The following is a 43,440-nucleotide window of genomic DNA, read 5'->3' on the forward strand; positions in this document are numbered from 1 at the left end:
CCTGAGCCAGGATCAAACTCTCCAAGAAAGAGTTATGAGTTAGCTCATAAGTTAAAACGTTGGCTCATGTCTTCTATTAATAGAAGCATGATAATTTATTGTTTGTTGACGCTTGTTTGTTTAGTTTTCAAAGAGCAAGTTAGTTAGCATGCCGCCCAGAAGCGACTTTACTAATATACCATCAGGCATTTTTCCTGTCAACACTTTCTTCTAAAAATGTTTTTCAGTGAAAAATACTTTTAAGTTGTAAACCGTCTGCCGCGAAAATGTTTTTGCTGTGTTCCGCAGCGACGGTTATTAATATACCAAGTATTTTTTGAATGGTCAATAGGTTTTTTCGTTTTTTCAGGATAACTTTTCAGCAACCTTATAATATCTGTGATAAATACCCTGTCCTTTCGTTTCTACGTTTACTACTTCAATGATTTTCTTATCAATCAAATACTCTACAAGGATTCCCAGGTCAACAGAATACGGTAAAAGTTCTGGATGGGACATCAGGTCACTGAATGCCCAATACTCTTCACCTTCCATCACTTCCACTAAATGATGGCTCCCTACTTTTGTCCTTTTGTGGATCAGGAATTCGCTTGCCAGGAACAAGAGCTCAAGCCTTTTTTCTATTGTTTCTTCACTGCAAATTAACTCTTCGTATAACTTATAGATTTCTGGCTCGATCTGCTTCACTTGATGCCAGACGGTCACTTCGGGATGAAAGCCATTCTCTATCACTGCAAGTCTTGCAAGATGATGCAATGAATGCACAACATAATTGTAGGCATCCAAATAGTTAAAGTTATCAAATAGCATCTTGCCATCTGAGTACCTTCTGATCAACTTGGCAAACTCAATTCCCATTTTTATTTTGCGTCCGAAAAACGGAAATTCTTTAAGTTCATGTTTTAAATCAGCGATTTTTTCATTTCGATCAAAAATTATCTTCCCATTGTAAAGCCAATCAAAAATCTTTTTATTGCTGCCAGTTAGGAGCCAATCATTGATCTGCTTTTCGGTTACAATATGCATGGCGGCTTTTTTATCCTGATAGGAATAATGTTTAACAAACACAGGTTCTTCATTTTCTTTCACTATAATAAGCAAAATGACATCAAATGTATCGGTCGCAGCGAGCGCTTTATGTCTCTTCTCCACCGCCACCACTCCTACGGTGTTAGGGTGGCTTGCACGTTCTTGATAAATCGAACGAAGGATATCCTCCATAATAAACTCCTCCATTTGTTTGTTAGCATATATGTTCGACAATTATATAAAATCTCCTGCATTTCATCTAGACAATTTTCGACATCGGTGTTTACTTTTTATGATTATCTTGCCGGAAATAGTATGATATAGTTAGATTTTAGGGAGGGAAACTTCAATGGGTAAATATTCAAGTAAAATAAATAAAATCCGCACCTTTGCGTTAAGTCTTATCTTCATTGGCTTCATCGTTATGTATGCGGGTATCTTCTTCCGCAGCTCATTTGTGGTCATGACAATTTTTATGATCCTTGGATTGCTGTTTATTATTGCCAGCACGGTTGTCTATTTTTGGATTGGACTGTTATCGACAAAGACAGTTCAGGTAGTTTGCCCTAATTGCGGGAAACAAACGAAAATGCTTGGCAGGGTGGATATTTGCATGTATTGCAACGAACCGTTAACTCTAGATGCCTCTCTGGAAGGCAAGGAGTTCGATGAACAATACAATCGAAAAAAATAAAAAGAGAACTCGGTTTTTTGCCGAGTTCTTTTTTTATCCCACAATGCTTACATATGAAGCAGCAGAATCATGTACGCAGACAAAAAAAGAAAACTGATAGCTTATGCCATCAGCCGTAAGTATTAATGGACTTCCTTTGCGGAACATTCCGGACAAGTTCCGTATATTTCCATTCTATGGTGCCCAACATTAAAACCTGTTACATGGGAAGCTAAATGCTCTACTTCGTCAAGGCCAGGGTAATGGAAGTCAACGATTTTCCCGCATTGATCACAGATGACGTGATAATGATGGGAAGTAACAAAGTCAAAACGACTGGAGGCATCCCCATATGTCAGTTCTTTGACCAATCCAACTTCACGGAATACTCTCAAATTGTTATAAACCGTCGCTACACTCATATTTGGAAATTTACCTTCAAGCGCTTTATAAATCTCGTCTGCTGTAGGGTGCGACATTGAGTTTATTAAATATTCGAGTATCGCATGACGTTGCGGAGTAATACGGACTCCTGTATCCTTCAAGGTATCCAGGGCTTCTTTTAAATGACTCTGTACCACCGCCATGCACCTCACTTTTTCAGATTATAATTCTTATTTTATAATGTTTATAATTAGTGTACTAATTTTATTCCTCTTTTGTCAATATTGCTACACCACAAACATTTACAACTCTCAACCTTGATGCAAGGTTTGTTCTTTTGCTCCCAGGTGCATATTCACATATCTTGCGGCGACAAACAGGAAGTCGGATAGTCGGTTTAAATAGGACAGGACAAGCGGGTTAACCTCATCTCCCAGCTCAACAGCCTGGCGTTCCGCTCTTCTGGCAACCGTCCTTGCTACATGAAGCGCGGCACCTGCCTGGTGTCCCCCAGGAAGAATGAAGTTCGTCAACTGCGGAAGCGCTGCATCCCAATCATCGATTTTCTTCTCTAGTTCTTCTATATCCTTTGCTTCAAGTACCCATTTTACTTCTTTGCCAGGAGGAGTGGCCAGTTCAGCACCGACATGGAACAAAACTGTCTGGATCTTATGGAAGATTGCCTGCATTTCTTCTTTATCGTTAAAAAACTCTCCATTCAGGTAACTGAGTGCCAGGCCTATCATTGAATTTGTCTCATCACATGTCCCGTAAGCTTCAACACGCATATCATTTTTTGCTACCCTTGTTCCATAAATAAGAGAGGTTGTTCCTTTGTCCCCTGTCTTAGTATAGATTTTCATTAATCAGTACCCCCTGTCCATGTCGATTACATTGATAAACTCTGTGGCTTTATTAAGATATGTATGAAGATTTTGTTTGAAAATTTCAAAGGACCTTGGCAAATAATTTTTGGTCAAGCTTGAAATATGAGGAGTTACGGTTACATTGTCCATTGTCCAGAATGGATGACTTTCCTTCAAAGGTTCTTCATAGAAAACATCCAGATAAGCATGCGCGATCTTATTTTCCTGAAGTGCGGCCAATAACACCTCATCTTGGACCAAGTCACCACGGCCAATATTGATAAACACAGCTGTGTCTTTCATTAAGACAAAATCGTTCAAGTCGAGGAAATGCTTCGTTTCTTGCGTACTTGGCAATACCGAAACAATGAAATCCGCTTTAGGCAAAGCTTCCCTGAAGTTTTCCATCGTATAGTTTTCGTCTGTCCAGTCGGCTTGGCGGCCGCTCCGATTCACACCAATCGTTTGCATATTAAAAGCTTTTGCCAAACGGGCCACTTCTCCCCCAATCGCCCCTATACCTAGAATGAGCAATGTCTTGCCGTACAATTCTCCCATTGGCAATTTACGTTCCCAAGTTTTGCTTTGTTCATTTGACCATAACGACTTCATTTGTTTAACATGCTGCAGCATCATGCCGACGGTAAACTCAGCCATCGGAATTTTATGGATCCCCCGCACATTTGTAACAAGGATTCCGCGTTTTTTACACGCTTCAAATGGCATTTTATCCAGACCGGCAGACATGACCATAATCCATTTGAGCTTGTCTGCTTTGCCAATCAGCTCTTCCGTCAAATCTTCACCATAGGTAAGGAATATCTCTGCATCCAAAAATAAATCTTCCTTGATTCCTTTATGGAATTCGAAGCTCACCTGAGGGAATTCCTTTTTCACCTCTTCCTGCAATCGTTCAGCCGGAAGAATCGAGGAGTAAATATTCATTTTCACCCAACCCTTCGTTCTAGTTTCGTACTATTAATTGTATTAATTTTCACTTAATTAAACAACTTCCAAGCCTGAAAAATGAAAAGCCGGCGCTACATTTCGAAGAATGGGAATTCGAACCTGTTTTCCCCATAAAAAAGGCGGGCTATTTAAGCCCGCTAAAGTGTTTGAGGAGGTATGCCCTAATACAATGATATTCAGTTACAGCTGAAATGAATGGACAGTAGCCTGTATTGATAAAAATAGGCGGAAAAATTATCCCTTTAGATGATATTTTTTTGCGATAGCTTCACGATAGAAATCAAGCGATGGCTCGTCATTGAGGTTTGACAGCATTCCCTGGATTACCGGGATTCGGGGTGCATCTCTTTCGATCTCACTCTCGAGGACATCCAGTGTGATTAGCAAGTCATCTCTATTTTGAAGATCAGCAACTGCTTCTTTCATTTTAGTGATGACCTTTTTAATGTCCTTGCTATCTGTCAGGAAGTATGCCTTGGTCTTTGTTATCAACTCATCGATTTTTTCTTTTGTTGCCAGTGGCTCCTCTCCCTGCAGTCCATCAACCAATGAATCCACTCTTCTTAGAATGTATCCCACTAATTCATCAATCTTGAATCCTTCAGGATTGAATAGAAGCAACTTTATATAAGAATTAAAAAATCCCTCGAGCATTAGCGCCATATCCCATAAATGCGCTTCAGCACTTTTACCGTAGATTGCCCGCAGGCTGCCTTGATAAAACATTTGTGCTTCGTAATACTTGCGGATCATCAATTCCTTTACCTCTTCATTCAAGGGAATTGCCTGTTCTCTGGATTGCATGATGATGAATTCCTTATGCTCGAGCATGGTATTGAATAATGCTGTCAACTGCAAAGCAAACTTTTCCCTGGGCGGCAGATTATCATTTTCAAACCCTTCAAGTTTCTTCTGGATATAATCAAAATAATATTCAAGAATTGCGATCAATAAAGCTTCTTTGGATTTGAAATAAAGATAAAAAGCGCCCTTGGAAATTCCGCTTTCCGTGACGATCTCCTGGATTGAGGTAGAAGCGAACCCTTTCGTCGCATAAAGCTTAATCGCTGCTTCGATGATTGCTTTTTCTTTTTCCTTCATCTTTATTGCCTCCCCAATATAAACATCGATTGACTGACTGGTCATGGTAATAATTATACACCCTATTATAACTTATAACCGGCATCAAAACAGCAATAAAGACAGCCGTTTCTGGCTGTCTCCATGTTTACAGGTTTTCTTTAATGAATTCAAGCGCCTCTTCCACATGGCCCTTTACTTTAACTTTTCTCCACTCTTTGGCAAGATTGCCGTCCTTATCAATGATGAATGTAGACCTTTCGATGCCCATGTATTCTTTGCCAAAGTTTTTCTTCAGCTGCCAGACGCCATAATCCTCAGCTGCTTTATGGTCTTCATCCGCAAGAAGAAGGAAAGGCAATCCATGCTTTTCAATGAATTTTTCATGCCGGTTAATCGGATCTGGGCTCACCCCAAGAATGACAGCATTTAACCCCTCGAAGCTTTCATGATGATCCCGGAAATCACATGCTTCTGTTGTGCAGCCGGGTGTCATATCTTTCGGGTAAAAATAAAGCACCACATTCTTCCCTTCAAAATCGGAAAGTTTTACAGTTTCTCCATTGCTTGCCGGCAGCTCAAACGCCGGTGCTTTTTCACCTATAGCCAGTGCCATTATGTATCCCTCCAAAATTTGATCTATTAACATTAGCCTATCTAATTTCGGGTTGGAATACAAATCAAAGGAACACTTCAGGACCGTTTTTGATCAAACATGGCCCTTGTTACAAACGCTGCAGGAATCGTATAACCAATCAGCGCCTCCAAAACAGCGATCGCCCTCCCGACCCCGACTGGAGCAATATCCCCATATCCTACAGAAAACAGAGTAATGGCACTGAAGTACATACTCGTTGACATCCTCTCATACGACGAAGTGCTTGGCCGCATGCTCTCATCGGATAGTACCCAGATTCCTTTCAAATCAAGCAAATAATACAATAATCCAAAGCCAGCCATCACCGTCCCATAAATCAGCGCAAGTGTGACAAAGTTTTCGAACGAGACCTGCTTGCCTTTAATTTTATGAGGAATGAATAATGTCCGCAAACTCAAAAATATAGCTAAAACAATCAAAAAAATTGAAATGTAAAATTGCATTTTCAAGCCTCATTTCATGCCTCTCTCCCTTCACTATACGCTGGCGAAAATAGGAGTATGACAGCAAGTACACTCTGATGAGATCCATGCTTCTGACTATTTTCGGCATTTCAAGTCAGGACCTGTCTGAAATAATAAAAAAGACCGCAGCAAGGTTAATGCTGCAGTACTGTCTTTAAGGAATGAGACCCTTATGGAGCTGCTTTGGACTTTATAAGGGTATCTTTCTCCTGGAATGGTACCCTTATGGAGCTGTTTTGGGCTTCATAAGGGTATCTTTCTTCTGTAATAGTACCCTTATGGAGCTGTTTTGGGATTCATAAGGGTATCTTTCTCCTATAATAGTACCCTTATGGAGCTGGTTTGGACTTTATAAGGGTATCTTTCTCCTGTAATAGTACCCTTATGGAGCTGGTTTGGACTTTATAAGGGTATCTTTCTCCTGTAATAGTACCCTTATGGAGCTGGTTAGGGCTTCATAAGGGCATCTTTCTCCTGGAATGGTACCCTTATGGAGCTGATTTGTGCCTCATAAGGGGATCTTTCTCCCGTAATAGTACCCTTATGGAGCTGATTTGGACTTCATAAGGGCACCTTTCTCCTGGAATGGTACCCTTATGGAGCTGCTTCGGACTTCATAAGGGTATCTTTCTCCTGGAATGGTACCCTTATAGAGCTGATTTTCACTGCATAAGGGTATCTTTCTTCAGTAATAGTGCCCTTATGGAGCTGATTTGGCCTTATAAGGGTATCTTTCTCCCGTAATAGTACCCTTATGGAGCTGGTTAGGGCTTCATAAGGGCATCTTTCTCCTGGAATGGTACCCTTATGGAGCTGATTTGTGCCTCATAAGGGGATCTTTCTCCCGTAATAGTACCCTTATGGAGCTGATTTGGACTTCATAAGGGCACCTTTCTCCTGGAATGGTACCCTTATGGAGCTGCTTCGGACTTCATAAGGGTATCTTTCTCCTGGAATGGTACCCTTATAGAGCTGATTTTCACTGCATAAGGGTATCTTTCTTCAGTAATAGTGCCCTTATGGAGCTGCTTTGGCCTTATAAGGGTATCTTTCTTCAGTAATAGTGCCCTTATGGAGCTGCTTTGGCCTTATAAGGGTATCTTTCTCCCGTAATGATACCCTTATAGAGCTGCTTTGGACTTCATAAGAGCACCTTTCTCCTATAATTGTACCCTTATGGAGCTGTTTAGGGCCTCATAAGGGTATCTTTATCCTGTAATAGTACCCTTATAGAGCTGCTTTGTGCCCCATAAGGGTATCTTTTTCCAGTAATAGTACCCTTATGGAGCTGCTTTGTGCCTCATAAGGGCACCTTCCTCAATCAGCAGTACCCATATCAAGCTGTTTTGGACTCTAAAAGGGCATCTTTCCCCAGCAACGATTCCCTCATGGTGCTGAAATAATTAAAGTCAGTTCCCAGCACCACGGTATCTTTTAACGCCTTCATTCCAAATGAACACTGACAGGCTGAAAAAGGCGAGCCCGATTACTGGTGTCAAAAATGAATAACCATACCACTCATCTCGTCCGAGGAAATAGGCAGCGGGATAGACTCCGACGAAGGCGAATGGCAAAATCCATGTCAGGACAAACCGGATTGCCTTGTTATAGATATCAACAGGATAGCGGCCGTAGTTCCCGATATTGTACATCATCGGCATGATGGATGTGCGGGCATCTGCCCAGAAGCTTATGCAGGCGATCATCACGAAAATGCCGGCATAAACAAGAACACCGCCCAGGACAAATAAAACAAATAAGAATGGATCAGACCAGCTTACCTCAAGGCCAAGCCGGCTTCCGGCATAAAACATGACAGCTAGGCCAGTGATGGCTCCGAACAATGATTCCAGTTCCATCCGTTCAAGGATGATTTGGAACAGGCTGTGGATCGGCCTTGTCAGGATCCGGTCAAGTTCCCCTTTTACTATATAACGTTCATTGAAATCCCAAATATTGAAGAAGGAAGAAAAAAGTGCGTAAGGCACAAGGAAAAACCCGTATATAAAGATGATTTCATCCCGGCTCCAGCCGTTCAGGAATTCGGTATGATCGAATACCACGAGGATAAATATCAGATTGACCGCCTGGAACAATAAATCCGAAAATATTTCAACGACCAGATCTGCCCGGTATTCGAGCCTTGTTTTCATATACTGGGCGACATACTGAAAAAACATGCTAACGTAAAACACTTGTCACCCTCCCTGTATAATCAATTGTTTTTTTGCTATGACCCAAAGAATCTGGGTTGGGATCACCAATATCAACACCCATGCAGCCTGAAGCATAAGACCTTCGACTGCCTCGCTCCCTGTTAAGCCATTCGTGAATATCATGCTAGGAATATAGCTGATTCCCTGAAAGGGAAGAAACCTCATAATTTCCTGGGCCCAGCCAGGAAAGAAGCTGATTGGCAGCAGCAATCCTGAAAACAGGTCGATGAGGACACGCTTGGCCCTAATCAGGCCAGTATTATTATATAAGAAGAAAGTAGTGATTCCCGTCAGCAGGTTCAATTGTGTGTTGATGAAAAAGCTTAGCACAATCGAAATTGCGAACAATCCCCAGGTCGCGGCGTCAGCTGAAAATTCCAATGGGAAAATCAACGCGACAATTACCATCCCAGGAACGGAAAAGAAGAACAATCTAAATATCCCTTCTCCCAGTCCCTGCATCGTTTTCATGCCGAGATAGCTATATGGCCTGATCAATTCAACGGCTACCTTGCCTTCCTTGATTTCCGTCGCCATTTCCCGATCGATATTATTGAAATAAAACGCCCTTGCCATCCAGGCAACCGCCACATAAGTCGTCATTTGCACAGCACTCAAGCCTTCTATTTCACTCTTTCCTCCATAAATCGCATTCCAAAGAAAGTAGTAAGCTCCGATATTGATACTGTAAATCAAGATTCCCGTATAATAATTCGTCCTGTACGCCAGCATCATCAAAAAACGGATGCGGATCATTTCAAGATATTTATCCATTGATCGCCATCCCTTTATCATAGATATTGCGGATGATCTCTTCAGTGGATGGCTCATTGATTTTTACATCCCTGACCTTATAGGCAGCGACCGTCAGTGCAATCACCTGGGACACAGTTTCCTCATCATCCCCAGTCATCGCGGTAAAGACCTGACTCTTCTCATCCAGTTCCCACTTTATACCCAGATTGGCTGTCAACGACTCGAGATGGTTAATGTCAGCAGGTTCAAGGAACTCAAAACTGATTTCCTTTCCTTCTCCCCATTTCTCCTTCAGACTTTTCAGGGCGCCATCATAGATAATATTCCCTTCATCAAGCATGATGACCCGCTCGCACAGTGCCTCGATATCAGTCAAATCGTGCGTTGTCAACAGAATCGTCGTATTGTACTTCTCATTTATTTCTTTTAAAAACTCTCTTATTTTCAGCTTAACGAGCACATCCAAACCAATAGTCGGCTCATCAAGGAAAAGCAGCGGCGGGTTATGGATCAGCGCGGCGGCAAGTTCACAGCGCATCCTCTGCCCAAGCGAAAGCTTCCTTACTGGCTTATCGAGCAACGGTTCCAGATCAAGCGTTTTAATCACATGGTCCATATGCTCGTTATACTGAGCATCCGAAACTTTATATACTTTTTTCAACAGACGGAACGATTCCTGGACAGCGATATCCCACCAGAGCTGGGAACGCTGGCCAAACACAACACCAATCGTCTGGACGAACCTTTCCCTTTCTTTATGAGGATTCATGCCATTTACAATGACACTTCCTGAAGTCGGAGTGAGGATTCCGGTCAGCATTTTAATTGTCGTCGATTTCCCGGCGCCATTTTCACCGATGTAACCGACCATCTCTCCCTGTTTGACGGTAAAGTTGATATCGTTCACTGCAGGAACGATTTTATAATTACGTGTAAAAAGATCACGGAAGGCTCCCGATAATCCGGAACGGCTCGAATATGCCTTGAATTCCTTCCGCAGTCCATTCACTTCAATTGCGTTCATGTTGATTTCCTCCTTTGGTCACTCAAACAGTTTAGCCAATCCTCCTGGCTAAAACAAATGCTATGCCTGATTACCCTTTTCGTGGTCTCGGATAGTTCAATCAGAAAACATGTTGAATAACGAAGGAATTGCGAGTCTAAAACAAAGCTTCTTTTTCGTTGGAAATGAACGAAAAGTGAAACAATCGGTAAAAAATAAAATTAATGATAAAATAGTTAGGCAGTCATATTTAGGAGGTTTAATGATGCAAAGAACGAATTCTGAGCGAATACATAATGAAGCACTTGAACATATCGTCGGAGGCGTAAATAGCCCGTCCCGTTCCTACAAGGCAGTCGGCGGCGGTGCCCCTGTTGTGATGGAACGGGCCCAGGGGGCATACTTCTGGGATGTGGACGGCAATCAATACATCGATTATCTGGCGGCATATGGCCCGATTATCACGGGGCATGCCCACCCGCATATTACCGAGGCAATCAAAAGAGCTGCCGAAACAGGGGTATTATATGGCACGCCAACTCCTCATGAGGTTAAATTCGCAAAAATGCTGAAGGAAGCAATGCCCGGGATGGATAAAGTGCGTTTTGTGAATTCAGGTACCGAAGCAGTCATGACGACAATCCGAGTAGCACGGGCATATACCGGGCGCGATAAAATCATCAAGTTTGCCGGCTGCTATCACGGCCACTCAGACCTGGTATTAGTTGCTGCAGGTTCTGGTCCATCCACTCTTGGGACGCCTGATTCAGCTGGTGTGCCTAAAAGCATTGCACAGGAAGTCATTACAGTGCCATTCAATGATATTGAACCTTTCAAGGAGGCACTTGAAAAATGGGGCGACCAAATCGCGGCAGTTTTAGTGGAGCCGATTGTCGGCAATTTTGGAATTGTCGAACCTAAACCTGGTTTCCTAGAGGAAGTGAAGGAGCTTACCCATCAGGCTGGATCGCTGATCATTTTTGATGAAGTCATCACCGCCTTCCGCTTTATGTACGGCGGAGCTCAGGACTTGCTGGGAATCACACCTGACCTTACAGCAATGGGCAAGATCATCGGCGGAGGCCTGCCAATCGGCGCTTACGGCGGCCGTGCTGAAATTATGGAAAAAGTCGCTCCACTTGGCCCTGCTTATCAAGCGGGCACGATGGCTGGCAACCCGGCTTCCATCCTTTCCGGCATTGCCTGCCTGGAAGTCCTGAAACAGGATGGTGTATATGATTACCTAGATCAGCTTGGCGCGATGCTCGAAGAAGGAATCACAGCTTCAGCAAGCAAGCACGGGATCCCGATTTCGACCAATCGTCTGAAAGGTGCGCTCACCATCTACTTTACAACTGAAAAGATCGAAAACTATGAGCAGGCAGAGAACACAGATGGCGAAATGTTTGCGCGTTTCTTCAACCTGATGCTTCAGCAGGGAATCAATCTAGCTCCTTCCAAATATGAAGCATGGTTCGTTACGATTGCTCATACACAGGAAGATATTGAAGCCACCCTGCATGCAGTTGACCAGGCATTTTATTCAATGGCGAATGAATAAATATACAACTTTCTATACATAACAGGCATCGATTGGATGCCTGTTATTTTTCATCCTATAAATGAAAACGTTTACATTGCTAGCTATTTTCCATTTACGACAATCCCTCTCCACATTCTTTTCATCCAAAAATATGTATAAATAATTGATTTCTGAAAATTCTTATGATATAGTTGCTATTAATATTCTTAAAATTAGCCATTCAAGTGGCCGCTTTTAATCCCTTGCTTTAAATTCCCGTCAAAATGTTATACCCTCATGTACCAAGCTATCAAACGACAAATCATAGATTATTTTTTCAGGAGGTGAACCGGCTTAAAGGAACACTTTATAAGCCGAAATTTATGACAACACAATGGAGCCCTTCCAAATTCAAAGATTTCTCAAGATTCGAACACGATGCCTGCGGAATTGTAGCCAGCATTGAAAAAAAGAAGATCCCGACGCGCGAAAATATTTTTCACTGTATTGATGGCCTCGTCACCATGAACCACCGAGCAGGCTTTATCAATGGCGAAGGTGATGGAGTGGGTGTGCACATCGATATTCCACGGGCGCTCTGGAAGGAAAAACTTATTGAAGCTGGTGTGGAATCCAGCGCTGTCGACAACGAAAGCTTCGTCGTCGGACATGTTTTTATCACGAGGACCGATCAAGCTGAAGCAATCCAGGATGAACTTAAGGCAAAGCTTGAAGAGCAAAACATGATGCCGATCTTTTCATCTGTTGACGTAACAAATCCTGAAGCGCTTGGCCCGATTGCCATCCAGGAAAATCCTGTATTCTGGCAGTTCGCATGCCTTGCAGACGAAGTCGGACAGGAACTTTCAGGCAAATTGTTTAATATGATCATAGATTTCGAGAAAAACGATCAGGTTCATGTGGCTTCCCTAAGCCAATACCACGCTGTTTATAAGGTTATGGGCGCAGGCGACATACTGCCGAAATACTACCATGACCTGGCAAGCCCGCTTGTGGCATCCACTATGACTCTTGGGCACAACCGTTATTCTACTAATACTCTATCAAGCTTTTTCCGTGTTCAGCCCTTCAGCGTCCTTGGACATAACGGAGAAATCAATACAATTGCAAGACTCCGCGACGAAGCTCGAATGGTCAATGTCCCACTCGTCAAAGATGGCAGTGACTCACAGGATTTAAGCCGTACGCTGGAAACATTCATCTGCCGTGATGGCTACTCATTGTTCGAGGCAATGGACATGATGTTCCCGCCAATCATCAATGAAATCAAAGCTTATCCGGAGCATTTACAAGATTTATATACTTATATCCGCGAAGCATGGGGACACTTCGCACAGGGACCTGCCGGAATCATTTCGCGATTTGCCGACGAAGCAGTATTCAGTGTGGATGCTCTTGGCCTGCGCCCTCTCTGGATGGTTGAAACAGAAAGCTCATACCTGTTCTCATCAGAACCGGGAATCATTTCATCAACAGAGTACACAAATGACCCCAAGCCACTTGCACCGGGCGAGAAGGTCGGCCTGAAATGGAATGGTGACAAAATCGAAGTTTATGAAATGGAGCAGTTCCAGAGTGCGGTTTACCAGCGTTTTTCCGGGCGTATTTCTTTCCAGGAAGCCCGTCATCGCCTACAAGGTGCAAATCTTGCAAAAACGGTAACAATGACATACCCGGATAAAATCCATAACGGACAATATAAGGCATTCGGCTGGGAGCGTGACCACGTCCAGCTCGTCGAACAGATGGCTGAAAAAGGGGCAGAGCCAATCCGCTCCCTTGGACATGACGCTCCGCTTGCTGCGATGAATCCAGAACGCAAAAATATCGCTGATTTTATTAAAGAAAGTGTCGCTGTCGTAACAAATCCTGCAATAGACCGTGACCGCGAGGCGGAACATTTTTCAACAAGGACTGTTCTCGGCAAACGCCCTTCGCTTTTCGGAAAAACAGAAACAGGAAAAGTCATCGAATTGCTCACCCCTCTGCTTATCGAAGGCAAAGCAGGCTATGAGGCTTCGTTGAAAAATGGCCAGCCAAGCATGGACCAGGTCATCCAATGCTATCAGGATGACAAACTTGCTGCCTATCTGGAAACAGTTTTCCACAGTGACGAAACAGTCAAGGATGCGCTTGAGAAACTTGCTGCTGAGGCAATTGCTGCTGTGAAGGATGGCAAAACATTGCTTGTTCTTGACGATGCAATGGCCCACCAGGAAAATTCTCTGTGGCTCGATCCGCATCTGGTCGTCTCAGCGATCGACCAGGCTCTTGTAAAAGAAGGATTGCGCCGCGACTGCTCACTGCTGCTTCGTTCCGCTTCCTTAAGATCGCTGCATGATATCATTGTTGCACTCGGACTGGGCGCAGACGCAGTCAGCCCATATTATATGTTCATGACAGTACTCGATGAGTCCATCACACCGCTTGTGAATCTGTACAGCGCCCTTACGAAAGGCCTTGAAAAGGTTATTTCCACAATCGGTATCCATGAATTGCGCGGATACGGGCGTCTGTTCTCGGCAATAGGCCTGAATGATGAAGTTGCAGATTATTTAGTGATCGTGAACTTCTTTGGTTCTAATGAACTTGCATACAATTTCGAAGCAATGAAAGAAGACGCATTGAAGAGAGCTGAAGACTTCCAGAACGAAAAAGAACGGATCGGCAAGACGTTCCACCTCTTTCCTCGTATCTGGAAAGCGATTGGTGAGGTTGCTTCTACCGGGGACTACAGTGTCTACCGGGAGAAAATTTCCGAACAGGAAGACAGCAACCCGACTACGATCCGCCATTTGACTGGATTGAAAAAGACTGACTCAAAGGTTTCACCAGAAGAAGTTGAAATCGGCGTAGGTGAACACAGCCTGCCGTTTGTCATCGCTTCAATGTCATTTGGTTCGCAAAACGAAATCGCATTCCGTGCATATGCTGAAGGCGCAGACCGTTTGAACATGGTAAGCATGAACGGCGAGGGCGGCGAAATCAAGGATATGCTTGGCAAGTACCCGCGCACGCGAGGCCAGCAGGTTGCCTCAGGACGTTTCGGTGTGAATGCGGAGCTGCTGAACTCTTCCAATCTTCTTGAAATCAAGATTGGTCAGGGCGCAAAGCCTGGTGAAGGCGGACACCTTCCTGGTTCGAAGGTTACAGCTAAAATCGCGGAAGCAAGGAATGCCACCATTGGTTCTGATTTGATTTCACCATCAAACAACCATGATATTTATTCGATCGAAGACCTTGCGCAAATGATCCATGAGCTCAAGACAGCCAATGACCAGGCACGTGTAGCCGTTAAGGTTCCTGTCGTTCCGAATATCGGCACGATTGCAGTTGGTATCGCCAAGGCAGGGGCTGATATCATCACCTTGAGCGGTTTTGACGGCGGTACAGGTGCTGCCCGCATCCACGCACTCCAGTTTGTCGGCTTGCCTGCCGAAATTGGCATTAAGGCGGCACACAATGCCTTGCTTGAAGCAGGATTGCGCGACAATGTCGAGCTCTGGGCTGATGGCGGTGTGAAGAGTGCTCAGGATGTGATTAAATATATGCTCCTAGGTGCAAACCGCGTCGGCTTTGGTACGCTGTCAATGCTGGCCATCGGCTGTACAACTTGCCGAGGCTGCCATCTGGATACGTGCCATGTCGGGATTGCAACCCAAATCGACTCAGAAGCACAGGCAAAGGAACACGGATTGCGCCGATTTGTACCTCGCCAGTTCGACCTTGCTGTCCAGGGTATCATGAATCTATTCACTGCATTCGGGAATGAACTGAAGGCTCTGGCTGCTTCTGCCGGAATCAAAAATCTGCAGGAAGCAGTCGGCCGCTCCGACTTGCTGGAACAGATTAAAGGAAATGACTTGCTTGATTTGACCTACCTGCTGAAGCCGCTTGAAATCGGCCAGATCATGCATCAAAAAGAAGCTGCTGCCGCGATGGCATCAGCACAGCTCCAGGTCGCTGCAGGCGCCGAGTATCTTGATGCAATCGACGAAGAGCTTCATCAGTCACGCGAATTCAGAGCTGTCACTGCCGAACAGCGTGTGCTGGCCAGCAGGGTTTCCTGCCACCGTGTCCGTGGACGTCTTGATGGATCCTATCGTAATCTGCAGCCAGTCTCACTTCGCTACAAAGGTTCCATTCTCGGAAACGGACTTGGCGCCTATAACACAGATGGCATCAACATAGAGATTGACGGCGGCGGCCAGGACGGAGTCGGTAAGACTTCATTCGGCGGTGCGATTTTAATCGCGAAATCCCCTGGCAAGGATGGCGGTTTCTACAATGGTTCAGTCGGCAAAGGCTTTGGCTACGGAGCGCAGAAAGGATTGCTCGTCGCACAGGGCAATGCCGACGCCCGTGCTGGAATCCGTTTATCAGGAGCTGATATGATCATCGGCGGACTTGTGAAAAAGCCTATCCCTGAAAAAGAATTCGGCAACATTGGAACAAACGCCAATATCAAAGGATTTGCGTTTGAATACATGACGAATGGCCGCGGACTTGTCCTCGGTGATCCGGGACCATGGATTTGTGCAGGCATGACAGGCGGTGTCGTCTATCTGAGACATCAGCCGGAGATGGGCTTGACAAGAGAAGCCCTCACCCGCCGTATTGCCAAAGGCGCGAAGGTTTCCATCGACACACTAACCGCAAAAGGCGTACAGGATGTAAAAGAAATGCTTTCATCCTATACCGAGATGCTGGCACGCCATGGCCAGGAAAATGAAGCCAAAGAACTTGCATTAATAATGGAGCATCCAGAAGATCACTTTGTTCAGGTCGTTCCTGTTAAAGAGCAGGCAGACCCGGCCGTATCAACTGAATGATTTAAGAAAGTGATAGTGGCCCCGTTACTAAAACGGGGCCATTTATTTTGGACACAATCCAGATTAGCCTGATTCAGGAATAAAGGCTGGATTTTAAGGAATATATTTTGGTTCTAAGGAATATAATCCATTTTTAAGGAATATATCCGCTTTTTCAGGAATATCTCACAATAATTAAGGAATATCTCCAATAAGTTTGTTTTACCGATATCCTCTCCAATGAAATGTAACCACTTTCATAAAAAAAGGCTTGTTTTTTGGTAAATTGACGCTTGAACTTCTTCCATATCCATTGTATAGTACATAATTGTTTAGTTTTAAACAAAATGGTTTAAAGTATAAATAATTTCACGGTCTTTGCATTTAACGAATGAGATTTTTTGTCTCTAATGAAAGGAATTCACTCTAAATGAAACTTGGTGCCCGCATTTTAAAAACGGGAATTGCCATTACTCTTGCATTATTTTTATCGAATATTTTCAATCTGCCATCACCGGTATTTGCCGGGATTGCAGCGATTTTTGCCCTGCAGCCCACTGTATATCGCTCTTATCAATCAATCATTGAACATATCCAGGGCAATCTGATCGGTGCCGCGACCGCGGTCTTGTTCGTCATGGCGTTTGGCAACAGCATTTTCATTATTGGCCTTGCGGCGGTACTGGTTATTACGTTAAACCTTAAGCTGAATCTGGAAAAGACGATTTCACTTTCGATGGTAACTCTAATTGCAATCATGGAGACGCCTGGCGATAATTTCATCCAATTTGCTGTGATTCGTTTCTCGACCATCATGCTCGGGGTTGTTTCTGCATTCATTGTCAATCTAGTTTTCCTGCCTCCGAAGTATGAAAACAAACTTTATTACAAGAGTTCCATTCTATCAGAGGAAATTACGAAATGGATCAGGCTGAGCACACGCCACGCCTCCGAGCACCAGCTCCTTAAGGCAGACATCGAGAAGCTTCGCGAAGGCATTATCAAGCTCGATCAGCTATACATGATGTACAAAGAAGAACGTGATTATTTTAAGAAAAATACACTCGCTAAATCACGTAAACTCGTCATCTATAGACAGATGATCAACACGGTTAAAAAATCATTGGAAACACTGAGAAGGCTTCATCGATACGAGAATGAATTCAACCAGCTCCCGGTAGAATTCCAGGAAGTCATTCAGCAGCAGCTTGATTACCTGATCAATCATCATGAACAAGTAATGCTGAAGTATGTCGGAAAAGTCCGCCCTGAAACTTCCTATATCGCGGGTGAGGTCTGCCTGGACAAAAAACAGCTTTTTGAATTGTTTTTGGCGCAAAGAAATGAGCTGGATCAAACAAACAGCCAGATGCTGTACCACGTCATGCAATTAGTCTCGATCATCATGGAATACGGCGAGCAAGTTGAACACCTCGATAAACTCGTGACAAGCTTCCAGTCCTATCATAAAGATGACGGCAATATCACGATCGAACAAAATACTGAAATTTAAAAGCAGCTGGATTATCAGCTGCTTTTCGTTTTACATATAGGATTAGCTCTTCATTCTTGGATCCAGTGCATCCCTCAGGCCATCACCCATCAGGTTGAAACCAAGTACGGTCAGCATGATGGCAAGCCCAGGAAAAATCATTGTCCATGGTGCCTGGATCATATAATCTTTTGCATCTGCAAGCATCTTTCCCCATTCAGGATTTGGAGCGTCAGCACCAAGCCCAAGGAAGCCGAGTGCGGCCGCTTCAATAATCGCCGTCGCAATGGCCAATGTGCCCTGGACGATGATTGGCGCCATACTATTTGGCAGAATATGCTGGAACAGGATCCGGCTGTCCTTCATCCCGACCGCCTTCGCTGCCATGATATATTCCTCTTCCTTAACACTGAGTACCCTAGACCGAATCAACCTTCCAAAGTTTGGAATATTAATGATTGCTATCGCTATGAGCGCATTCCTAAGGGAAGGTCCGAGAACAGCAACAATGGCAATTGCCAATAGAATGCTTGGGAATGCCAGCATGATATCAAAAGCTCTTGATATAATGGTATCTACCCATCGGCCATAGTAACCGGCAAGGATACCGAGCAGGCAGCCTACGATGATTGAACCCATTACCGCAAAGGTTCCTACCCATAAAGAAATCCTTGCTCCAAAAACAACCCTGGAAAAGATATCACGGCCAAAGTCGTCTGTGCCGAACCAATGATCTGCTGAAGGAGCTTGGAGACGGACCTCCATTTTCTGGTCATTGATGCCCTCTGGCGTAATCAATGGAGCAAAGATTGCCAGCAAAATAAAGAACAAGACAATTACCGTTCCGACAACGGCCAGTTTATTCTTCTTGAAACTATACCATGCTTCTGCCCAGGGAGACGCCACTTTTTCCTCTGCCTGCACGGCCGGCGGCTGCATTTGTTTTTGAGTTGAAATCTCCATCTATTTCTCCCCTTCCATCAACGGTATTTGATCCGAGGATCAATTGCTGCATACAATAAGTCCACTACTAGATTGATCAGTACAAAGATGAGCGCAATGATCAGGATGCCGGATTGGATTACCGGATAATCGCGGTAATTGATTGCTTCGTAAATATATCGGCCAATCCCCGGCCAACTGAAGATCGTTTCGGTAAGGATCGCGCCGCCAAGCAGAAGGCCTGTCTGCAAACCGATAACCGTCAATACAGGGATGATTGCATTTTTCAGGGAGTGTTTGTAAACGACCCAGAACATGCTCAACCCTTTCGCTCTTGCAGTTCTGATAAAATCAGACCTCATGACCTCAAGCATTGTCGAGCGGGTGATCCTTGCGATGATGGCCATCGGAATCGTTGCCAGCGCCATGGCCGGCAGGACAAGATGCTTAAGTACCTCGACAAACTGGTCAGTTCTCCCCTGGATCAATGTATCAATAATATAAAAATTTGTGATGGCATCGACCGGGTTCCTTACTTCTTCTCGCCCGGAGGTCGGCAGGATATCGAGATTGATGGCGAACATCCATTGTTCCATCAAACCAAGCCAAAAAATCGGCATCGATACACCGACAAGCGCTAATACCATTGCACCGTAATCAAACCAGGAATTCTGGAACCACGCACTGATGATCCCCGCATTGACACCTATAAAAATCGCAATCATCATCGCGACAAATGAAAGTTCCATCGTTGCGGCTAGATATGGCCAGACTTCATTGCTTATTTCCGACTTCGTCCTTAGTGATTGTCCTAAGTCCCCTGTCAGCAGCCCACCAAGATAATTAAAATATTGCATGTACCACGGCTGGTCGAGTCCAAGCTCTCTCGTTAAATCCGCAATGGCATCTTTAGTCGCCAACTGTCCGAGAATGACTTGGGCGGGATCGCCAGGGATTGCTCGGATCATGAAAAATACAATAAGTGATAGTCCCAACAGTACAGGAATTAGTGAAAAAATCCTTCTGACAGAATAGGCAAACACCTTCCCACCTCATTTCTTGTTGCATAGTAAAAAACTTTTTCTTATAAATTTAAAGCTGCCAAATTTTTTTACCAATAGAAAAGGGAGAATGCATATGTTCTCCCTTTCCCCGATGCATTATTTTTTGAATTCAACCGTTGAAAGAATATCAGATCCTGTCGGATGTGCCTTGAATCCAGTTACATCTGCTCTTCCCGCAAGTGCAGGCTCAGAGTGGACAAGCGGAATCCATGGAGCATCTTCTTTAATTAACAATTGAGCTTCCTTATACAGTTTTTCGCGTTCAGCCTGGTCATTTGTAGACTGAGCCTTGATGAACAGATCATGCACTTTCGGGTTTGCATAGCGAGCATAGTTATTGCTGTCGATATTATCCTGGTCTAAAAGCACATACAGGAAGTTATCAGCGTCACCATTGTCACCTGTCCAGCCAAGTAAGAAAGTATCTGCTTCTCCTGTGCGGGTCTTTTCAAGATATGTCGCCCACTCGTAAGAAACAATTTTCGCTTTTACGCCCACTTCAGCAAAATCTTTCTGAATCGCTTCAGCAACTTTCTTTCCATCTGGCATATATGGTCTTGGAACTGGCATTGCCCATAGTTCAATTTCAAAACCATCTTCAAAGCCTGCTTCCTTTAAAAGCGCCTTAGCCTTCTCTGGATCATATTCATATGCTTCTACCGCATCGTTATATCCTGCAACTGTTTTTGGCATTGGGTTTTTGGCAGGCTCTGCAGCACCGGCATAGAAAGCGTCGATGAGCGCTTGCTTATTAACCGCATGATTCAATGCCTGGCGTACTTTCTTATCCTTAAGCGGTCCGCGTTCGTTGTTCAGGCCAAGGTATGCCACGTTCAAAGAAGGTCGGTAGAACGTCTGCAGATCCTTGTTGTTTTCGATGGATTCAACATCACTGAAGTTTACGCCGTCAATGATGTCGACTTCTCCTGTGTTAAGAGCATTCAGACGAGCTGAGTTTTCTGGGATGACACGGAAGATGACTTCATCAAGCTTTGGAAGTCCCTTCTCCCAGTAATCTTCGTTTTTCACCAATGTTACTTTGTCATTGCGTTTCCATTCCTTAAACTTGAATGGACCAGTACCTACTGGATTTTCAATGAACTTATCACCATACTTCTCGATTGCAGCAGGGCTTGCAATCCCGAATGGTGACATCGCAAGGTTTTTGTAGAATGGAGCAAGGATACGGTTCAATGTGAATTCAACTGTATACTCATCCACTGCTTTTACTTCCTTGATTACATCACCAAATTGCGAATTATAGTAGTAGAATTGTTCCTTATTTCCGGCCTTCCAGCGCTCGAAGTTGAATACGACTGCTTCGGCGTTGAAATCGGTGCCGTCATGGAATTTAACACCTTTACGAAGTTTAAGTGTATGCTTCAAACCATCTTCGGACTCTGTCCATTCTTCTGCAAGACCTGGGTGAATTTCTGTATCCTGCTCACCGAATTCGATAAGAGTTTCATAGATGTTTTTTGTTACTTTAAATGCTTCACCTTCTGTAGTTACAGCTGGGTCAAGCGATGTTGAATCGCCGCCACGGCCAAATACTAGAGTTCCGCCAGTCGATGATCCGCCTTCAGAACCAGATTCCCCGCCTGTTTTCTTGCCGCCGGAATCATTATTACAGCCGGCAAGCCCCATGCTAAGGATGAGGATAAAAGCAAAAAACATTAATCCAAAACGCCTTTTCATATTCTTCCCCCTTGTTTTTTCGGACCGGTTTTATTTATCGGGTCCATGTTATATATCATCTATGCTGTTTTTCCTGCCAGCATTCCCTTTTGATCAGGAATACAGATGGCAGGCAGCAAAATGACCTGGTTCAATCTCCCGCAGTGCGGGCCTGTCTGTCTTGCAGATTTCCATACACTCCTTACACCTTGTATGGAAGGCGCACCCCTGGGGTGGATTCGACGGACTTGGAAGGTCGCCAGTCAGCAGTACCCCATCCCTTTTGATATCTGGATCTGGAATCGGCACCGCCGAAAGTAATGCCCTGGTGTAAGGATGCAGCGGTTTTTCGTACAGCTTATCCGCATCCGTGATTTCTACTAGTCTGCCTAAATACATGACTCCCACTCTATCGCTGATATGTTTGACCACACCAAGATCGTGGGCGATAAAAATATAGGTCAGCTGGAATTCCTTTTGCAGGTCCTCCAGCAAATTCAATACTTGCGATTGAATGGATACGTCCAGTGCTGAAACTGGTTCATCAGCGATGATCAGCTTTGGCCTTGTCATCAGCGCCCGGGCGATCCCGATCCTCTGGCGCTGGCCGCCGCTGAACTGGTGGGGATACCGTTTGGCATGGTAACTGCTGAGGCCGACTACCTCCAGCATTTCCCTGACCATTTGCTTTCGTTCCTTTTTCGTACCGATTCCATGGACGATGAGAGGTTCCTCGAGAATCTTTTCAACAGTATGCCGTGGGTTCAAAGACGCAAAGGGGTCCTGGAACACCATCTGCATATCCTTTCTGGCCTTGCGCATATCGCTATCAGAAAGGGTCACCAAATCCTTCCCTTCAAACACGACCTGCCCTTCTGTCGGATCAATCAGGCGCATCAGCATCCTGCCTGTTGTCGATTTCCCGCAGCCAGACTCTCCTACCAGACCGAGCGTTTCCCCTTTGTTCACCCAGAAGCTAATATCATCAACTGCTTTGACTGCCCCGGTCTGTTTTCCCAGGATCCCGCCTGTAATAGGAAAGTATTTTTTAAGACCATCAACTTTTAACAGTACTTCTGCCATCGGCTACTCCCTCCTTCTCATGCAACAGGCAGCGAACAGTATGACCTGGCCTGTCAGTTTCATAGAGTTCCGGGTCCACGCTCAGGCATCTGTCCATGACGAATTCGCATCTGGCCGCAAATCGGCAGCCGGTCTTGATTGAACCGGGCTTCGGCACATTGCCAGGTATCGAATATAAGCGTTCCTTTTTATCCCGGATATCAGGAATCGATTTAAGCAGGCCAAGAGTATAAGGGTGCTTAGGGTTTTTGAAGATATCCCCGACAAGCCCTTCCTCAACAATCTTTCCGGCATACATGACAGCGACACGCTGGCATACTTCTGCTACGACACCAAGGTCATGAGTGATCATGATAATCGCCGTATCGAGCTTTTCATTCAAATCCTTCATCAATGCCAGGATCTGCGCCTGGATGGTTACATCAAGTGCAGTTGTCGGCTCATCTGCAATCAGCACCCGAGGGTGGCAGCTGAGTGCCATCGCAATCATGACCCTTTGTCTCATCCCGCCTGAAAGCTGGTGGGGGTACTCCTTGACAATTTGCTCTGCCCTGGGAAGGCCGACAAGCTTCAACATCTCCACTGCCTGCTGATATGCCGCCTTTTTGCCGAGCTTCTTATGTATTTTCAACGCTTCCACCAGCTGTTCACCAATTGTGAATAATGGATTCAACGAAGTCATCGGCTCCTGGAAAATCATCGCCACTTCATTTCCGCGGATTTCCCTCATCCTGGACTCTGAAGCGTGCACCAGGTCTTCGCCATTGAGAAGGATTTCGCCTCCAGCAATTTTTCCCGGCGGCTGCGGAATCAGCTTCATGACGGACAAGGATGTCACGCTCTTTCCACTGCCCGATTCTCCGACTATTCCAAGGATTTCTCCTTTATTGACCGAAAAGCTGACATCATCTACCGCTGGAACCTCACCATCTTTGGTGATAAATGATGTTCTTAAATTTTTCACTTCTAAAACCGGAGCATGTACCACTTGCCTACTCCTTTCTATTACCGAAATATTATTGCTGAATAAAAATAATTCTCTCTGTGTAAAACATTTTATATTAAATGCCCACAAATAGTCCACTGATTTTTCTTAATTATTTAAATATAGTAATAATTTTGAATAGTATTAGGGAATTGGTACTATTTGTATGTCAAAAGCTGATGAAATATGACACGAACGGTATGCTAAGAATTATGGGTAAAATGCTGAAAAACCGATTCTTTCAGAAAAGCTATTTTCACCTTGATTGTTGATTTTCTTTAATAAACTTGAAATCAATAGAATTACAAAGCCTTAAGAAATTCTTCAAATAAAAAAACCGAAGCCAAATTGGCTCCGGTTCTCCTTCTTTTCATTTAATTTTCCAGCTGCTGTACCTGGAACAACCTATGATAGCCGCCCTGTTTTGCCATCAATTCTTCATGGCTTCCAACTTCGACGATTTCACCATGCTCAATCAGGACGATCCTGTCTGCATGGGTGATCGTGGATAAGCGGTGGGCTACTACGAAGGTTGTCCTGTCCTTCGCCAGCTTTTCAATCGCTTCCTGGATAAGATGTTCACTCTCAAGATCAAGTGCTGAAGTGGCTTCGTCAAGAATTAAAATAGGCGGATTCTTAAGGAAGACTCGCGCTATGGCGACACGTTGTTTTTGGCCGCCGGAAAGCTTGACTCCTCTTTCCCCTACTTTGGTATCATAGCCTTCGGGAAGATTCATAATAAATTCATGGGCATTCGCGGCTTTTGCAGCCTGGATTACTTCTTCATCGCTTGCACCTGGCTTGCCCAAAAGTATATTGGATTTCACCGATTCACTGAATAAAATATTATCCTGTGCAACCATCCCGATTTTATCGCGCAATGAACGGACTTTGAATGAGCGGATGTCCTTGCCGTCAAGAAGGATTTCTCCATCTGTGACATCGAAGAATCTCGGAATCAGGCTGACAAACGATGACTTCCCGCCGCCGCTCATTCCAACAAGCACGATCGTTTCACCCTTTTCAACCTCTATATTCAAACACTTCAGTACCGTCTCCCCGTCTTCTTCATACGAGAAGCTAACATTTTTAAAAGAAATGTCACCATGTACTTTTTTCAATTCCACTGCATCAGGAGAATCCTTAATATCATATTTCTCATCCATGAACTCGAATACCCGGTCCATTGAAGCAATCGACTGTGTCAGCGTCGTCGATGAATTCACCAGTCGGCGCAACGGATTGTACAATCTGTCAATATAGGCGATGAACGCTGCCATTTCCCCGATCGTGAGACTTCCGTGGAGTACCTGATAACCAGAAAAGCCGATGACAAGGAGCGGGGCTATATCAGTAATCGTATTGACCACAGCAAATGCTTTTGCGTTCCAGCTTGTATGTTCAAGCGCTTTTGTTAAAAAGTTTTTATTCTGCCGGTCAAACTGTGTCTGTTCATAATCCTCAATCGCAAAGCTTTTGATGACCGAAATCCCGGCCACTCTTTCATGCAGATAGCTTTGTACTCCTGCAAGTGCCTGTGACCGTTCCCTCGTAAGCTTTCGAAGATTCCCAAAGAAGTATCTTACCGAAAAAGCGTAAAATGGAAACAGGATCAGGGAAACGAATGTTAACTTCACGTCCATCGTAAACATGATAGCAGCCGCTATCAAAATCGTAGCAACATCCAGCCACAGATTCATCAGTCCCGTAACAACGAAAGTCTTTGTCTGCTCGACATCATTGATCATTCTCGAGATGACCTCTCCGGCTCTCGTATTTGAATAATATTTATAACTGAGCCTCTGCATATGGGAAAACAATCTATCCCTTATATCATAGAGGATTTTGCTCGCTGTCCATTGCGCGAAATATTGACGATAGTATTCAATCGGCGGCCTGAGAACGACAAAAACAACGATCATGATGCCCATGACCCAGAATAATTTGTCCGTTTTTTCACTCTTGGTCAAGGTATCGTTACCGATGACATCATCGAGCACGAATTTGATCAAAAGCGGAATCAATAATGGAATCGCAAATTTCAGGATTCCGATGATGATGGTGCCAATGATTTGCAGCCTGTATGGTTTGACGAATTTTAAGTATCTGCGGATGCTGCCCAATTTTTTAGTTCCCCCTTATGGAGCCTTGCTCGTGCACGAAACAAAAACCTGTTGAATCGAATCAACAGGCTGAAGCTTGTCTTCCCTGTATGGTTAGCGGCGATAGGTTAAATACCGCTCATAATAAATGTCGATGAAATCTGGTGCAAAAGGTCCCTTCCTTTGCCTGATCCAGCGTTTGAGCTTTTCAACATTGTATTTCAGGATTTTGTCAATCACATCAGGGTACTGCATTTCCTTGCGGTGGCGCTCATATTCATCTTCATCGAGTAGATTAAACGTCATATCTGGAAAAACTTTAATATCGAGATCATAGTCAATATATTTCAGCGCTTCTCCGTCAAAAATAAATGGAGAACTAATATTGCAATAATAATATACGCCATCTTCCCGGATCATACCAATAACGTTGAACCACAGCTGAGAGTGGAAGTAACAGATTGCAGGCTCTCTCGTAATCCAGGTCCTGCCGTCTGACTCCGTGACGACAGTCCGGTCATTTCCGCCGATTACAAGGTTTTGTGTGCCCTTTAAAACGGTAGTTTCTTCCCAGACTCGATGGATGTGCCCATTATGCTTATAACTATGGATTTGAATTGGTTCACCTTCTGTGGGTACGCCCATGTTCTTCTCCCCTACTTTCCTTTCCCGGAAACTTTGCAACCTATCAATGTATATTTATCTCGGTTTCTTTAAAACGACAAAAGGCAACAAAGAACGATTCCTATTTTTTATTATTATAACGGTTAACGAGAGAATTTAAAACAAAAGAGCCATCGATTTCCATCGATGACCCTTTAAAATTGCTTAAATTTTTATAAAAATTCATTTTTTTCGGATGGATTGCTCTTTTCCTGAACTTTTACCGCTTTCTCTTTCAAATGTAAATTCCCGCTTCACGGGTTCTTCAAACTGCTTCACATGGCCGTTACGGAGTAAACATTTTCAACAAGAGGTCTGATGATAAGCAACAATACTAAAAGAGCCTTTATAAAAAATTTAACGTAATGTAACAGCCAACTGCTGATACGTATGAATGACATCCTCCGTCTGCTTTTCGAACATCCGGTGGATTTCCTTCAGATCCTGCTTTTTACGGTCAATTTCCAAGCGAAGCTCCTCTAACTCTGCATTTTGCTTCAGGGCATCCAGCTGCTTTTCAATCTCCTGGCACCTTTCCAGTTCAGACTGCAAATACAGAAGCTTTTCCATTGTTTGCATTTGAGTAGATACCAATTCGTTAAATTTATCCATGCTTATCCACCGCCTGTAAAATTTATCTCCTAATTGTATTCTTTGGCAGCCGTTGAATTCCTTTGACTAGTTATGTAGAGGATTTGGAACCTTTGTCGAATTGTGGACTCCCGTTTTCAGGCATGGAAAAGGCACTCTGCGAGTGAGAGTGCCTTTCATTTAGGTGATATTAACCCTGTTGGCCAGAGTTTTGACCTTTGCGTGCTTCAGCCTGCTGGTTTTGCTGGCGTACTTCTTGAGCGTTTGTTTCGCTCGCGAATTCTGTGCCATATTGACCTTGTGCACCTTGAGCAGATTGAGCATTTTGTTGTCTCACCTGCTGAATGTTAGTTCCAGCTTGAGATTGGTTAGGTTGTTTTGCCATCGTTTATCACCTCCACGAAATATAGATTAACCATCTGTGGGGGTTACTATCCGACTAAATTTTACCAAAATGCTCTCCTTAAACTAAAAGCGAAATTCCTCCGTCAACGATGATTGTCTGGCCGCGAATCATGCTCGATTCATCCTTTAAAAGGAACATGACGGCATTGATCATGTCATCGATTTCGACCATTCTTCCGGCAGGAGTTTTTTCTCTCGCCTCAGCAAGGAGTTCTTCCCTGTTTGGAAAATGGGTCAAAGCTTCCGTATCGACTGCTCCCCCTGAGACCGCATTGACGACGATGTTTTTGCGCGCTAATTCAACAGCCAGGTAGCGTGTCAGGGCTTCAAGCGCTGCCTTTGAGACTCCGACCGTCGTGTAGTTTTCCAAATAACGGATTGAACCAAGTGAGCTGATGCTGACGATCTTTCCGCCTCCATTTCTCTCCATCAGCTTCGCAGCTTCCTGGGCACAGAATAACAATGCCTTGCTATTGATGTTCATTGTCCAGTCCCAATGAGATTCTTCCAGTTCCATTGCTGGCCGCAGCACACCTGATGCTGCATTGTTCACGAACACATCCAGCCTTCCAAACTCTGCATCGATTTGTTCAAACATCGCCTTTATCTTACTGACGTCACCGACATTCGCTTTTACGACGAGAGCCTTCCTTCCAAGTGATTCGATTTGCTCGGCTGTTTCTAACGCTGCCGATTTGCTGCGGGCATAATTGATGACAATGTCATATCCTTCTTTAGCAAGCCTGATGGCCGCTGCTTTGCCGATTCCACGGCTGCTTCCTGTAATGAGTGCTACTTTTTGTGTCATGTGCAATTTCCTTTCCTATCCTCTTTCTGTTAAAAGCGGAATCATGATTTTGTTTCATTTTAGCTTTTTCAGGTATATATGACAATAAGTCTCCCAAAAGAGCCCTGATAAAAAACAGTACCTCAGAAAAGACTAACATTAAGTTTAAACCTAAATGAAAGGATGATCACTTATGTATGTTGGCCGTGATATGACTGAACTTTCGATGATGTCCAAGACTGACTGGAGAGACAGCGAGCTTGCGTTTTTCCATCACTCCCTGCAGCAGATGGTGCCATATTTAAATTCCGAAGGGCAGACCATCCACAGAGAAATTGTTGAAGAAATCGAGCGCAGGGGCGGCCTTAGCCGCGGTGAAGCTGATTACACCCATGGGACAAAAATCAGTTACGATTAGTAACAAAAAGCGTAAGCGCCTCGTTCAGCCCCGACAAGCGCTGGAGGGCCTGACACTGAAGTCGTTCTTTGACTTCATTGGCAGGACCGAAGCGTCTCGAGGGGCTAGGCGCTGAAGCTGGATTAGGAATACCACATGTAGTCATCCATATCGCATGATCAATAATTCCCGATAAACCATGAAAAAAAAGGCTGCTAACCACCTTAGTGATTAGTCAGCCTTTTTAACTTCAAGATACCGCTTCAGCATTTTTTGGTATGGAACCGGAAATGCATATTCCTGGATCTCCTGCTCAGTAACAAGTTTTAACTGCTGAGTTTCCGGAATAGCGCTATCAAAGCTGCCGCTGAATACATGAATATTCCAAATCAGATGGGAGAAAACATGGCCGATTTCGCCTATGGAATCATTTATCTTAGGAGAAAAACCATAAAGTTCTTCAAAATGTCCGGACAGCTGCTCTCGCTGCCTTTGGAATCCGAGGTCTAACTCTACAGTCGGGAACTCCCACAGGTTTGCCAGCAAGCCAGTTTCCGGTCTTTTCCTTATAAGGATCCTTCCACTTTGATCACTAAAGATCCCTGCGGCCAGCTGGATATTTTTCTGCTTCTTCTTTTTCGTTTTTACTGGAAGCTCAGTTTGTACCCCTTCATGGAACGCCTCACAATGGTCCCTGACAGGACAAAGAAGACATGAAGGAGAAGTAGGCGTACAAATTAGGGCTCCCAGCTCCATTAAGGCCTGATTGAAATAAGATGGGTTTTCATGCGATATGATTTCCCTCACAGCCGATTCGAAAATTTTACGGGATGCAGGTCTGGCAATGTCATCCCAAATCAGGAGGATCCTCGACAAGACCCTCATCACATTTCCGTCAACAGCAGGTTCAGGTTTCCCGTAGGCTATGCTAAGTATGGCCCCTGCCGTGTATGGGCCTACCCCTTTTAACGAAGCTATCTCTTCCGGTGAATCAGGGACTTTGCCTCCGTAATGTTCATGGACTTCCTTCACTGCGGATTGTAAGTTGCGGACACGGGAATAATAACCGAGACCTTCCCAGGCTTTCAGGACCTTTTCTTCATCCGCGGATGCAAGCGCCTCTATGGTTGGAAATCTTTCCAAAAATCGATTAAAATAAGGGATGACAGTATCTACTCTAGTTTGTTGGAGCATGATCTCAGATACCCACACTTTATAAGGATCCTGATCCTTTCTCCATGGCAGTTCTCGCTGCTCGCTAACAAACCATCCTATCAAGTCATCCTGAAAGGATTTTTTATCCATTTTATCTACACATTTCTTGATGTCAGTTGCCACTTTTGTTCCTCCAGGTGTTAAACTTTCCGGAAATTTGGGAATATAATATTAACGCTTCTGCTTAATCGCCATGAAGCCAATTCGTTCGAGTCCTCCCGGAACGAAATCCTCCAGCATTCCAAAAACAGAATGGTCCCGGGAAAGACGCATTTTTTTCATTGCATGATAATGGGCTTCAGTCGGCACAAAAAATGATTCAATGAATACATTCCGCTGGCCCGACTGGCTGCATGAAAACATATTTGCTTCGAAATCAGGAAGCATCGCGGAAATTCGATGGATGGCCTCTTGATATTGGCCAAGCAGATTTTGTTTGACTTCGTATTGGATGATCATCTGAATCATTACGCCAGCTCCTTTATGACTAGTAAAGGGACTTAATGGTTCAACCCTTTAAAAGTAAATGATTATTTGCATTGTGACAAGACTTTTTACTTGCCAGTTCATTTATTTAGCTTTTATCAACTATCTAAAAAAGGAGGCGGTTTCCATGGATACTGGTACCCATGTTGTCATGGGGTTCGCTCTGGGCGGGTTGGCGACGCTTGATCCTGCTGTCAGCGAAAGCAGCATCACAGCTAGCAGCGTACTGGTCGCTACACTCGTCGGGTCACAAATCCCTGATATAGATACCGTTCTGAAACTGAGAAATAATGCAGTTTATATACGGAACCATCGCGGAGTCACTCACTCTATTCCAGCTGTCCTTCTTTGGCCGCTGCTTATTTCCGGGACAATATACTTTTTTAATCCGGAAGCAAATTTGCTGCACTTATGGATTTGGACATTCATTGCTGTATTCCTTCATGTTTTTGTCGACATTTTCAATGCTTATGGAACACAGGCACTAAGGCCATTTTCGTCGAAATGGGTCGCATTGGGGGTAATCAATACATTTGATCCGATTATTTTTGCGCTTCATGTCATCGGTTTGTTCCTCTGGGCATTTGGAGCACACCCCGGATACACCTTCTTAACGATTTATGGAATCCTTGTGCTCTACTATATATACCGATTCGTTGTGAAGCATCGAATCAAGTGTGCTGTTGAGAAAATCGTTCCGGATGCGACCGATATCATTATCGCTCCGACAATGCGGTTCAACCATTGGCGTGTAGCCGTCATGAACAAGCACCAATTCTTCGTCGGCCGCGGATACAAACGTCATGTGCGGATTCTTGACCAGTTCAACCGTGTCCCAGTTCCCGAAACTCCGGTGCTTGAAGCAGCAAAAACAGATAAGAATCTATCCGCATTCCTTTCGTTCTCACCTGTTTACCGCTGGGAATGTGATGAATATGATGATTTTTACGAAGTCAGGTTCATTGATTTGCGCTACCGCAGCAACGGGCACTATCCATTTGTCGCAGTCGTGAACTTGAACAAGGATTTGGAAATCCTCAGCTCTTACACAGGCTGGATTTACAGTGAGGAAAAACTAAGAAAGAAACTGGAGTTCATTCCAGGAGAAGGATAAGACCAATATTTATGAGCTGTACCTTTACTATTAGACACAAAACTAACAATGGGGGTGCAGCTTTTGTTTGGCTGGAGTCACTCCAAAACTTTATGACTTCCTTTCCCATGTGGCTGAGGAGGTTTTTCTATTATTAGGTTGGCGGTTTAATTCCAGCTGCTAAGGGTGCAATGAATAAGACTGAACGTGCAATTATTCTGCTTGATGGTGCAATTAACGTCGATCACTGCGCCATTATGATGTTTTACCGTGCAATTATTCAAAAGCTTGCTCAGAGATGCAAAATAGCTGAGCGCTAGAGATGGGATTATGAAACCCACAGTAGTTAATCACACTTAATTGAGCTAATCATGCCGATAAAAAACAAAAATCCCCTCTTAAACGGGGATTCTCTTTGTCAGGTTTATTCCTCTTCCAATAAATGCTTATACTTAGGATTCCTGGCAACGAATTCGTGCAGCTGGCTGCCGTAATTTTCAATCCATTGGCGGACGACTTTTTCTGTCATTTCGCTGCCCATATATTTATGGCCTGCTTTGGCGTATGTCGCTTCAAAGTCACTCCATAACAGCTCGACCCATCTCAAAGCCTGCTCATATGTGATGCCGTTGTTTTTTTCCTGAAGCAGGCTGGCCAGCGCTTCGTGTGTTTCCTGCATCCTGATCACCCTTTGCCAATTTTTAATATAGTTATGATTATGTGTCATTACTCGAATACTATGATTGCGTGCATCCATTCTGGAATGCACGTAATTTTACCCGTCACGGAGGGCATTATGCGAAATAAAGTAACCAATTTCCCGAACCAGAACAATAATAAGCTTGAGGGCGAGCCTCGGGCAAAAGCGGAATACGCTTCAAAAAGAGCCGATGGCACGATCAATACCCATCCTCAGGAGCGCATGTATGCTTCCTCTCACCGTGAAGATGACACTTCAGCTGTCATTAAGGACCATTAAGCATCATCCTGTGGACAGCTTAAGCTGTTCCATCCTTTAACACATGAGCAAAACCAGATTCTTAATTATTCTGGTTTTGCTCTGTTTCCGTTAAAAGGGAAATCGGCAGTGCTTCTTCTTTACCATCTCCGTTAAGACGTGCACCCCAGGCAAATACACCATTCATATAATCGATTTTAAAGTAGGCTCCCGGGTCTCCTTCGATGCCATAGACTTCACCTGGCTTAAAATCATCCGGGTTGAGCATATAGGATCTGGCCATGGCAATCTTCCGCTCATAAACGGCCAGTTCACTTGCCATTCCCATTTGTTCTGCTTTCCTTGCCTTGTCGCGGAGACTGGCGATTTCCTGGTTCAATTCATATTCGGTCATTTCGCTGTAACGTTTTTCTCTGCCCATATTGATTCACTCCTGGATAGTTCTTGCTTTTAACATTCAAGCATTTAAGATATAACTAAATTATAGCATGTTATCTTAAGGAGGCTATCATGAAAGCAATCATTGTGACTGGTGCCGGCACCGGCCTTGGAAAAGAGCTCTCACTGCTGCTGGCCAAACAGGATTACCATATGATTTTGACAGGAAGAACAGAAGATAAACTAAATGCCGTCAAGGAGCAGATTGAACAATCAGGGGGAAGTGCCACCGCAATCACGCTTGACCTTCGCAATCTGGAGGATATCAAGGAGAAAGCGTTGTTGATCAGCAAAAAACATGAATTGTACGGGCTCATAAATAATGCCGGCCTCGGATACTTCGGTCCGTTCTCCGAAAGCTCCGATACAGAAATCGAAGAAATGTTCCAGACAAATGTTTTTGGAACGATCCATATGACTAAGGCCATCCTTCCCTACCTTGAACTGAATCATGAGGGCCTTGTCCTGAACATCGTCTCGACGGCCGGACTACGGGGGAAAAAGAATGAAGCTGTCTATTGTTCCAGCAAATTCGCCGTCAGAGGCTTTACCGAAAGCCTGCAGAAGGAGTACGAAGAAACAGACATCCGTTTCGTCGCTGCCTATATGGGCGGGATGAATACTCCATTCTGGGATGAAAGCGAGCATGTGGCAGACCCGGCTAGGTTTCGTTCTGCTGCTGAAGTGGCCGGAATCATTATCGATAATCTCGAAAAACCCGAAATTGTTATAGAATCGAAAAAATCATGACGCCAGTCATGATTTTTTTATTTCTCATTCTCTTTTTCGGAAATGAATTCATCGATCATTTCCATTGGAAATCCCTTGCGGTACAATGCCATCTTCAGCTTCTGTCTGTATTCACGTTCTGAAAGCTTACTGTACTTGCTGTGCAGTTTTTCTCCTTGAATACGCAATGCATCCATTTCAGCATCGTCTTCTTTTTCAATCTCTGTCTCATCCAAAGCAGCATGTATGATCGAAAATGAATAACCTTTGCGCCTAAGCATCTGTTCAATTTTCTGCTTAAGGATCCTCGATGAGTCCTTCTTATTCTTCAAAGCATATTTTTCACTGAGTTTGATTGCTTTTTCCAACTGTTCATCGAATGAGACCTCATCGACCACTTTTGTGATCAAATCGGGAACAATCCCTTTCTCCTTCAGTTCCAGTTTAATGACTTCCGCGCCTTTATCCGTCGTATTCAGTTGTGTCCGGACAAAAGCGTTGGCAAATTCCTCATCATTCAGGAATTTAAACTCATATAATTTATGGATTGCTTCTTTTATGACGGAATCTGAGATTTCTTTTTTCTTAAGGTGTTCACGGACTTCAGACTCTGAGCGCATGCGGTGTGAAAGATAATTGATTGCTGTATTATAGGCTTTCCGGATATCGTCCTGAAAAAGCATTTCCGTGACCGCAAAGTCATCCAGTTCCATTCCCTTTTTCAAATTATATTTTATTAAAACATCTTCATCGACGCTGAACGCGTACTCTTCTCCCCTTCCGCTGTCGGTAAAAATGCTGTATCTGTCTTTATTGTGTTTTTGGACGGAGATTTTCGTAATGGCTGGCATTTGATTTTCACCTCTAAAGAAACTTTAACACATTCAAAGGAGGTTTATCATTTTAAAAGCAGTACTATATACATAAAAGGAAAACTTAGGAGGTTGACCATGAAAATAGCCATAACCGGAGGAACAGGGCTTGTCGGCAGGGCTTTAAGCAGTGAACTTATCCGTAACGGACATGAAGTATTCATTTTAACCCGGAATAGGAAAGATCAAGGCAGCCATAATCCAAAATTTGTTCAGTGGCTCAATGAGGCTGACAATCCGGAAAATGAGCTTGAAGGCATTAATGCAATCGTGAATCTTGCAGGCGCAACTATTAATGACAGATGGACAGATGAGTACAAACAGAAGATCATGGACAGCAGGATTAAGGCGACCAGCGAAGTGAACAGGATTATCGAGTCACTTAAAAATAAGCCTCCTGTCTTAATCAATGCAAGTGCAGTGGGTTATTACGGCACCTCGCTGACAGAAGTTTTCAACGAACAATCGGATCCAGCTAATGACTTTCTGGCTGACACGGTCTGGCGCTGGGAGGCTGCCGCAACCCAGGCAAAAGAATTAGGCTCCCGGGTGGTGCTTTGCCGATTCGGTGTGATCCTGGATAAAAATGGCGGAGCCTTGCCAAAGATGATGCTCCCGTATAAATTTTTTGCGGGCGGAAAAGTCGGCTCTGGTACTCAGTGGCTCTCATGGATTCATATTGAGGATGTCATTCGTGGAATTATTTATGCAATTGGGAATGACCAGTTGGACGGTCCAGTAAACTTTGTCTCTCCTTCACCAGTAACAATGGATCAGTTTGGCCAAATTTTATCCAAAGTGTTGGGACGCCCCAATTGGCTCCCGGTTCCCTCCTTTGCCCTGAAAATCGCTCTTGGAGATATGAGCATGCTTTTGCTGGAAGGCCAGAATGTCGTTCCCTCAAAGCTTCTAAAAGCCGGTTTTAAATTCAAGTATCCAGAACTTGAAAAAGCCCTTAAAGGAATTTTAGGAAAATAAAGGTGTTTAATCCCTTTCAACAAGGAAATACTTATAAGGTACACACATTGAAAGGGTGAATTGGATTGGATAAGAAAAAAAGGGATAAGACAAAGAGTACATTATCAAGCATGCAGGAAGTTACATACAGCCGAGAATTCAAAAAAGCAGACAGAGCAGGCGGCTATGCAGCTGGAAAGAGATATTAGGCATTAAGGCGCTTCTTTTGGAGGAACATAAAAGTACGGAAATAATGCATTTCCGTACTTTTAACTTTTGAAAGGGGTTTTTCGAATGGGAAGAGCACATGGACACAAAACACGTGATCGCAATAAAGCATCCCTTCCACAAGTACCAAAAAACATGAAATCTGATGGCATTGATGTAGAATTCGATCGCGATTTAGCTGACCACGATGATCTTGAAGCAATGGCACGTTCAAAAGCTGCAGACCAGCGTGCCAAAAGCAGAAGAAAATAACCCTCTCATATAGGAAAAAGCAGAATCAAAATGATTCTGCTTTTTCCTTTTAAGGGAAGGGGGAATATCTACGGTTAGCAAATCAGGAACTTGAGTTTGTGAATTACTTCACTAACTTTCGATACTTCTAATTTACTCCCAACCGCTTCATTAAACAAGTATTTTCACTAATTGTACAAAAATAAGTTACCCACATACATGTGAATATTGTTAATAAATTCTCTAAAAGCTTTTAATATTAGGGTTTATTTATCTATCGTAATTTAGCGATATTTCTGTGGATAATGTGGATAAAGCTGTGGAGTACTTATAAATAATAGTTTTTGTTTGTTGATAAGTTTGAGGATAATTAAATTGGCTATAATATTTACCCTTTTATTAATGCAATAAAACCTATATCCCGTAATCTGAACGGTTCATTATTTAATAATATTCTTCTTCATTACCAATACTAACGTGAGAATGTAATGATCATTATGGAGGGATCACTAATGGCAAGAAGGAATAAGATCCTTGTACCGGAAGCCAGGAAGGCACTTGATGATCTAAAAGCACAGGTAGCCGGTACAATAAAAGCGGAGGATGCAAAATTTGAAACAGCCAAAGAGGTTGGCGTTCCCCTTAATAAGGGTTATAACGGTAATCTTTCAACCCGGGAAGCTGGAAAAGTTGGGGGAAAATTGGGTGGAAGCATGGTCCGGGAGCTCGTGAAAATGGCACAGGAAAATTTACGGAAACAGTAAAGACTTCAAACATTTGTAAAAAAACAGTTGACATCTGCTGGAAAATGAAATATAATGAATAAGCTTCGCCAAAAGGAAGTAACTTGAGTCACAACCAATACTATGTAAACAATTAATGGCGTTCTGCTTTTATTTTTAGGTAACAACTTATTCACACTGGATCGGCTTCGGAGCCGTAAGGATGCAAGAGAGGTAGGGCTTGCGTCGTTTAGGTTAAAAATGGTCAAGTGGAATTTTGTACCGCGGCAAAGTTTATAAATGGATGATTTATTATACATCTTGTGGAGTAGCAAGTTACTTGAAAGCGAACCGATGACGGTTCGCTTTTTCTATTTGTCCGATTTTCTTTGAAAATCATTACATGGCTTCATTCCCCTGAAGTGGATCTGCTCCTGCTGCATCCTTATTATACGTTGGCAGGATGATCGTGACTTCCGTTCCTACTCCTAAATCACTCTTGAATGCAATAGACCCGCCCATCGCTTCAATGATTTTCGTTGAAACGGATGTACCAAGTCCGGTACCTTTATCTTTAGTTGTGTAAAAAAGTGTCCCAAGACGTGCCAGCTGCTCCTGATCCATCCCTTTACCTGTGTCTGAGACGATGACATAAGATTCTGGCCCTGCCGATGCCTGGCTGACAAAGACCTCCCCGCCTTCTTCCGTGGCTTCGATTGCATTCTTTATTATATTCACTAAAGCTTGCTTCAGCTGGTTCCGGTCGGCTTTTGCAAACACACCCCACTCAAGCTTTACGTTCACCTGTACCCCTTCTTTTGCGGCAAAGGCTTCCAGGAGGATGGTTACTTCTGTAATTATTTCAGCCAGTTCTGCGTCCTCCAGCTTTTCAAATTGCGGCTTTGCGAAATTCAGGTAATCATTAATGATTGACTCAGCCCTTCCAAGCTCAGTCAGAACCAGACTCAAATAGTAAAAGTTATCTCCCTTTTCCTGCTTGTGCATCATTTGCAGAAAACCTTTCACTACTGTCAGTGGATTCCTGATTTCATGTGCAATGGACGCTGCAAGTTCCCCCAATGTATTAAGCTTTTCAGCCCTGAGGATTTCTTTCTTCATCAAATCCTTTTCTATCAATGCCTCATTGAGGAAAGCTGCTACCCATACAGAGAAAATCTGTATCACACCAAAAATCGTTATGTTCATCAAGACCTTATTTGAATCTTCTGATGCTGCTGCATTACTGAGAAAAGTATTAGTGATTAAAATGATAAGCATAGAAAGTGATGGCCAGAAACCAACAATAACCGCTGTCCTGACCCTCTTCTTAGCATCAAAGGTCCAAAAACTCTTCATGAACAAGAATGGAAACAATGCTGCCAAAAAACCGCTCGCATAACCGAGAAGGAGATCCCCTCCCATGAATGTCCTTGTTGCAAGATAAGTAAATAAGACCATCCCCCCTGCAATCGGCCCCCCATACAAAAAGGCTACTACCAAAGGGACATACCGAAGATCCCAGTATAATCCGCCCAGTTCATATGAAAACGCAAGCGAGAGAAACAGAGCCAGGCTTTGCAGGATTCCGCATAAATAAGGTGATTTCCCAACACTTTTGTTATCAAAAAGAACACCATGAATAAAGATAGGCAGCAAAATGATCAAAACATTCAACAGGAGTTTCTCGACGAGCATTTTATCTTCTCCAATCGAAGAGCGTTAAATAGTATAGCCCAAACGCAATATCCACTTTTAGAAATACGACAAAGTTTTCATGATTCCTCTATTCCCCGGGAAATTTGTCATATATTAGCATTGTGAACATAAAAAAGGAGCCCTGAGGCTCCCTGCTATGAATTCATTAACATTTTCTTTTCAAGCTGGCTTGTATAAAGTTCATGGTAAAAACCTTTTTGTGCCAGCAATTCGTCATGACTGCCCTTTTCAATGATTTGTCCATTCTCTATAACGATAATCTGATCGGCATTTTTAATCGTATTCAAGCGGTGGGCAATGGTGAAGCTTGTTCTTCCCTTCAGCAGATGCTGGAGGGCTTCCTGTATTTTCAACTCAGTGATTGTATCAATGCTGCTTGTCGCTTCATCCAGTATCAAAATCGCAGGATCAGCAAGGATGGCTCTGGCAATCGATAGTAATTGCTTTTGCCCCTGGCTTATCCCGGCATCATCCTGGCTAAGCTCAGTATCATACCCTTCCGGCAATCGTTGAATGAAGGAATGGGCATTTGCAGCCCTGGCAGCCTTCTCTACCTCCTCATCGGAAGCATCCAGTCTTCCATATCGAATATTCTCCCTGATGCTTCCCTGGAACAAAAATGAATCCTGGAGGACGAATCCCATTTGTTTCCTCAGGCTGTCACGGGTGATTTTCTTACTGTCGTGCCCATCAATCATAATCATCCCCTGATCTGGTTCATAAAAACGCGAAATCAAGTTGATGATTGTCGACTTGCCAGCACCCGTAGGGCCAACCAATGCAATCGTTTGGCCAGGTTCTGCGTTAAAATTCAAATCAGAAACGGTATCTCCCCCCTTTTCATAGGAAAAAGATACATCCTTGAACTCGACCTTTCCGGTGATGCCAAGGAGAGGTGCAGCTCCTTTTTCGTCTACAGCCTCTTCCTCCGTATCAATGATGTCAAAGACACGATCGGCTCCTGCAACAGCTGACAGCAAGGTATTGAACTGATTCGACAGATCATTCAACGGTCTTGTGAATTGTCGGGAGTATTCGGTAAAGATAACAATTGTCCCAATCGTTACATATCCTTTTAAGGCGAAGAAACCGCCCACTCCTGCCACGATGGTAAAGCTAAGGTTATTGAGCATATTCATCAATTTCGGGATAAAGCCTGTAAATGTCTGTGCCCAGTAACCTGATTCCTTCAGTTGCTGATTTTTTATGCGGAACTCTTCAATGACTTTTGGTTCCTGGGAAAAGGATTTGATGATTTTTTGTCCGGAAATTGTTTCCTCAATATATCCATTCATCTCTCCAAGCCTGCGCTGCTGTTCCTTATATAGTTTGCCGGTACGGCTCGTAATCCACTTCATCCCCATGAACATCAATGGAACGATAATCATCGTCACCAGGGTAAGCAAAGGACTCAGCCAAATCATGACCGCCAATGTTCCCGCAAGGGTAAGCACGCTCGAAAAAATCTGGATGACAGAGGAATTCAGGGTCGCGCTGACATTTTCGATATCATTGGTGACCCGGCTCATCAGCTCTCCATGCTGGCGTTTGTTAAAGAAATCAATCGAGAGCTTGTGAAAATGGCTGAAGAGCTGCCTCCTCATTATATAGACAGTCTTCTGAGCGATGCCGATCATCCAGTAGCTTTGGAACCACAATGTTAAGGAATGCATCACGTAAACTGCACCTAGGCCGATTAATAGCCAAGTGAAACCATCAGCTGATTCTGTCGCAAAATACTGATCGATGCCCCATCCGATCAAGAATGGGCCCAGCAATCCAAGCGCTGAACTCGCCACCACCATTAACAGGACCAGGATCAGCAGGCTCCGTTGGCCTGCAAGATAGGACCAGATCCTCCTGATTGTCGGTCCAATCCCCTTAACCGTACTTTTATTGCTGCCTGCCTTGTTTTCTCTTTGCCTTTTTAGCATCCTGCCTTCACCTCCCCGAACTGGGAGTTGTAGATTGCCTGATAAAGCGAAGAATGTTTGAGCAGGTATTGATGGTCGCCATAGCCAATTAAAGCTCCATCTTCCAGCAAGAGAATTTTATCAGCTTCCTTGGCGGTGCTGATCTTTTGTGTAATGATGACTGTTGTACACTCATATTTGCTTATGGCTTGTAGCAGCTTTGCTTCTGTTTTTAAATCCAGCGCACTAGTGCTGTCATCGAGCAGAAGGATTTTGGGTTTTTTAATCAATGCACGAGCAATGGATAATCGCTGCTTCTGTCCGCCCGAAAGGTTGACACCTTTCTGCCCGAGAAGCGTATCATATTTGTTCGGCAGTTTCTGGATTGTTTCGTGGATTTGGGCATCTGATGCTGCCTTGACCAACTCCTCTTCGGTCGCATCCTGCTTGCCCCAGGCGAGGTTCTCCTTGATCGATCCGGTGAACAGCAATGCCTCCTGAGGAACGTAGCCGATTCCCTCCCTGAGACTTTTAAGCTTAAGATCCTTAATATTCTTGCCATCGATTCGGATTTCTCCGCTTGTTACATCGTATAAGCGCGGGATAAGCTGGAACATTGCCGTTTTTCCCGCACCGGTCGCTCCAAGGACCGCTACGGTTTCTCCCTGATCGATCTTAAACGATAAATCTGCAAGAATCGGAATATTGGTGTCTGGGAACTGGAATGAGACCTTATCAAACTCAATTTTACCTGCAGAAATTCCGTATACATCCTGGCTTCCAGCGGTATCTTCAAGATCGACTCCCTCATTCAGTACTTCCGTTACACGCTCAGCCGATGCCCTGGAACGTGAGAATACCATTATGATCCATGAAAACATTGAAAAAGCAGCAGTAATCCTCGCAGCGTAGTTCACGATCGCGACCACTTCACCTACAGACACCCTGCCAGACTGAACGTCTATTTTTCCAAACCATAGAACCGCAATGACGCTTAAATTCATGAATAGCAGCAGCACTGGAATCGTTGCTTCAGTCACCCTCAAAGCAAACACTGTTCGTTCTCTTAGTTTATTATTCGCTTTTTCAAATCTAGTACCTTCATAATTCCCCCTGGCAAAAGCTTTGATCAACCTCATGCCAACAAGGTTTTCCCTCATTACGCCATTCACTCTGTCAAGACGCTTCTGAACACTTTTAAATAAACCTGCAGCCTTCCTCATGATCCAAATTAGGAAAATCAACAGTGGCGGGATGATGATGACAAACGGCAGGGCCAATTTCACATGAACCATCATGGCCATGATGATTCCCCCGATCACAAGAAGTGGGGCACGCATCGCAATCCGCAGGCTCATGAAGAACGTATTCTGCAGCTGGGTCACATCATTGGTGATCCTCGTGATCAAAGAAGAGGAGGGGAAATGGCTGAAGTTTGTGAACGAAAAAGCCTGGACTTTCGCAAACAGCTTTTCTCGAAGGTCAAAGCCAAAACTCTGGCCTGCACGGGCAGCTATGAACGAGTTCGCAATACCCGATGCAAAGGCAAGAAAGGAGATTCCAAGCATGACTCCGCCCCATTTGATGACCGTGTCAAGATCCCTTGCGACAATCCCTTCATCGATAATCTTAGCAATCAAAAGCGGCTGGAAAAGTTCAACAGCCAATTCGATAAGCATTAAGCTTAGTGCAGCTGCGATTGGAATGCGATATGGTTTTACAAATGAAAATATACTCATAGAAAACGTACCCCCAGTTGACCAATAACGTTATTTCGTCTTCCGAATTTTTATACCTTCTATCATACTCTTTTTGGTGAATTTTTTGAATTGAAAGATAAAAAAACGATCCATTTTTTGGACCGTCAACATTTGTTCCTCCCCGACATCAAGTTCCTTTCTTTGGTATCTCTATAACTTTCTATTGAAAAGAACGTAAGAATAAATATAAGGCGCAATGACGGTAACGGCAATCACGCTGAAAAGCACTGCTTCCTTCCAATAACCAGGAACGAAGGTAGCCAATATCATGGCCAGACCGCCAAAGAAAAAGATTTTTGAAGCAGCCCGATGTGTCTTTTTCCATACTTCATCACTGCTGAGTGTCCATGGAGTTCGAATGCCAATGAAAAAGTTAGACCGGACCTGAGGCATATAGTTTCCAAGGATCATAAAGATAATTCCGACAACCAGCGGGCCGATACTGCCAAAAGGGACATCATACCCAATCGCATTTGCCAGCATCAGTATGTTGATGACAAAAAGGACTCCTATAATGGCATTTAATATAATGCGATAACTTTTCGAGAAGTACTTATAGTTTGTTTTCCTTGGATCTACTTTTGGCAAGAAAGCCATGGATATATACAGGATCACCATGATACCAAGTGTAGAGAACATTGCATTGAGCTTAGAAGCAAAACCATTTGCTTCCCCGTTTACATCCCAGTGAATCGGCATTTGTTCAGGCAGCTTCGGAAACGCAATAATCCACGCAAGGATCAGGAGGCCGATCATAGTCAAAGGCAATACATGCTTTTTCATTTTATTTTTCCCCTTCCCGGTCTTTATTATTTTCTGTAAAGCTGAACGCCCAGCTGATGAGCTCCTGGAAGACAGTCGTATGAAGAGAATAAATGATGAACTGTCCCTGCTTCTCATCCTGGATCAAACCGGCATTCTTCAGCAGCTTCAAGTGTTGTGAGATACTCGGTTTTGTCATGTTAAACTGGTCTGCGATTTCTCCAGCAGTCATATCCCTATCCTTCAACAGATCGAGGATCTTTCTTCTGGTAGGGTCTGAAAGTGCTTTGAAAGCATCATTCAAGCTAAATACCTCCCTTTGTTTGAGATAATTTAAGTATTTAGTTATTTAACTAAATACTAAATCATTTTCCTGATTTTTGCAATTCTTTTTCAAATTAAAACCGGCTGCACTTTGACAGCCGGCTCATTTATTAGGTTATTCAATAAGGTTACATTTAAGAGTTAATAGTGCCCTTAGGCAGGAATGTCCCTTCTCATAAGGGCACCTTTCTCTCTTTTTCGTACCCTTATACAAGTGTTTCCCTTCTCATAAGGGCACCTTTCTCTCCTTTTCGTACCCTTATAAGGGAGTTTCCCTTCCCATAAGGGCACCTTTCTCTCCTTTTCGTACCCTTATAAGGGAGTTTCGCTTCCCATAAGGGCACCTTTCTCTCCTTTTCGTACCCTTATGCAGGAGTTTCCCTTTTCATAAGGGCA

At 43.9% G+C, this 43,440-nt stretch carries 42 protein-coding genes; 12 read left to right on the plus strand and 30 right to left on the minus strand.

Annotated elements, in window-relative coordinates:
• Positions 1-345 precede the first annotated feature (345 nt).
• The gene (locus tag FS736_RS03620) at positions 346-1,221 is read right to left on the minus strand and encodes a nucleotidyltransferase-like protein (RefSeq protein WP_144475015.1); all 876 of its coding nucleotides are present in this window, start codon (positions 1,219-1,221) and stop codon (positions 346-348) included.
• Between the two features lie 157 nt (positions 1,222-1,378).
• Here FS736_RS03620 and FS736_RS03625 point away from each other — a divergent pair, with 157 nt between their 5' ends.
• The gene (locus tag FS736_RS03625) at positions 1,379-1,723 is read left to right on the plus strand and encodes a YgzB family protein (protein WP_144475016.1); all 345 of its coding nucleotides are present in this window, start codon (positions 1,379-1,381) and stop codon (positions 1,721-1,723) included.
• A gap of 122 nt (positions 1,724-1,845) precedes the next feature.
• Here FS736_RS03625 and perR read toward each other — a convergent pair whose 3' ends face one another.
• From perR to FS736_RS03670, 9 genes are all read right to left on the minus strand, one after another.
• Positions 1,846-2,289: a peroxide-responsive transcriptional repressor PerR gene (gene perR, locus FS736_RS03630; RefSeq protein WP_144475017.1), complete on the minus strand. Its 444-nt coding sequence runs from the start codon at positions 2,287-2,289 to the stop codon at positions 1,846-1,848.
• A gap of 108 nt (positions 2,290-2,397) precedes the next feature.
• On the minus strand, positions 2,398-2,949 hold the full coding sequence (locus tag FS736_RS03635) for a cob(I)yrinic acid a,c-diamide adenosyltransferase (protein WP_144475018.1): 552 nt from the start codon (positions 2,947-2,949) through the stop codon (positions 2,398-2,400).
• Between the two features lie 3 nt (positions 2,950-2,952).
• Positions 2,953-3,897, minus strand: coding sequence for a D-2-hydroxyacid dehydrogenase (locus FS736_RS03640; protein ID WP_144475019.1), 945 nt, complete (start codon positions 3,895-3,897; stop codon positions 2,953-2,955).
• Positions 3,898-4,155: 258 nt separating this feature from the next.
• Positions 4,156-5,022 (minus strand): TetR/AcrR family transcriptional regulator, encoded by an 867-nt coding sequence (locus FS736_RS03645; RefSeq protein ID WP_186326648.1) that lies wholly within the window; start codon positions 5,020-5,022, stop codon positions 4,156-4,158.
• Between the two features lie 127 nt (positions 5,023-5,149).
• The gene (bcp, locus tag FS736_RS03650) at positions 5,150-5,617 is read right to left on the minus strand and encodes a thioredoxin-dependent thiol peroxidase (protein ID WP_144475021.1); all 468 of its coding nucleotides are present in this window, start codon (positions 5,615-5,617) and stop codon (positions 5,150-5,152) included.
• A 77-nt stretch (positions 5,618-5,694) separates the two neighbouring features.
• Positions 5,695-6,102, minus strand: a complete 408-nt coding sequence (locus tag FS736_RS03655; protein ID WP_144475022.1) for a potassium channel family protein — start codon at positions 6,100-6,102, stop codon at positions 5,695-5,697.
• 1,430 nt (positions 6,103-7,532) lie between these two features.
• The gene (locus tag FS736_RS03660) at positions 7,533-8,318 is read right to left on the minus strand and encodes an ABC transporter permease (protein WP_144475023.1); all 786 of its coding nucleotides are present in this window, start codon (positions 8,316-8,318) and stop codon (positions 7,533-7,535) included.
• Between the two features lie 3 nt (positions 8,319-8,321).
• Complete coding sequence (locus FS736_RS03665) at positions 8,322-9,113, minus strand: ABC transporter permease (protein WP_144475024.1); 792 nt, start codon at positions 9,111-9,113, stop codon at positions 8,322-8,324.
• A complete protein-coding gene (locus tag FS736_RS03670) occupies positions 9,106-10,119 on the minus strand; it encodes an ABC transporter ATP-binding protein (protein ID WP_144475025.1) in 1,014 nt (337 codons plus the stop codon). Before FS736_RS03670 ends, FS736_RS03665 begins: the two co-directional genes overlap by 8 nt.
• Before the next feature lie 244 nt (positions 10,120-10,363).
• On the opposite strand from FS736_RS03670, the gene FS736_RS03675 reads away from it, so the two are divergent.
• From FS736_RS03675 to FS736_RS03685, 3 genes are all read left to right on the plus strand, one after another.
• On the plus strand, positions 10,364-11,659 hold the full coding sequence (locus FS736_RS03675) for a glutamate-1-semialdehyde 2,1-aminomutase (RefSeq protein ID WP_144475522.1): 1,296 nt from the start codon (positions 10,364-10,366) through the stop codon (positions 11,657-11,659).
• A 344-nt stretch (positions 11,660-12,003) separates the two neighbouring features.
• Positions 12,004-16,473 carry a glutamate synthase-related protein gene (locus tag FS736_RS03680; protein ID WP_144475026.1) on the plus strand — a complete coding sequence of 1,490 codons (4,470 nt, stop codon included), beginning with the start codon at positions 12,004-12,006 and terminating at the stop codon, positions 16,471-16,473.
• Between the two features lie 409 nt (positions 16,474-16,882).
• Positions 16,883-17,965: an FUSC family protein gene (locus FS736_RS03685; protein WP_144475027.1), complete on the plus strand. Its 1,083-nt coding sequence runs from the start codon at positions 16,883-16,885 to the stop codon at positions 17,963-17,965.
• A gap of 42 nt (positions 17,966-18,007) precedes the next feature.
• On the opposite strand, the gene FS736_RS03690 is transcribed toward FS736_RS03685, so the two are convergent.
• The 10 genes from FS736_RS03690 to fabL all read right to left on the minus strand — a co-directional run bounded on the left by FS736_RS03690 (position 18,008) and on the right by fabL (position 28,264).
• Positions 18,008-18,907, minus strand: a complete 900-nt coding sequence (locus FS736_RS03690) for an ABC transporter permease (protein WP_144475028.1) — start codon at positions 18,905-18,907, stop codon at positions 18,008-18,010.
• 17 nt (positions 18,908-18,924) lie between these two features.
• Positions 18,925-19,929: an ABC transporter permease gene (locus FS736_RS03695; RefSeq protein ID WP_144475029.1), complete on the minus strand. Its 1,005-nt coding sequence runs from the start codon at positions 19,927-19,929 to the stop codon at positions 18,925-18,927.
• A gap of 117 nt (positions 19,930-20,046) precedes the next feature.
• Positions 20,047-21,648: an ABC transporter substrate-binding protein gene (locus tag FS736_RS03700; RefSeq protein ID WP_144475030.1), complete on the minus strand. Its 1,602-nt coding sequence runs from the start codon at positions 21,646-21,648 to the stop codon at positions 20,047-20,049.
• 93 nt (positions 21,649-21,741) lie between these two features.
• On the minus strand, positions 21,742-22,710 hold the full coding sequence (locus tag FS736_RS03705; RefSeq protein ID WP_144475031.1) for an ABC transporter ATP-binding protein: 969 nt from the start codon (positions 22,708-22,710) through the stop codon (positions 21,742-21,744).
• Positions 22,685-23,698, minus strand: coding sequence for an ABC transporter ATP-binding protein (locus FS736_RS03710; protein ID WP_144475032.1), 1,014 nt, complete (start codon positions 23,696-23,698; stop codon positions 22,685-22,687). The genes FS736_RS03705 and FS736_RS03710 overlap by 26 nt, the downstream gene beginning before the upstream one ends.
• Positions 23,699-24,069: 371 nt before the next feature.
• Positions 24,070-25,818 carry an ABC transporter ATP-binding protein gene (locus FS736_RS03715; RefSeq protein ID WP_144475033.1) on the minus strand — a complete coding sequence of 583 codons (1,749 nt, stop codon included), beginning with the start codon at positions 25,816-25,818 and terminating at the stop codon, positions 24,070-24,072.
• A 93-nt stretch (positions 25,819-25,911) separates the two neighbouring features.
• Positions 25,912-26,442, minus strand: a complete 531-nt coding sequence (gene ntdP, locus FS736_RS03720) for a nucleoside tri-diphosphate phosphatase (protein WP_041967592.1) — start codon at positions 26,440-26,442, stop codon at positions 25,912-25,914.
• Between the two features lie 375 nt (positions 26,443-26,817).
• The gene (locus FS736_RS03725; protein WP_144475034.1) at positions 26,818-27,072 is read right to left on the minus strand and encodes a YgaB family protein; all 255 of its coding nucleotides are present in this window, start codon (positions 27,070-27,072) and stop codon (positions 26,818-26,820) included.
• A 169-nt stretch (positions 27,073-27,241) separates the two neighbouring features.
• On the minus strand, positions 27,242-27,436 hold the full coding sequence (locus FS736_RS03730) for a gamma-type small acid-soluble spore protein (RefSeq protein ID WP_144475035.1): 195 nt from the start codon (positions 27,434-27,436) through the stop codon (positions 27,242-27,244).
• Between the two features lie 78 nt (positions 27,437-27,514).
• Positions 27,515-28,264, minus strand: a complete 750-nt coding sequence (gene fabL / locus FS736_RS03735; RefSeq protein ID WP_144475036.1) for an enoyl-[acyl-carrier-protein] reductase FabL — start codon at positions 28,262-28,264, stop codon at positions 27,515-27,517.
• Between the two features lie 172 nt (positions 28,265-28,436).
• Here fabL and FS736_RS03740 point away from each other — a divergent pair, with 172 nt between their 5' ends.
• Entirely contained in the window at positions 28,437-28,661 is a 225-nt protein-coding gene (locus tag FS736_RS03740) for a hypothetical protein (RefSeq protein ID WP_144475037.1), read from the plus strand.
• 210 nt (positions 28,662-28,871) lie between these two features.
• Here the strand turns inward: FS736_RS03740 and mutY are convergent, their stop codons facing one another.
• Together mutY and FS736_RS03750 are read right to left on the minus strand one after the other, a co-directional pair.
• Positions 28,872-29,945 (minus strand): A/G-specific adenine glycosylase, encoded by a 1,074-nt coding sequence (gene mutY / locus FS736_RS03745; RefSeq protein WP_144475523.1) that lies wholly within the window; start codon positions 29,943-29,945, stop codon positions 28,872-28,874.
• Positions 29,946-30,026: 81 nt separating this feature from the next.
• Positions 30,027-30,323 (minus strand): hypothetical protein, encoded by a 297-nt coding sequence (locus FS736_RS03750; protein ID WP_144475038.1) that lies wholly within the window; start codon positions 30,321-30,323, stop codon positions 30,027-30,029.
• A 145-nt stretch (positions 30,324-30,468) separates the two neighbouring features.
• On the opposite strand from FS736_RS03750, the gene FS736_RS03755 reads away from it, so the two are divergent.
• Positions 30,469-31,455, plus strand: coding sequence for a metal-dependent hydrolase (locus FS736_RS03755; protein WP_144475039.1), 987 nt, complete (start codon positions 30,469-30,471; stop codon positions 31,453-31,455).
• Positions 31,456-31,858: 403 nt separating this feature from the next.
• Here FS736_RS03755 and FS736_RS03760 read toward each other — a convergent pair whose 3' ends face one another.
• On the minus strand, positions 31,859-32,113 hold the full coding sequence (locus FS736_RS03760; RefSeq protein WP_144475040.1) for a YfhJ family protein: 255 nt from the start codon (positions 32,111-32,113) through the stop codon (positions 31,859-31,861).
• A 117-nt stretch (positions 32,114-32,230) separates the two neighbouring features.
• Between FS736_RS03760 and FS736_RS03765 the strand changes: the two genes are divergently transcribed.
• Entirely contained in the window at positions 32,231-32,413 is a 183-nt protein-coding gene (locus tag FS736_RS03765; RefSeq protein WP_144475041.1) for a small, acid-soluble spore protein K, read from the plus strand.
• A 61-nt stretch (positions 32,414-32,474) separates the two neighbouring features.
• On the opposite strand, the gene FS736_RS03770 is transcribed toward FS736_RS03765, so the two are convergent.
• A complete protein-coding gene (locus tag FS736_RS03770) occupies positions 32,475-32,813 on the minus strand; it encodes a YfhH family protein (RefSeq protein WP_144475042.1) in 339 nt (112 codons plus the stop codon).
• Positions 32,814-32,902: 89 nt separating this feature from the next.
• Here FS736_RS03770 and FS736_RS03775 point away from each other — a divergent pair, with 89 nt between their 5' ends.
• Positions 32,903-33,580 (plus strand): SDR family NAD(P)-dependent oxidoreductase, encoded by a 678-nt coding sequence (locus FS736_RS03775; RefSeq protein WP_144475043.1) that lies wholly within the window; start codon positions 32,903-32,905, stop codon positions 33,578-33,580.
• Between the two features lie 17 nt (positions 33,581-33,597).
• Here FS736_RS03775 and recX read toward each other — a convergent pair whose 3' ends face one another.
• Positions 33,598-34,410: a recombination regulator RecX gene (gene recX, locus FS736_RS03780; protein ID WP_144475044.1), complete on the minus strand. Its 813-nt coding sequence runs from the start codon at positions 34,408-34,410 to the stop codon at positions 33,598-33,600.
• A 99-nt stretch (positions 34,411-34,509) separates the two neighbouring features.
• On the opposite strand from recX, the gene FS736_RS03785 reads away from it, so the two are divergent.
• The 4 genes from FS736_RS03785 (at position 34,510) to FS736_RS03800 (ending at position 36,611) form a co-directional block, all read left to right on the plus strand.
• Positions 34,510-35,409: a TIGR01777 family oxidoreductase gene (locus FS736_RS03785; protein ID WP_144475045.1), complete on the plus strand. Its 900-nt coding sequence runs from the start codon at positions 34,510-34,512 to the stop codon at positions 35,407-35,409.
• 65 nt (positions 35,410-35,474) lie between these two features.
• The gene (locus FS736_RS03790) at positions 35,475-35,597 is read left to right on the plus strand and encodes a YfhE family protein (protein WP_144475046.1); all 123 of its coding nucleotides are present in this window, start codon (positions 35,475-35,477) and stop codon (positions 35,595-35,597) included.
• Positions 35,598-35,682: 85 nt separating this feature from the next.
• Entirely contained in the window at positions 35,683-35,868 is a 186-nt protein-coding gene (locus tag FS736_RS03795) for a YfhD family protein (protein ID WP_144475047.1), read from the plus strand.
• Positions 35,869-36,359: 491 nt separating this feature from the next.
• Positions 36,360-36,611 carry an alpha/beta-type small acid-soluble spore protein gene (locus FS736_RS03800; RefSeq protein ID WP_144475048.1) on the plus strand — a complete coding sequence of 84 codons (252 nt, stop codon included), beginning with the start codon at positions 36,360-36,362 and terminating at the stop codon, positions 36,609-36,611.
• A 357-nt stretch (positions 36,612-36,968) separates the two neighbouring features.
• Here FS736_RS03800 and FS736_RS03805 read toward each other — a convergent pair whose 3' ends face one another.
• From FS736_RS03805 to FS736_RS03825, 5 genes are all read right to left on the minus strand, one after another.
• Complete coding sequence (locus tag FS736_RS03805) at positions 36,969-38,264, minus strand: ATP-binding protein (RefSeq protein ID WP_144475049.1); 1,296 nt, start codon at positions 38,262-38,264, stop codon at positions 36,969-36,971.
• A 155-nt stretch (positions 38,265-38,419) separates the two neighbouring features.
• Complete coding sequence (locus FS736_RS03810; RefSeq protein ID WP_144475050.1) at positions 38,420-40,219, minus strand: ABC transporter ATP-binding protein; 1,800 nt, start codon at positions 40,217-40,219, stop codon at positions 38,420-38,422.
• A complete protein-coding gene (locus FS736_RS03815) occupies positions 40,213-41,937 on the minus strand; it encodes an ABC transporter ATP-binding protein (protein ID WP_144475051.1) in 1,725 nt (574 codons plus the stop codon). Before FS736_RS03815 ends, FS736_RS03810 begins: the two co-directional genes overlap by 7 nt.
• Positions 41,938-42,108: 171 nt before the next feature.
• Positions 42,109-42,741, minus strand: a complete 633-nt coding sequence (locus tag FS736_RS03820; RefSeq protein ID WP_144475052.1) for an SdpI family protein — start codon at positions 42,739-42,741, stop codon at positions 42,109-42,111.
• Position 42,742: 1 nt separating this feature from the next.
• Entirely contained in the window at positions 42,743-43,024 is a 282-nt protein-coding gene (locus FS736_RS03825; protein ID WP_144475053.1) for an autorepressor SdpR family transcription factor, read from the minus strand.
• Between the last annotated feature and the right edge of the window lie 416 nt (positions 43,025-43,440).

Source organism: Cytobacillus oceanisediminis 2691, from assembly GCF_007678455.1.
Classification (GTDB): domain Bacteria; phylum Bacillota; class Bacilli; order Bacillales; family Cytobacillaceae; genus Mesobacillus; species Mesobacillus oceanisediminis_A.

What these genes read in the sequence shown, in the direction of transcription:
- FS736_RS03665 (WP_144475024.1), bottom strand. Translation starts at nt 9,113, where the DNA reads ATGGATAAATATCTTGAAATGATCCGCATCCGTTTTTTGATGATGCTG.
- FS736_RS03625 (WP_144475016.1), top strand. Translation starts at nt 1,379, where the DNA reads ATGGGTAAATATTCAAGTAAAATAAATAAAATCCGCACCTTTGCGTTA.
- FS736_RS03785 (WP_144475045.1), top strand. Translation starts at nt 34,510, where the DNA reads ATGAAAATAGCCATAACCGGAGGAACAGGGCTTGTCGGCAGGGCTTTA.
- FS736_RS03770 (WP_144475042.1), bottom strand. Translation starts at nt 32,813, where the DNA reads ATGGGCAGAGAAAAACGTTACAGCGAAATGACCGAATATGAATTGAAC.
- FS736_RS03800 (WP_144475048.1), top strand. Translation starts at nt 36,360, where the DNA reads ATGGCAAGAAGGAATAAGATCCTTGTACCGGAAGCCAGGAAGGCACTT.
- bcp (WP_144475021.1), bottom strand. Translation starts at nt 5,617, where the DNA reads ATGGCACTGGCTATAGGTGAAAAAGCACCGGCGTTTGAGCTGCCGGCA.
- perR (WP_144475017.1), bottom strand. Translation starts at nt 2,289, where the DNA reads ATGGCGGTGGTACAGAGTCATTTAAAAGAAGCCCTGGATACCTTGAAG.
- FS736_RS03675 (WP_144475522.1), top strand. Translation starts at nt 10,364, where the DNA reads ATGCAAAGAACGAATTCTGAGCGAATACATAATGAAGCACTTGAACAT.
- FS736_RS03815 (WP_144475051.1), bottom strand. Translation starts at nt 41,937, where the DNA reads ATGAGTATATTTTCATTTGTAAAACCATATCGCATTCCAATCGCAGCT.
- FS736_RS03705 (WP_144475031.1), bottom strand. Translation starts at nt 22,710, where the DNA reads ATGGCAGAAGTACTGTTAAAAGTTGATGGTCTTAAAAAATACTTTCCT.
- FS736_RS03680 (WP_144475026.1), top strand. Translation starts at nt 12,004, where the DNA reads ATGACAACACAATGGAGCCCTTCCAAATTCAAAGATTTCTCAAGATTC.
- ntdP (WP_041967592.1), bottom strand. Translation starts at nt 26,442, where the DNA reads ATGGGCGTACCCACAGAAGGTGAACCAATTCAAATCCATAGTTATAAG.
- FS736_RS03725 (WP_144475034.1), bottom strand. Translation starts at nt 27,072, where the DNA reads ATGGATAAATTTAACGAATTGGTATCTACTCAAATGCAAACAATGGAA.
- recX (WP_144475044.1), bottom strand. Translation starts at nt 34,410, where the DNA reads ATGCCAGCCATTACGAAAATCTCCGTCCAAAAACACAATAAAGACAGA.
- FS736_RS03740 (WP_144475037.1), top strand. Translation starts at nt 28,437, where the DNA reads ATGTATGTTGGCCGTGATATGACTGAACTTTCGATGATGTCCAAGACT.
- FS736_RS03620 (WP_144475015.1), bottom strand. Translation starts at nt 1,221, where the DNA reads ATGGAGGATATCCTTCGTTCGATTTATCAAGAACGTGCAAGCCACCCT.
- FS736_RS03765 (WP_144475041.1), top strand. Translation starts at nt 32,231, where the DNA reads ATGCGAAATAAAGTAACCAATTTCCCGAACCAGAACAATAATAAGCTT.
- fabL (WP_144475036.1), bottom strand. Translation starts at nt 28,264, where the DNA reads ATGACACAAAAAGTAGCACTCATTACAGGAAGCAGCCGTGGAATCGGC.
- FS736_RS03760 (WP_144475040.1), bottom strand. Translation starts at nt 32,113, where the DNA reads ATGCAGGAAACACACGAAGCGCTGGCCAGCCTGCTTCAGGAAAAAAAC.
- FS736_RS03670 (WP_144475025.1), bottom strand. Translation starts at nt 10,119, where the DNA reads ATGAACGCAATTGAAGTGAATGGACTGCGGAAGGAATTCAAGGCATAT.
- FS736_RS03820 (WP_144475052.1), bottom strand. Translation starts at nt 42,741, where the DNA reads ATGAAAAAGCATGTATTGCCTTTGACTATGATCGGCCTCCTGATCCTT.
- FS736_RS03750 (WP_144475038.1), bottom strand. Translation starts at nt 30,323, where the DNA reads ATGATTCAGATGATCATCCAATACGAAGTCAAACAAAATCTGCTTGGC.
- FS736_RS03645 (WP_186326648.1), bottom strand. Translation starts at nt 5,022, where the DNA reads ATGAAGGAAAAAGAAAAAGCAATCATCGAAGCAGCGATTAAGCTTTAT.
- FS736_RS03685 (WP_144475027.1), top strand. Translation starts at nt 16,883, where the DNA reads ATGAAACTTGGTGCCCGCATTTTAAAAACGGGAATTGCCATTACTCTT.
- FS736_RS03730 (WP_144475035.1), bottom strand. Translation starts at nt 27,436, where the DNA reads ATGGCAAAACAACCTAACCAATCTCAAGCTGGAACTAACATTCAGCAG.
- mutY (WP_144475523.1), bottom strand. Translation starts at nt 29,945, where the DNA reads ATGGATAAAAAATCCTTTCAGGATGACTTGATAGGATGGTTTGTTAGC.
- FS736_RS03810 (WP_144475050.1), bottom strand. Translation starts at nt 40,219, where the DNA reads ATGCTAAAAAGGCAAAGAGAAAACAAGGCAGGCAGCAATAAAAGTACG.
- FS736_RS03805 (WP_144475049.1), bottom strand. Translation starts at nt 38,264, where the DNA reads ATGCTCGTCGAGAAACTCCTGTTGAATGTTTTGATCATTTTGCTGCCT.
- FS736_RS03775 (WP_144475043.1), top strand. Translation starts at nt 32,903, where the DNA reads ATGAAAGCAATCATTGTGACTGGTGCCGGCACCGGCCTTGGAAAAGAG.
- FS736_RS03655 (WP_144475022.1), bottom strand. Translation starts at nt 6,102, where the DNA reads ATGCAATTTTACATTTCAATTTTTTTGATTGTTTTAGCTATATTTTTG.
- FS736_RS03755 (WP_144475039.1), top strand. Translation starts at nt 30,469, where the DNA reads ATGGATACTGGTACCCATGTTGTCATGGGGTTCGCTCTGGGCGGGTTG.
- FS736_RS03795 (WP_144475047.1), top strand. Translation starts at nt 35,683, where the DNA reads ATGGGAAGAGCACATGGACACAAAACACGTGATCGCAATAAAGCATCC.
- FS736_RS03690 (WP_144475028.1), bottom strand. Translation starts at nt 18,907, where the DNA reads ATGGAGATTTCAACTCAAAAACAAATGCAGCCGCCGGCCGTGCAGGCA.
- FS736_RS03700 (WP_144475030.1), bottom strand. Translation starts at nt 21,648, where the DNA reads ATGAAAAGGCGTTTTGGATTAATGTTTTTTGCTTTTATCCTCATCCTT.
- FS736_RS03635 (WP_144475018.1), bottom strand. Translation starts at nt 2,949, where the DNA reads ATGAAAATCTATACTAAGACAGGGGACAAAGGAACAACCTCTCTTATT.
- FS736_RS03640 (WP_144475019.1), bottom strand. Translation starts at nt 3,897, where the DNA reads ATGAATATTTACTCCTCGATTCTTCCGGCTGAACGATTGCAGGAAGAG.